We start from the raw sequence: 52864 nt of genomic DNA, 5'->3' as shown, positions 1-52864 counted from the left end.
AACGCCCAGCCGATGGGCTTCTACTCCGCGGCGACCCTCACCGCCGATGCCCGCCGGCACGGCGTGCAGGTGCGCCGCCCCGATCTGCATCGCTCCGGTGCCGCGAACGGGCTGGAGCCTCTGGGCGAGCAGGCCGCGCCCACGGGCAGGGACGACTGCCTGGAGCCGGATCAGCCGGTGCCTTTCCCCTTCAGAGCAGGCAATCCGGATGAATCGGCATCCCACCGTCGAGACGGCGCCTTCGCCGTGCGCCTCGGGCTCGAGGGGATACGGGGAATCGGCCGCCCCACGGCCGAGCGCATCGTCGATGAGAGGGAGGCGCACGGGCTCTACCGCGATCTGAACGACCTGGTGCGCCGCACCGATGTCACTGCGGCGCAGGTCGAGGCGCTCGCCGCAGCGGGCGCCGTCGAGTTCTTGGGATTGAACCGTCGGGAGGCGATCTGGCTGTCCGGGGCCGCGGCTGAAGACCGTGCCCAGTATCTTCCGGGCACCACGGTCTCCGTGCAGCCGCCGCTGTTCACGGATCAGAGCAGCTATGAGCGACTTGCCGCCGACCTGTCGACGACGGGGGTCTCCACCGATGATCATCCGCTGGCGCATTTCCGTCCGGCGCTACGGGATCGCGGTGTGCTCACCGCCGCGCAGTTGCGTGATCATGAGCCCGGTCGGCGCATCGAGGTGGCCGGTCTCGTGACGCACCGCCAGCGCCCGTCGACGGCCGCGGGGATCACGTTCCTGAACCTCGAGGACGAGCACGGCCTGGTCAATGTGGTCTGCTCTCCGGGCGTCTGGGCCCGCTACAGCCGCGTCGCTCGGGATTCCCCCGCGCTCGTCGTCCGCGGCATCCTCGAGCGCTCCCCCGAGGGCGTCATCAATGTCCTGGCGGACGCCTTCGAGGACCTGCGCACCGGTTTTGCGCACCGCTCCCGCGACTTCCGGTGAGTGGTGGCCTTCATCCGCGATCGACGCGCCCACCGTGACGAACTCGCATGGGAGTATTCACTTAGGTTAGGCTCACCTGGCACCACTCGCGGGTTTCGATGACGCCGCCGCGATCGTCATCGGACGACCGCGCACGCATGCACCTCACGACAGCCCTGATGCGAGTCCGCATTCCAGAAAGGCCTGTCATGTCCCACGCAATCTCGACCCGTTCCCGTCTCCTCGGCGGACTCGCCATCCTCTCGGTCGGCGCCCTCGCCCTGTCCGGCTGCGCGGCATCCGGTGAGGCGGAGGAAAACACCTCCACCGAGAACGAGAGCGCTGCCGGCGAGTGGCCCCGCACGTTCGAGAACGCCGACGGCACGACCACGGAGATCCCGGCACAGCCGAAGAACATCGTCTCCACCTCGGTCTCGACCTCCGGAACCCTTCTCGCCTTCGATGCTCCCGTCGTGGCTTCCGGTTCGGCCGGAAACGGCCAGTTCTTCTCGCAGTGGAGCGATGTCGCCGACGAGCGCGGCGTCGAGAACCTGTGGGCAGCTGGCGAGGTCGACCTCGAGGCCGTCTACGCCTACGAGCCCGACCTGATCGTCGTCTCCTCCTCCGGCGCTGACTCGGTCGCCGACCAGGTCGCCGAGCTGCAGGAGATCGCCCCGACGATCGTCGTCGACTACGGCGGACAGAGCTGGCAGGAGCTCGCCGCCGAGCTCGGCGAGGCCACCGGCATGGAGATCGAGGCCGAGGCAGCCGTCGCCGACTTCGACACCTATGTCGCCGAAGCCGCCGACAGCATCACGGTTCCCGCCGGCGAGGCGAACATCATCTCCTTCAACGGTGCCGGTGACGACAACCCCATCGCCCGCGCCGGTGGCGCTCAGGGCCAGCTGCTGACTGCTCTGGGCTTCACGATCGAGGACCCGAACACGGAGTGGCACACGCAGGACAACACCCGTGCGGACTTCGTCTGGGCTCCGTTCGAGCGTCTGACCGAGCTCACGGGTGACACGACCTTCATCCTCAGCCAGGATGACGAGGGCGCTCAGGCCTTCGCCCAGGACCCGGTTCTCGCGAACGTCCCCTCGGTGAAGGCCGGTCAGGTCTACGGCCTCGGCAAGAACTCGTTCCGCATCGACATGTACAGCGCGACCGAGATCGTCGACGGCATCGTCGCGAACTTCGGCAAGTAATGCCACCGGCGGCGCCGGGTTCTCTCCCGGCGCCGCCTTCGCAGTTCCGCCCATGGATTCTCCCCCTCCTCTCCGTTTCGCCCGGCGCCGCCTCGGCCTCATCGCCCTCTGCGCGATCCTCGTCGTCGGCGTCTTCGCCAGCGCGTGCATCGGCACCCTCAGCATCCCGCCGCAGACGACGTGGAATGCGCTCTTCGCCTTCGACCCCGAGAACACCGCGCATCTGCTGGTCGTGCATCAGCGCATTCCGCGTGCGCTTCTCGGCGTGGTCGTCGGGCTCTGCCTGGGCGTCGCGGGCGCCGTGATGCAGGCTCTGACGCGCAACCCGCTCGCCGAGCCGGGCATTCTCGGCGTCAATGCCGGCGCCGCGGTCGCGATCGCCGTGGGCATCGCCTTCTTCGGCATCACGGATGCCTCCGGCTATATGTGGCTGGGCCTGATCGGCGCGGCGATCGCCGGGTTCGCGGTCTACAGCCTCGGCGGTGTGCGCACGGGCACCAACCCGGTGCGGCTCGTGCTCGCCGGCGCCGCGTTGAGCGTGGTTCTCGGCGCCCTCACCCAGCTCGTGCTCGTCAACAGCATCGACGATGTCTTCGACCGTTACCGGCACTGGATGGTCGGCTCCCTGGCCGGACGCGGTTATGAGGTGCTCGGCTCTGTCAGCATCCTGGCCGCCATCGGCCTCGTTATGGCGATGGCGCTCGCCCGCTCCCTCGACTCGGCGATGCTGGGCGAGGATCTCAGCCGGGCGCTGGGCGGCAGTCCGGGCCGGGTGTGGGCGCTGGCCGGCCTCACGGTGATCATTCTCGCGGGCGCCGCTACCGCCGGTGCGGGCCCCATCGCCTTTCTCGGTCTCGCCGCGCCCCATCTCGCCCGCCTCCTCGCGGGTGTCGACCACCGGTGGGTTCTTCCCTACTCGGGCCTGCTGGCCGCGGTGCTCATGGTTCTCGCCGACACGCTCGGTCGCGTGATTCCGCAGAACGGCGAGGTCAGCGTCGGCATCATGGTGGCTCTTCTGGGTGGCCCGTTCTTCGTCGTCCTCGTTCGCCGCCGCCGGATGGTGCAGCTATGACCCCCGCAACCGCTCGGCCCGTCCGGGTCATCCGCCGAGGTTCCTTCTCACTGGTGCTGTCGCACCGGCTGATCACCGTCACGGCCGTGCTCCTGGCCCTCACCGCCGTGCTCGGCGTGGTCGCGATGACGATCGGCACTCTGCCTATCCCGTTCGCGAACGTCGTTTCGGCCCTGTTCGGCGCACCGGAGACGGTGAGGGACGGCAAGGTCATCCAGAACATCCGCCTTCCCCGCGTTGTGACGGCGATCTTCGCCGGAGCGGCGCTGGGTGTCTCCGGAGCCGTTTTCCAGTCGGTTTCGCGCAATGCGCTCGGCTCCCCCGACGTGATCGGGTTCACAACGGGGGCGGCGACGGGCGCCATCGTGCAAATCGTCCTGTTCCAGGCACCCGCCCTGCAGGTCGCGCTCGGCGCGGTGATCGGCGGTCTGCTGACCGCGGTGGTCGTCTACCTCCTCTCCCGCAAGGGCCGGGTCACCGGCGGCTACCGCCTCATCCTCATCGGCATCGGCGTGGGCGCTGTCCTCAGCGCGGTGAACGGTCTGCTGCTGGTCACCGGAGATCTCGACAACGCGATCGCCGCGAACCTGTGGCTGTCGGGGTCGTTGGATGCCCGTAAATGGGCGCACGCCCTGCCGGTCATGATCGGGACCGTCGTGCTCATCCCCTGCGTCGCTGCTCTGGCACGGCGGGCGACGCTCATGGAGATGGGCGATGATCTGGCCCAGCAGCTGGGCGTGCGCGTGGAGCGCACGCGTGTTCTCCTCATGCTCCTCGCAGTCGCCCTCGCGGGTCTCGCGACCGGCGCCGCCGGCCCGATCGCGTTCATCGCGCTGGCCGCACCGCAGCTCGTGATCCGTCTGACGGCGACGCGCGGGATGCCGGTGCTGAGCGCCGCCGCGATGGGCTCGTGCCTGCTCGTGCTCGCGGATATCCTCACGCAGGTCATCCCGATCACGGCATCCATACCGATCGGCCGGATGACGGGCATCATCGGCGGCATCTACCTCATCTGGCTGCTCACCCGCTCGAAGCAGGTGTGACATGCGAAAGGACGACATGACCACGGCATCCGCTCTGCACGCGCAGGACGTCACGCTCTCTTATGATTCGCGTCTCGTGGCGGAGAATCTCGACGTCGCGATCCCGCACGGCAAGGTGACGGTCATCATCGGCCCGAACGCCTGTGGCAAGTCGACACTGCTGCGGGCGCTGTCGCGCCTGCTCGCCCCGACCGCCGGTCGTGTTCTTCTCGGCGAAGAGGATGTGCGCGCGATCGGGCCGAAGGATCTGGCGCGGCGTCTGGGTCTGCTGCCGCAGACATCGACGGCGCCCTTCGGGATCACGGTCGCCGACCTCATCGGGCGCGGACGGTTCCCTCATCAGCGGATGCTGCAGCAGTGGTCGAAGGAGGACGAGGAGGCCGTGCAGCGGGCGATGGCAGCGACGGGCGTCACGGAGCTCGCGGATCGTGCCGTGGAGGAGCTCTCCGGCGGTCAGCGCCAGCGGGTATGGATCGCCCTGCTGCTGGCGCAGGATGCTCCGCTCATGCTCCTGGATGAGCCGACCACGTATCTCGACATCGCCCACCAGCTCGATGTCCTCGAGCTGTGCCGTCGCCTCAACCGGGAGGAGGGGCGCACGATGGTGCTCGTGCTGCATGACCTGAACCAGGCGGCGCGCTATGCGGATCATCTCGTGGTGATGAAGCAGGGCACGCTCGCAGCCGCTGGGGCCCCGGAGGAGATCCTCACGGAGGAGCTGATCGAGCGGGTGTTCGGCCTGACATCGCGGATCGTCCCGGACCCGGTGTTCGGCAGCCCGATGGTCATCCCGATCGCGAGCACCTCGGCATGACGATCATCGACGAGGTGCGAGCACGGCTCGTCGACGGAGACGCGGCAGCGCTCGAGGCGTTCTGGGGCGGCCTGCGCACCCCGGTGATCGAGCCGGTCGACGGCTCCACCGACGAGATGCGGGCGACCTTCTTCTGGCGGGATGCCACGGCCGAGGCCGTCGTCATCACGATCAACCGCATCACCGAGAGCCTGGATGAGGGGCGCATGGAGCGCATTCCCGGCACGGATGTCTGGTTCCGCTCCTTCCTGCTCGGCGCCGACTGGCGCGGCTCGTACACGGTGCTGCCTCTGGATGCGCAGGGTCTGAGTGATATCGGCGAGCGCGAGCCCCGCTGGGCGATGCGCATCGTGCGCGAGCAGGGGCGGCTCGATCCCCGGAACCCGGTGGCGATCCGTACGCATGGCGGTCGCGCTTCGGTCGCCGAGATGCCGGGCGCGATGCCGCTGCCATGGCCCGATCGTCTCGCGACGGTCCGCGGGGCGATGAGCGAGCATCGCCTCGACCACGGGCGCCGCGTTTGGGTGCACCGGCCCGCCGGCGACGATGGGCTCACGCCACGACCGGTCGTGATCCTCCTCGATGGCGAGGTCTGGCAGGACTCCGCTGACGCGGCGAGCGCCGTCGATGCGCTCGCCGAGGCCGATGGCCTGCACGCTCCTTATCTCGTGATGGTGGATGCCGAGGGGCCCCGCCGCATGACGGATCTCAGCATCGACGGCGGCATGAGCGAGGAGATCGTGACCCGGATTCTGCCGTGGGTGCGCGATCTTCTGCCGATCAGCACGGACCCCGCGGATGTGATCGTCTCGGGTGAGAGCCTGGGCGGCCTGACGGCGTTGAAGACGGCGTTCGATCATCCGGGGATTGTCGGCTCGGCGATCGCCCAGTCCTCGTCGCTGTGGCAGCACGACATGCTCGAGCGTGCGGCGAGCGCTGCGCCCGTGCGGCTCTTCCTCACGGCGGGCAGCCACGAGGACCGTCTGGTCGGCGAGAACCGTGCGCTCGTCGCGCAGCTGGAGGGTTCTGCGCACGAGCACCACTACATCGAGTACAACGGCGGGCACGACATGGCCTGGTGGCGGGGCCTGTGGGCCGAGGGCGTGCGGCACCTGCTGCAGCGCTGATGCGCTCTTCCCGTCAGCCGATCAGGGTGAGCACGAGGCGCGAGGGCTCCTGAGCGCGCACGGCGTGCGGCACCCCGCCGTCGGCGCGAACGAGCGCACCGGCTGCCAGGTCATGGCTTGCTCCTCCGATGTCGAACTGAACGCGTCCGCCGACGACGTGGATCAGCACGGGCACCCCGGCGACGTGCTCTTCAAGGACGGCTCCGGCGTCGAGGGCGATCGTGCGAACACGCAGGCCCGGCTCATCGTGAACCTTGCCGACGGCGATTCCGCCCGCGCGTCCCGGGGAGCGCTCATCGAGGTCGGCGAGGCCGGTGCTGAGCACGTCGAATGCGTTGGTCATTGCTTCTCCTGGTGGGTCGAGTCGATGCGGACGATCCTCTTGTCCATGGTGATGATGCCCTCATCCTGCCCTCTTATTCCCAACCGCCCATTTCTGCGAGGTTCCCCAGGTGCGCTCCCCTACGCTGAAAGTCATGGATTCCGGCGCGGAGAACCTCAATGCGATCGCCCAGTGGGCGGTCACCCTCATGGAGACCCTCGGCGGCCTTGGCGCCGGTGTCGCGATCGCCCTGGAGAACCTCTTCCCGCCGCTGCCGAGTGAGATCATCCTGCCACTGGCCGGCTTCACCGCTGCGCAGGGAAGCCTGGGCCTGCTCGAGGTTCTGATCTGGACCACGATCGGCTCGGTCGTGGGCGCGATCGCCCTCTACGGGCTCGGCGCCTGGCTCGGACGTCGGCGCATGTACGCCATCGCCGACAAGCTGCCCCTCATCAAGCTCGAAGACGTCGAGCGCACCGAGGCCTGGTTCGACCGGCACGGATCGAAGGCCGTGTTCTTCGGCCGGATGATCCCGATCTTCCGCAGCCTCATCTCGATCCCCGCCGGCATCGAGCGGATGCCGCTCGTGCGCTTCCTACTGCTGACCACCGCGGGCAGCGCGATCTGGAACACGATATTCGTGCTCGCCGGTTTCTTCCTCGGAGCCAACTGGCACATCGTCGAGGACTATGCGGGCATCTTCCAGAAGATCGTCATCGTCGTCGTGGCCGTCGCCGCGATCACCTGGATCACGCTCCGCATTCGCCAGGTGCGTCGCAACCGTGCGGCCACGGCGACCGAACCGCCCGCCTCCGATGACTGAACACAGTTCTGGGCCGCTGAGCCGACTCTTCGAGAAGAAGCCCTCCGCAGGGATCGTGCGCACCATCGTGCGCGTCGTCCTCGGCGTGATGATCCTGGGCGCGGGCATCGGCCATCTGACGGTGGCGCGTGAGGAGTTCCAAGCGCAGGTGCCGCCGTGGCTGCCGTTGGATGTCGACTTCGTGGTTCTGGCATCCGGTGTCGTGGAGATCCTGCTCGGCCTCGCCCTCGTCTTCCTCGGCCGCTACCGGGTGGTCGTAGGCCTCGTCGCGGCGCTCTTCTTCATCGCCGTGTTCCCCGGCAACATCGCGCAGTGGCTCGAGGGACGCGACGGGTTCGGCCTCGACACGGATGCCGCCCGCTTCGCTCGTCTGTTCTTCCAGCCGGTGCTCGTGCTCGTCGTGCTGTGGGCGACCGGTGCGTGGCGCGATCGGCCGTGGCGACGTGAGCGTCGCTGACACGGGCGCCGAGCAGTCCCCGATCCGCACGCTGGGGATCCTCGGCGCGGGACGCCTCGGAGGTGTGATCGCGCAGCTCGCGGCATCCGCCGGTCTGCGCGTTCTGATCTCGGCGTCCGGCGATCCGCGCCTGATCGCCGGCCGTGCGGCATCGTTGGGCGCGGAGCCCGCGCCGCGAGAATCGGTGATCGCCGAATCGGATGCTGTGCTGCTCGCCCTCCCCCTCGCGAAGTTCCGGATGCTTCTCCCAGAATCGTTCCGCGGCAAACTCGTCATCGATGCGATGAATTACTGGTGGGCGTCCGACGGCATCCGCGACGAGTTCTCCGACCCGCGCACATCCACGAGTGAGCTCGTGCAGCAGCATTTCCTCGGCGCACGTGTCGTGAAGGCGCTCAGCCACATGGGTTATCACGACATGGCCGACGATGCCCGGCCCGCCGGCGCCGCAGACCGCAAGGCCATCGCGCTCGCCGGTGACGAAGCATCCGATATCGCTCTCGTCTCCTCCCTCATCGATGCCCTCGGATTCGACCCCGTGCCTGCCGGCCCCCTCGCGGCCGGCATCGCCCTCGAACCCGGGGCCGAAGCGTTCGGCGCCGATGTCGACGCCGAACAGCTTCGCGAGATGGTCGACGGCTTCTGGGATTCTCAGCGCGGGATCATCGTGGCGCGGGCACGCGCCGAGTCAGCTCACTGACTCGGCGCGGGGTTCGCGTGTGCGCCCTGCACCTCACCCCGACCCCAGATTCTCTCTGATTCGTCCTCCACAGCGGGGCGGCGGATTCTCTGCCAATTCCGCCCGCCGCGCGCGAAGGTCTCGTGCACGGCGGCGGGCACCTCCGCCGGCGGGATCGGCAGATTCAGATCGCTCTTTCGTCTGCCAGCACCAGCTCCACCCACTCGAGCTGGAACTCTTCGATACCACCAGCCGCATGATGAGCTAACTCGCTTGAGTTCAGGAATTCTGAAGGTAGTTGAGGCGGGAACTCACGGCATCACGGCCAGTTTCAGCGTACTTTCTGCCGTGAGTTCCTCGCCGTCTACACGCGTGCCAGGCTGACCCGTTGCGCAGCGTCCCAAGCCTGAGTGGCGACCTGGGCCGCGTCCCACGGCGACCCGAGTGGCGGCGTGTACGAGAGGTCGAGTTCGCTGACCTGCTCGATCGTGAGGCCGGCGTAGAGGGCAGTGGCATAAGTGTCGACGCGTTTGGCGGTTTCGGTTTCGCGCCTACCGACGAGTTGCGCGCCGAGGAGCAGGCCAGTGTTGGTGTCGCCAGTGATGCGGAAGCTGATCGGCTGCGCGCCTGGGTAGTACCGCTTGTGGTCATCCGCGGCCGCTGCGACGGTAGCGGGTGTGTAGCCGGCAGCGGTGGCTTCGTGGTCGCGGAGTCCGGTGCGGGCGGCGACGAGGTCGAAGATCTTCACGACCTGGGTACCGACTGACCCGGCGAACTTCCGATCCCCACCGAGCGCGTTCTCCCCAGCGATGCGGCCCTGCTTGTGGGCGGTGGTGCCGAGCGGAAGGTAGGTCGGGCCAAGGAGGCGGTGGTGGGTGATGATGCCGTCCCCTGCACCCCACACGTGCGGAAGCCCTGTGCGCATCCACTCATCGACCACGACCGCGCCGCCCGCGCCGAGAGTTGCGCCCGACTGCTCGAGAAGTTCCGTGTTCGGGCGGACCCCGACGACGACGAGCACCAGATCGGCGGTCTGCTCGAACGAGCTGCCGCTGCGGATTCCGGTGACGTTTAGCCCGGCGGCGGTCTTCTGGATGCCGCTGATCGTGGTGTTGGTGATGATCTCGACGCCGTGGGTGGTGAGTTCGTCGTGGACGAGTGCACCGAGTTCGGGGTCGAGGGTGGAGAGGACTTCGGGGCCGCGCTGGATCTGGGTGACGTGCAGACCGCGGACGGTGAAAGCTTCGGCCATCTCCAGGCCGACGTATCCGGCTCCGACGATGATCGCAGACTGCGGCCGGTGGTTGTCGAGGAACCGGTCGAGGGCGAAGGTGTCGCCCATCGAGTGGATGACGTGTACTCCGTCCTCCGGGGTCAGCACGTCGAGGCCTGTGATCCCGGCGTGGGACGGCAGGGCTCCGGTGCCGACGATCAGCTCGTCATAGGCGAGGTCTTCCGTGCTACCGCCGGGAGTGCGGACGGCGAGCTTGCGACCCGCGACGTCGATGCCGGTGCCGAAGGTGTTCAGGCGCAGGTTCATGCCGGCGGCTTCGAGATCGGCCGCGGTGCGGTGGGCCAGGGACTGCCAGGGGGCAACCTCGCCGGTGAAGTAGTACGGGATGCCGCAGATGGAGAAGTTCGGGTACTCGTCGGCCACGACGACGGTGACGTCGGTGCTGGGGTCGAGTTCGCGGGCGCGGAGCGCGGCGGAGATGCCGGCGTCGGAGCCGCCGATGGCGATCAGGTGAGTCATGCGTGTGCCTTTCGAGAGAGGGGGAAGAACAACAGAACGAGAACGACGCCGAGGGCCGCGCCGACGAGTTGCGCGCCGAGGAACCAGAGCGCGGAGGTCGGCGCGATGCCGGCGAAAGTGTCGGAGAAGATCCGGCCAATGGTCACGGCGGGATTGGCGAACGAGGTCGAGGACGTGAACCAGTAGGCCGCCCCGATATACGCACCGACGACCGGGGCGACGATCGTGCCCCGTCCGGTACGGGCCAGGGCGAAGATCACCAGTACCAGACCCGCGGTCGCGACGATCTCCCCGAGCAGATGCCCGGCCGAGAGACGATCGGTGGTGGCTATGGCAGTGGGGGTCTCGAACATCAGGTTCGCGAGTACCGCACCACCAATCCCACCCACGATCTGCGCGAGGATGTAAACCACGATTTCGCGGGCAGTGTGGCGTGTCCCAAGAATCCGGTCGGCGAGAGTCACGACGGGGTTGAAGTGCGCCCCGCTGACGGTCTGGAACAGCAGGATCAGGACGGTGAGGCCGAGGGCTGTGGCGAGGGAGTTCTCCAGCAGCTGGAGTCCGACATCGTCCGGCGACAGCCGCTGGGCCGCGATCCCGGAGCCGACGACGACGGTCACGAGCAGGCCGGTGCCGACGAACTCGGCGGCTGCGCGACGCCAGAGCGGCAGGGGCTCGGGGGTCTGGGTGGTGTTCATTTCGGGATCACCTTGACGACGATACATTACTCAGTCATTATTGAGGTAATGAACATTGAGGAAACTACCCTGGCGGTGCGAGTGGCGCGATACGCAGCCCTCGCCGATCCCGTGCGGCTCCGCATCATCGACTTGCTCACCCTGGGCGATGTCGCCCCGGTGGAGCTGCAGGTGGAGCTTGGCATCTCATCGAGCCTGCTCGCGCATCACTTGAACATCTTGGAACGCGAAGGCCTGTTGCTGCGTACCCGGTCGGAGGCCGACCGTCGGCGCACCTACCTGCACCTGGCTCCCCGCGCCTTCAAGGGACTGATCCCGTCCCCAGCGGTTGGGGTGCGGCGGGTGGTGTTCGTCTGTACGGGCAACTCGGCGCGCTCCCAACTTGCCGCCGCGCTCTGGCACGACGCCAGCGACATCCCGGTGGCCTCAGCGGGCACGCACCCAGCCGCCGCGATCGAGCCCGGCGCGATCGCCGCCGCGACCCGGCACAGCCTCACCCTCCAAGCCCGCGCGCCGCAAAGCGTGGACGAGGTACTGGGCGCAGACGACTATGTGATCACCGTCTGCGACACCGCCCACGAAGAACTCGGCGATACCGGCCTCCTGCACTGGTCCGTTCCTGACCCGGTACGCGAGGGCACGGATGCTGCCTTCGATGCCGCGTTCGAGGATCTCGCCGCTCGCATCCACAATCTCGCTCCTCGCCTGACTGCTACGAAGAATGGATGACTCTGATGCTGAACGATAAACGCGCCTCGGTCACGATCGACCAGGAATCCGCCCTCTCCTCGGGTGCCGAGCGCCTGACTCGCGAGTTCGAGGGAACCTTCGGGCGGGAGACCATCGACCGATTCCTCCACTCTTCCTACACTGAGCTCTCGGCACGCGCGACTGTACCGAACTACCTTCCGCTATTGACGGAGAAGTTCGCGAAGCAGCGGCTGCGCGCCCTCGCCAAAGTCGACGGGCTCCTCGTGGATGGGAAGCCGACCGTGCTGTTCCTCTGCGTGCACAATGCCGGCCGGTCGCAGATGGCGCTCGGCTTCTTCCAGCACTACGCCGGCGACCTCGCGGTCGGCTGGTCCGGCGGCTCCGAACCCGGCGACACCGTGAGCCCGGTCGCGATCGAGGTCATGGCCGAGAAGGGCATCGACATCGCCACCGAATACCCCAAACCCTGGACGGACGAGGTCGTCCAGGCAGCGGATGTGGTGATCACGATGGGCTGCGGAGACGCCTGCCCGATCTTCCCCGGCAAACGCTACGAAGAATGGGCCCTGGCCGACCCCACCGGATGGAACCCCGACGGGGTGCGGCCCGTGCGCGACGAGATCGAACGCCGCGTCCTAACCCTGCTCGACGAACTCGGCGTCCCCGCCCGAACCTAAACCGTGCTGTCGACGGGTGCCCGTCCGAGCTGGATGACCTGTGGCGCCGGTGCGCAGCACGCGCCGCCCTTCGCTCCGGTCGGATCGTCGAAGAGGCCGGCCCCGCCGCACACGCCGGTGTCCGGGAGGACCAGCTCGACCCGCTTGGCGGCTTCATGGTCCCCGGCGAGTTCCGCGATGACGCTGCGGACCTGCTCGTAGCCTGTCAGCGCGAGGAACGTCGGGGCACGCCCGTAGGACTTCGCTCCGACAATGAAGAAGCCCTGCTCCGGCTGCGCGAGATCGGCGGCTCCGGTCGCGCGGACAGAGCCGCAGGAGTGCAGGTTCGGATCGACGTCGGCCGCGATCCGAACCGGTGCCTGCAACCGCGCGTCCAGGTCCAGGCGCACCTCCGACAGGAAGGACAGGTCGGGGCGGAACCCGGTCAGCACCACCACCCGGTCAGCGCGGTCGAGTGCTCGGCCGTCCTCGGAGATCAGGACCGCCCCGTCGTCGGTCGCCTCGATCCGTTCGACCCGGAACCCGGTCACGAGATCCACCAACCCCTGCTCGACCGCGCTCTTCGCACGCAGGCCGAGCGCGCCGCGCTCGGGAAGCTCGTCTGCTTCGCCGCCGCCGAAGGTGCCGCCCACCGTGCCGCGGCGCAGGACCCAGGTGATCTTCGTGTTCGGGTGCTGGCGGGCGATCCGGGCCAGCTCAGTGATCGCTGTCGTTGCGGAGTGCCCATTGCCGACCACGACCGTGTGCCGGCCCGCGAACTCTTCCGCGTCGGCAAACGCGGGAATCCGATAAGACAAGACCCCTGCTGCGCCCGCCTCACCCAAAGCGGGAAGACCGTCGGCCCCCACGGGATTCGGACGCGACCACGTGCCGGACGCGTCGATCACGGCCTGCGCCTCGATGCGCGACTCCGTACCGTCCACGCCCTGAACATGAACGACGAACGGCTGCTCGGCGCGGCCGGCGTCCACGAGAAGATCGCGACCCTTGCGGCCCACACCCGTCACCGTCACCCCATACCGGACCCGATCACCGAGGGCCTTCGCGAGCGGGGCGAGATAGCCGGAAATCCAGACCGAACCGGTCGGATACCCGCTCGCCGGGGTCCGCCACCCCGTCGGCTCAAGAAGACGACCAGCCGCAGGATCGACCAGCTCCAGCCAGGGCGAGAACAACCGCACATGCCCCCACTCCGACACCGCCGCAGCAGGAATCGCACCCTGCTCCAACACCAACGGCTCCAGGCCCCGCTCTAGGAGATGCGCAGCAGCCGCCAGACCTTGCGGCCCCGCACCGATCACCACAACAGGAAGAACCACGTCAAACCCCTCACATCGAAAACAATCAATGTATCGAGACTTGTCGATGTATCGACAGATGTCAATACGACTGGCAGAATGAACACCATGACCATCGCACTCCCGCTCCTCACCCAGAACGACGCTGCGTGCTGCGGCACCGTCGCCGGCGGCGCGCTAGAGAACGAGCAGGCCGAGCGCATCGCCCGCGTTTTCAAAGCGCTCGGCGACCCGACCCGCGTGAAGCTGCTTTCACTGATTGGCGGGAGCGAGACCGGGGAGATGTGCATCTGCGACCTCACCGACCCCGTCGGACTGTCCCAGCCCACCGTGTCGCACCACATGAAGCAGCTCGTCGACGCAGGACTCGCCACCCGCGAGCAACGCGGCAAATGGGCCTACTTCCGCGTCGTCGACGGTGCACTGGAGGGTGCTGCGCGGACGTTGTTGCCGCAGTGACCCGGTAGTCGTTCAGGTGCCGATGTCGCTGTCGAGGACGCGCGCGTAGCGGGCGGCCGCGTCGACTCTGAGGCCGAACAGGTCACGATGCGGCGGATGTCGCCGCTGGTGGCTTGGATCTCGTGGAGGTGCACAAACAAACTTACGGCAGTTGGGACATGAACGATGGGTGGGCGCCGACGCGCACCTCCGTGGCATGAGCAATCGCAATAGTCCTGCGGACCCGCCGCCCGGGTCGCCCTCCACCCTCCCACTCGCAGTGATCACGGTCAACGAGCGCGGCACCATGACCGTCAGCTACGACGGGCGCAACTTCCCGCCTCCAACGACGGATGCCTCTTGGAGTCGGGCACGCTTTGGGGATCTTCTTGACGCGATAACCGGCCACCGCACTCGCACCGTCCGAGTTGAGGTGCACGAGTTCGATGGCTCCGTGTTCACCGACATCGTCCATGCGGCGCGACGAGAACAGCCCATCGCAGACGTTCAGTCACCCAGCACGATGCGGCGAGCGCGGCACCGCCCAACGCATCATCTGATCGAGGTGACCGGGTCCGGATTCGTCCCTGGCGAGGACGTCACCGTCGCGCTTTCAGTCTCCAGTGCTGAAGGATCCGCTGACGGGAGCGCTCGTGCGGTCATCGATTTGAGCCGACTCATGGATCACCGGTCGGAGATCCTGCTCATCGGACGCGTCTCCGGCGTCATCATCACCGAGCCTTTGCCGTCATGAGCGCCCCACACGGTCAGGGAGGGGGTCTCGGTGATGAGTTGACCAACTTTCTGATGATCGCGCTGGTCGCCGTCTTCGGCGTCGCCGCCGTCTTGCGAGTTGCGGGTTCCATTGCGGCATTCCTCACTGGCTCTGGACAGCCCCAGGTCGGGATTGCTGGCGGAGTCGCCGTGCTGTTCAACCCGTCGAACCCGGCCGAGGTGCTGCAGGCACCCGGGCTGAATACGATCCTCTACTGGTCGATTGCAGTACTACTGCTCCTGGTGCTCGGCGGTGTTATCGGGTGGGCTTGGGTCTGTTGGCGTCGGCACGCCCACAACGTCGACACCGATCCACGGCGGCTTGCCGGAACTGCCAGCAGTCATGAGGTACTAGCGAGCGCGTCTGCGAAGGCGCTCCTGCGCCGGGCTGTGACGCTGCGCCCTTCGCTGGATCAGCCAAAGCCCGAGGACGTGGGCTACCTGCTCGGGCGCTCGCACGGCAAGCAGGTATGGGCCAGCGTCGAAGACTCGATTCTCCTCATCGGTCCGCCACGTTCGGGCAAGGGTCTGCACATTGTGATCCCGGCGATTCTTGATGCACCGGGTGCAGTCGTGACGACGTCCACCCGGCCCGACAATTTGACGGCAACGATGCGGGCACGCGAGCGGATCGGCCCCGTCGCTGTCTTCGATCCACAGCATCTTGCTGAAGGCGTCCCCGCCGGGCTGCGGTGGTCGCCAATTCGGGGGTGTGAGGATCCGCTGACCGCGATGATCCGGGCGACTGGCCTTGCAGCAGCCACCGAGCTATCCGCTGGCGGCGTCGAGGGCGGAGGGTTCTGGGAGGGGAAGACTCGCATCGCTCTCCAGTCGCTCCTTCACGCGGCCGCTCTCGATTGTCGGAGTCCGGCTGAGCTGTTCCGATGGACACTCGACCCATCAGCAGCCGCCGAGGCTGTCGCCATCCTGACGGGCTCACCGTTGGCTGCCACGGGCTGGGCAGATTCGCTGGACGCAACGCTCGACGCCGACCCGCGCACACGTGACAGCATCTGGCAGGGCGTTTCGCTCACACTGTCAGCGCTGGCCGACCCCAGAGTGCTTGATGCCGTCAGCCCTGAAGAAGGCGAGCAGTTCGATCCCGAGAGCTTCATCCGCGACCGTGGCACGCTGTATCTTCTGGCGACCGGCGTTGGGGCCGGGAACAGTGCAGCTCTCGTCGCAGCATTCGTCGAAGACCTCGTTGAGACCGCCCGTCGCATGGCTGCTCGATCACCCGGCGCGCGGCTCGACCCACCGCTGCTGTTTGCGCTCGACGAAATCGGAAACCTCGCGCCACTACCCTCGCTGCCCACACTCATGGCGGAAGGTGGCGGCACCGGCATTACAACGATGCCGGTGCTTCAATCCCTTGCCCAGGCGCGGGACAAATGGTCAGAGCACAAAGCGGCGGCGATCTGGGACGCCAGTATCGCGAAGATCATCCTTGGTGGCGCCTCGAACTCGCGAGACCTTCAAGACCTTTCCACGCTGATCGGCGAACGAGACGAGTTCACCGACTCCGTCACTCTCGGCGACCATGGCTCGCGCTCCAACCAGCGTTCCATCCGTCGCGTACCGATTTTGCCGCCCGACCGCATTCGCACATTGCCGTTTGGAACAGGGGTCATTTTGCTCCGATCCGCTCCACCGATCATCACGGACCTCCACCCCTGGCCTAAGCGCTCCGATGGTGAACAGCTCAAAGCAGATCGTGCGGCGGTTGAATCGCTGTTGAGACGCCCTGCAGCGCAATGATCCGCACTGGGGCGCGGCGCGCACCTGTCTATTGCAGTGGCCACCACATCGGATGGCCGCCCCAACAGATCAAGGAGTCGTCATGTCCATCGACACCCAACAAGCCATCACAGGATTCATCGCGACCGAGCCCCGTCTGACCTACACCGACGACGGTACCGCGCGGTTCTACGCTCGGATCGGCATAGAGCATTCGCAGCAGACCCCAGACGGAAGCTTCACGCAGCTCGACCCGTCCTTCCACGACATGAGTGCCTTCCGGCGCGCAGCCGAAGAAGGAGTCGCTCGATTCCACAAGGGCGACAAGTTCATCGCCACTGGGCGTGTGCGCGAGTACAGCTACGAGAAGGACGGCCAGACAGTCGCAGCCGAGGAATTCATCGTCTCCCGCTTCGGTCACGACCTTGCACGTACCCAATACGAGGTCGATCGCGGACCCCATCGCGACAGCAACACGCGCGAGGCGACCGGTCGTGATGCTTCCCCTTTTGAAGCCCCCGCCCGAGCACGAGCGCAGTCAGATGTCGCTCCTGCGGTCAGCATCTGAGCAGGAGCGGTCATCATGAGTGACTTCGTCCCCACAGCTGAAGCACACGAAGGGCGCGACGAGGATGACTACGACGAATCGCTGGTCGCTGAACCACCGCATCCGATCAACTGGAATCTCCTCACCGCGAACGACGCGGAGGTCGAGTGGCTGGAACTGAATCGCTGGATCGACTGGCTCCGCCGAACCTACGGACTCCCAGCCGCAGTGATCCCGCCGTACTGGCATCGTCACCCCGAACTCGTGTGGGAGCTGTCAGCGCTCCACCTGCACTGGCTGTGCGCCTACGACCCCAACCAAAACGGATCCGCACCGCTGGGCTGGCATCGCGACTTTGCGGATGTTCGCCTCCGCCTCCGAGACTGGGTAGCTACATCCGGGACTCGACTCGATCGTGATCGCCCCACACGGCAAGCCACCTGGCCCGGCGAAGAGGCACCTACTCCCTCCGGAGAGTCAATGATCACCGACCGGGAAGCCGACTTCGTCGAGTTCGTCGTTGATGACGTTCAGCGACGTCAGGCAGCCGAGGACGAGTTCTACCGCTCACTCGGCAACCCTCCGCTGGAGGAGTCATGAGCAACGCGGCAGAAGCGACCGCGCCCGTCTCACCATTGCTGGATAGTCGAGAGGTCGCCTCGTACCTGAAGGTTTCCGAATCGACATTGTCTCGATGGCGCTCCGCGGAGACCGGGCCACCATTCATCAAGCTCGGCGGTATCGCCCGGTACCGGCTCGAAGCCATCGACGAATGGCTGCAGAAATTGGAGCCGCACCATGGCGCGCCCAGTTGAGCCGATGCCAGAGTCCTCACCCCGACCGGTGCCACCGATCGGGGTGAGGATCTCCACCGACATGGAACGACGCTCCTACGGGATTCGAGCGCGGGCACGCTGGACCGATCCGCTCACCAAGCAGCGCGTGATCCGTACCGAGATCGTGAAGGACGAGGCAACCGCACGGGCATTCTTCGAAACGCTCCGTAATTCTTCGGTCAAGGGAATGGACGTCTCCATGACGCTCCTGGAGTTCTTCACCTCGATCGAGGATCGATGGGCACGCGGCCTCGATATGACCTCTACCGGCGACAACTACCGGTATGGTCTTCGGCTCCGAGTGCTCCCGGCGCTTGGCCATCTGCGCGTCACTCAGATCACCGCGGGAATGATCGACCGCACGATCGACGACTGGGAGAAGCAGTATGGCGCATCGACGATCAAGAACACCATCGCCCCACTCGTGCGGGTACTCGACGAAGCCGTTCGCGATGGCCTAATCACAATCAATCCCGCCAAACACCGTGCGAAGCGGAGTCTCCACAGAAACGCCTTCCGAAATCAACCCGCCGAAGATGCTGCCCCGCGCGCGCACGCGATCCCTGACATGCAGAAGCTGAACCAGCTCGCCTCCGCCTGCGGCGCCGTCCATCAGTCCTATTCAGACTTCGTGATGCTCGCCGCTCTGCTGGCAGCACGTTCTTCAGAAGTCTCCGGACTTCAAGTCGGAGACGTGGACTTCACAAAGAACCTCGTCATCATCCGAAGGCAGGCCTTTCCCGGCAGGGGTGGCCTCATCACCAAACCAACCAAAAGCCGCAAAGAGCGTCGCGTGCCGATTCTCGACCCACTCCGGCCGGTCCTGAAACGACTCTGTGCGTTCAAGCAATCGGACGCACCACTCCTCGTCGGTCCGCGGGGCGGTTTCCTCACGACGGCCACCGTTCGCGATGCGACCAGCTGGGACCAGGTCGTCGCCGACCTCGGCCTGCCGAATCTCACCCGCCACGGCCTCCGACACACCGGCGCCACCTGGCTCGCCGACGCCGGGGTCCCCCTCCATGTCCTCCAAGAGATCCTCGGACACGCCTCAATCGAGACAACACGCGGCTACCTCCACCCCGATGACCGCCACCTCGCCTCTGCCGCAGAACAAGCCAACGCCTTCCTCAGCAGAGACACACCTCGGAACCCATCGGGGCGACCGCGGCAGGGCACGGGACGCAGGCTATGAGCGGCTCAGTCGTGGATTTCCACCGTTCTGGTCCCCTTTTGGTCCCCTTATCCACAGACAGGGCATGCGACGGATTCTGCCATCCACAGGTCGACCACGCCAACCTGTGCAGGGGGACCAGAGGGGGACCAGAAAAAACGACGTTCAGAAACAACAAATCCCTGATGAAAATTGCTTCTCATCAGGGATTTTCTGTCGGGCTGACAGGATTTGAACCTGCGACCCCTTGGAAAACCCCTGGTCAGAGCGGGTTTTTCCGAAAATCTTGGATTGTCTCGGGTTCCCTAGTGTGGTCTGGGAAGTAGGCGTTTCGCCTCCTTCGAGTGTACCCGGTCATCGCCGGTCTCCCAGGAGTGATTGAGTTGGGTTTTTGGCGTGTTCGGCGCGAGACAAGTGCCCGGAAAACTGAGAGCCACCGGACTCGACTGAGCGTGCAGCGACGAGTGGGCGCTATGCACCTTCGGTTGATTGAGCCGCCCAAACCGGAGCGTTCCGCCGGGGAATCCGAGGTACCTCGGTCGAAAGTTAGCGCGAGGGTGAGCTGGTCTCCACGACATCACTGAGCTAGAATGATGTTGTGCACTGCAGTAGCGGTGTGAAGTGAGCTCGGCAGCCTTCCGGACGGTCGGTGAGCCGAGCTTCGCGCTTTCATGGCGACAGCTTGGTAATCCCCGCGATGAGCGGGTCGGCGCGTTTCTTCCATTCTCCGCCTTTGGTGTAGCTCCACGCGATCGCGTCGGCTACCCACAGCAGCGGCTCCTGATGCGGCACTTCGTGAGCGTAGCTAAGTATGTCGCCAAGCCCGTGACGCCTGACTTCACGGAACAGAATCTGACGATCAGCCTTCTCGATTGATTCGTCACGCTCAATCACGATCTTGGTGTGCGCGTGCTCCGCAGCATGAGCGACGATCCCTGTCAGACAGGCCTCACGGCCAAGGAGTTGGCTCTTCGTCGCACAGTGGAATACCTGCGCTTGAGCACCGAACGCGGTGAGTCGAGAGAGGATCAGCCGCTTACGCTCGGGCTGTTCCTTGGTGAAGTGGATCCGCCGCTGGCCTGGGAGCACCAGCGATCGCACGTCGCGACGCAGACTGGTCGCGTCGCCGGGCACGACCAGAGCCGCAACCATCGTGTATCCCTTGGCCTTCGATTCGTCCACGAACAGGATGCTCATGATGCGCCTGCTTCCGTGAATCGAACCTTCTTCCGGCTCGCTGCTTGCGCGTCATCGATGGCTTTCTTCGAGAACGGACCTTGCAGGGTGTAACGGAACTCCTCTGCCCAACCGTTGGGCGACCGAGGCGAAGGAACGAACGAGCTGGTCTTGCTCAGCAAGCCGCGAGCTTCCAGTCCACGAAGCCCTCGACGCGCCGTAGATTCTGATACCCCATACCAGTTGGCGGACTGGTTGAGAGGCAAGGGAAAGTCATCCTGCTGGTCGAGCGCGATCAGCAGCATCAACTTCTCGGGGTGACTGAGCGACGCGTCGTACTCATCGATCCAGTAGGAGTAGGGCAGGCGCAACCAGTGCCCGTCTCCAGCCTTCTTGGGTCGAGTGTATTCCTCGCCAGTACCCGCTTCGTGAAGGAGCTTGTACTGCATCTCGTTGCCCTTGCGTTCGCGTTCGAGCAGACGCAGCGAAACGAGCTTCGTGACGACCTTCGACCAACGAGACTTCCCCGCCTCGAATGTCGCTGCTTCATCAAGTCGCACAATCTGCACCCACGTCGCCGCTGGGTAGGCCGCAACATAGGGCTCGCTGCTGGATGCCAGCGCATGGAGGAGGAGATAGGCGTCCAGAGCGAAACTGTCCCGTGCAAGAAGTGCGAGACTTGATCCGCGACCCCCCTCCGTTCCGCGAGGTTTCTGAATGAAACCTCGACGGATCGGCACGAAGGCACGTCTGGTGCCTTCGAGCATAGGGATCAGGAGATCGCGCCGTGGCGGCCGCACCTGTGGGGCGGTTTTCGCCCCAGCATGTGGGCGGGTCGCTTTATCCATACTTATAAGATTACCGCACAAAGGACTGTGGGTTGCATCATTAGACCGAAGTGGCTTGCCCTCACAGATACCCCAATGTGAGAGCATAATGATAGCTGCAAGGTCAATGCGAGTCCATGTGCGATGTCCAAGTTGGGCGGGTTTCCGCGAGGGCTCCGCCTCGCTGGTGGGTTGCCGGTGCAGGCGCATGGCTGAGTGCGGAGAGTGAGTTGCCGATTTCGGACATGACTCGATGCCGATTAGCGTCTCTTCGGCACTCTCGGTACGGAGAAAAGACCTGGTGCAGCTGGAAGCCTTCGATGCAGGGCACACGCAGGCGTGGGACTCGGATTCTCAGCGGTGGAAGTCTTCTGTCAGCACTTGGCTGTCCGGACATCTACTGGTCTGAGTTCAGGTGCTTGAAGCGCTGAACTGCTTCGCCTGCTCCACCTGCTCGGTGGCCAGGTAGCGGAAGCTCTGCGAGGGTTCGATTCCGAGCACTGTTCTGAGGGATTCGAGGGACACCGGTTGTTCCCAGGAGTCTGGGCAGTCAACCTCCAAGAGCGTCGATTCTTCGGCGCCTTCGAGATACGCGTTGAGGTCGCGCTCGCTAATACCAATGTCTGATCCATGCAATCCCCACACGCAATCAGGGTTCACCTTGATCGTTCGCCGAAGACGCACGGTGCCGAGGACCGCTTTCTCAGGGGAACTTGAATACAGAACGACTGTGGTTCCCGGATCGATGTTTGGGAACCTGCGCCGTACTTCGATCGTCTTGCGTCCCTCCAGGATCGCCCGAGCGTACTGCGGCTTTATCGATAAGAGTAGGGCTCGGGTCATCGCTGAGCCCACCTCGGTTGCATACGCATGATGTCATCGAACACACCGGGTGTTGCTCGACGGGCGGTGATCTTGGAAGTTGTCACGTCGTGCTTCTTCAGAATGCGGTCGAATGTCGCGCGATCAAGGGGACTTTCGAGTAGCTGTGTGTCCTCGACCCGCAATACCGCCACTTTCCCGTTCTTTGCGTGTGCTTCGATGATCTGCCCATCATTCGGGTGTACTCGGCCGCGGCAACAGGACCGTCGCTTAATCGCGCGCGGCCCGGGTTGATTCGATTCGTCTTCTGACTCAATGGGTCAGGGCGGATTCGCGTTTCGTCGGTTGGAGTGGTGCCAGCTTCTCTGGGTCCAGCTCATGACGACGGAGCAGTTGAGCGTTCAGAGCGACGATGATCGTGGAGAGCGACATCAGCACGGCGGCTGCGGCCGGTGGGAGTGTGAATCCGATCGGCGCGAGCACACCCGCGGCCAGCGGCACAGAGATCACGTTGTAGGCGGTTGCCCACACCAGGTTCTGCACCATCTTCCGGTAGGAGGCGTGTGAAAGCTCGATCGCACTCAACACGGCGCGCGGATCGCTCGATACCAGAACGATGCCTGCCGACTCGATCGCGACGTCGGTACCCGCACCGATCGCGACACCCACATCCGCGCGGGCAAGAGCAGGTGCGTCATTCACGCCGTCGCCAACCATCGCGACCTTGTAACCGCGGTCCTGCAACTCGGCAACTTTGTCCGACTTGTCACCGGGCAGAACCCCAGCGAAGACCTCATCGATGCCGAGGTCAGCTGCAACCGCATCCGCCACCTGCTGGGCGTCGCCGGTGATCATGCCCACGCGGATACCGCGTCGATGCAGTTCATCGATGGCAGCCCGAGACTCGGGACGAATCACATCTTGCAGGGCGAATGCACCTTCGATGCGACCGTCGATAACCGCGAAGAGGACGCTCGATCCAAGGGACTCCCATTCGGAGACCTTCGCTTGAATGCCCTCGGGGATGGACAGACCAAGTGAATCGAGCAGGCGCGGTCCACCGACCCGCACTTCGACGCCATCCACTGATGCTGTGACTCCTACGCCCGGCTCGGAACGGAACGCGTCCACCGATGGCATTGCCGATCCGGCAGCGTGTTCCTGCGCCCATGCGCCGATGGCGCGGGCGACCGGGTGCTCGCTGGGGGATTCTGCGGCGGCAGCCAGCAGGAACGCGCGCTCCGGGTCGGCGCCCGGGACGATGGTTGCCGCCGTGACCGCGTGGCGACCTTCGGTGAGGGTTCCGGTCTTGTCGAACATGACGACGTCGACGCTACGCATGCGCTCAAGCGCCAGACGGTCCTTGACGAGAACGCCAGCGCGAGCGGCGCGCTCGGTTGCGATGGAGATCACGAGCGGGATGGCAAGACCCAGAGCATGCGGGCACGCGATGATCAGCACCGTCACGGCGCGGGTGATGGCATCGGCGGGGCTACCGACAATGAGCCACACGATCACCGTGATGATGGCCGCGGTGACTGCGAAGTAGAACAGCAAGGCCGCTGCACGGTCGGCGAGTGCCTGCGCACGGGTGGACGATGCTTGCGCATCAGCAACCAGTCGACGAATGCCAGCCAGCGCGGTGTTCTCGCCAACGGCGGTCACACGAACCTGGATTGCGGAGTCAGTGGCGATGGTGCCCGCTGTGACCGCGTCTCCAGCGGTGCGGGTAACGGTCGTTGATTCACCGGTGACCATGGACTCATCCATGTCGGCGAACCCTGTTTCTACAGTGCCGTCGGCTGGCACGCGCCCTCCGGCTCGCACGAGGACGAGGTCACCCGTTGCGACATCGGTGCTCGGCACTTGCTCCACGGTTCCGTCTTCGCGGACCAGCTCGGCGGTATCGGGCAGCAATGCAGCAAGGGCATCAAGAGCGCTTGATGCCCCACCGAGCGCGCGCATTTCCAGCCAGTGCCCGAGGAGCATGATGACCACGAGCAAGGCGAGTTCCCACCAGAAGTCGAGGTCAAGCCCAGCGCCCAGCGACGTGGCCCAGGACGCGAGGAACGCGACGGTGATGGCCATCGCGATCAGCAGCATCATGCCTGGTTGCCGAAGCCGGATCTCCCGGAGCGCGCCCTTCAAGAACGGCATGCCGCCGTAGAAGAAGATAACCGTGCCAAGGACCGGGGCGATCCATGTCGTCCAGCCGGTTTCAGGTATGTGGTAGCCGAAAATCATCGCGACCATCGGACTAAAGATGACCACCGGAATCGACAGCACAAGCGTCACCCAGAACCGGTTGCGGAACATCGCGACGCTGTGTCCGGCATGCGCACCCGTGTCATGATCCGCGTGGGCGTCGTGGTTCGCTGCCCCGTGGGCATGGCCCGCATGAGCGTCGTGGGCGGCAGGCTGATCCAGACGCGCGTCGGTAGCGGTTTCAGCGTGCGCGTGGTGATCAGGATGCGCCTGTGCCTGATGATGGTTGTGGTGGCCGGATGCGTTGTCCCTAGTTAGCGCCTCCGGCGGGTGATCGCCGTGACCTCCCGAGTGGTCGTGGTGCTCATGGGCTGGATCTCGATGCATGGTGAAGTCCTTTCTATCGGCGGGTGCATCGGGCTCGATGCCCCGCTGTTGTCGGGTGGGAGTCGCCGTGTCTCATCGGGCGGCTCCCGAAAATCACGTGAGTTGGAGCGTGGTGATGCAGGTCGCCGCGTCGTTCGCGGTCGAGAACGGGGTTTCGCCGGTCTTCCCGTCGTACGTCACCTCGATCGTCCCGCTCAGGTTGCGGGGGAGCCAGAACCCAGCGAACCCGTTGTCGAACGTGGTCGTGGTTTCTTCGAGAATCACGTCACCGGTCGCATCGTCGATGAACCGCACCTCGATTTGCTGCGCAGAGAGTTCTCCTCGGCAGGTCGTGAGGCTGTGGTAAAAGCACTCGTGTGTTTGCGAAACGAAGGGGGCAACCGAGACATAGGTCACGTCATCCGGCATGTCCAAGGAGACTTCGGTGACGTTGTCGGTCAGGACGAGGGCATCGGGCTGTACGGATGCGATCAAGTCGGTAGGCCGGTCGCTCACGTTCATCCGGTCGAGCGTGTCGACGATCTCCCTCGCCGACATGTCGGTCAGGTTGTGAAAGGCGAGCAGGTCGGCACTGGGTGTGTTGGGCACCGCAGCATCCGGGGCGGAGCACCCAGCCAGCGTAAGGGAGAGGATTGCCGCAGCTGCCGCGGCAAGGGTTGTGAATCGCTTCATAGCGTCGTCGTCTTTCAGTCGAGGCCCGGCTGTGGCCCTGGGTAGCCAAGGGTGCGCAACCGGTGCTGTGTGTTGGTGTTGCTGGGGTCGGCGCGCAAGTAGTTTCGCGCCGACCCCAGGGGGATGGGTGGTTAGAGGCGCAGCAAGATGTCGCGCATGGTCTCGATCTCACTGTTCTGGGTGTCGATGATCGCCTGTGCCATCGCGACGGCATCCGGATTCACCCCGGAATCGACCTGAGCTTGCGCCATCTCCACGGCGCCCTCGTGATGCACGATCATCTGCTCCAGGAACAGTCGGCTCGCGTCGGGTCCAGTTGCGGCTTCGAGTGCCTGCATGTCTTCCTCGGTCATCATGCCGTCCATGTGGCTGCCGTGGCCCATGCTCATGCCATCGGTTGCGGCCTGTGGCATGCCCCAGGTTTCGAGCATGGTGTTGAGCGTGTCGATCTCAGGCTGTTGTGCGGCTTTGATTTCTTCGGCGAGGGTGACAACGCGAGGGTCGATGTCATCCTTCGCGAGAATCAGGTCGGACATCTCGACGGCTTGCACATGGTGAGGCACCATCATCTGCGCGAACATCACGTCAGCAGAGTTGAAGTCCTCCGCCACTGATGATGGCGCTGTCGAAGTAGCAGGTGCGGGTTCCGCTGGGCCAGTCGTGCAACCGGCAAGGACCAGTCCGGCGGCGAGGATGCCCGGGACAATAAATAAGGCTCGGAGTTTCATGAGTTATTCCAATACGTCGAAGAATTTGGGATCGGCAAAGCGAGGCCATGCGCACGTGGCGCGGCCCCGGTAGACCGATCAAGTTCGACTGATGGAGAGTTCTTGCGGCGACGGCGTCATCGGACGAGGCGCACCGCGGACATGCACTGCGATCTTCAATGCGCGCGCACCGAACCAGTGATCGGTGGCCAATCGCCGGGCAAGAACGAAGAGGAAGAACACACCTGCGGTCAGGAACACGAGCATGCAGATGACCTGGACCATGTCATGTTCGCCGCAGCTCGCTCGGCAGGCGACACCGGAATCCGCAAGTCCATCTGCGTGCGCGGCCGTTGGGTGCTCGCCATGCCCGGAGGTGACCGCCGTCGGGGCGCTTCCAGGCGCGGCTTCAGCGTTCATTACCGACGCCGTTGCAGGTGCGGCCTCGTGGCTCCCACCATGCCCGAAGGCGTGCATGAGTACGGCGCACAGGAGGAGAGCACCGAGTGCGAATAGCGCAACGAGGAACCGGGGTGGGTGCGGGCGGACCGGACGCGAAGGGGCGGTATTCGTTATCGACATACCTCCACCTCCCGGGCCGGTAAGACTCAAATTGCCTCACCCATTCTATTCAATATCATTCCGCATGATACCTCCCCGGGGTATTCAACGGGAGCGTGGCTTCTGCGTGGCATGTGCCAAAGGACGGAGCGAGCAGCTGTCCGAGGTCGGCACCCACGGCGCTGACCCTGCGCACTGAACCAAGGTATGCCGTAGAGATTCCTGTCGCCTGGACTTGATCGATCACGCCGGTCGTAGGCATAGACCAGACCTTCGTCTGTAGCCCCACGCGTCTGGCAGATCATGGATGAGCGGTCCACAAAGAACTCGATGATTTACGATTTCCTCGATCTGCCAGAGGCGTGGCAGCGGAAAGGTCATGTGTGTATATATCGGCGCTTGACTGGCACCTTGGGAGACGATGTGCACCTATTTTTATGTATGCACACTGGCGGGAGGAGACTGTCATGCCCAGGTCGAACTCTTGCGCGTTCGAAGTAGTTTTGAGCTGGAGGAGCAGGCATGCGGGTGTGACGCCCAACCTCAACCCCAACCGCCATCCCAAAATCCGCATGAAGCGCTACTTCACGGGTTCAACGGTCCCGCCGAATCGGCGGGACCTGAAATTCCGCGGATCAGGTGACGGTGCCGCAAAATTTGCGGGGCCGTCACGCTACCTCTAGTCCGATTCTGTCACGTCGCGAGTGGTTGACCCGAGGTCGGCGGACATGCTGCAACGGTACGCCGAGCATCCGCGAATGTCTACGCTTTCTTCCCGAAAGCGCGGTCGAGCATCTCGGCGGTCGCCGGGTTGACCATCTCGTTGCGGCGGATGTAGTGCTGCACCGTGATCGCCGGGTCCGTGTGCCCGAGCAGTTCGGCGGCGAGGTCGACGCCAGCCTCGTTGCTGATAGCGGTGGCAACCGTGCGACGAAACATGTGCGGCGTGACGCCCTCGATGCCCGCGAGATCGAGCACGTGCCGCAGCTGCCTGCGCACGTTGTTCGTCGTCAGCGGGCCACCGTCACGATTGCAGAACAATAGTGCATCAAGCGAGGCGTCACCACGGCGGGCGAGCCTGAGCCGCACCGCCTCAGCAGCGAACGCGGGGAGTGCAACCGTGCGCCTGGACTTCGCGGTCTTCGGGTGATCCTGTCGCTGGGTCGGTTCGCCGCGGTGCGCAACGATGGTGCCGCTAATGCGAATCGACGGCGGGGCGCTCACGATATCGATATCGCGGCGACGAATCGCGAGCACCTCACCGATGCGAGCCGACGTGCCGAGCATCACCTCGACGATCGCGCCGAGCTGCCCGTCCGGTTTCGGGCCGGTGGGTGAGAGCCCGGTCTCCCAGAACGCGATCGCGGTGCGGATGGCGTTCACCTCGGCGGGGGTGAGCGCGTTCGGTGTCGTCGGGGGTTTCCGGAGCCGTGAGACGTGATCCATCGGGTTGCGCGGCAGCACCTCGTGTCGCACCGCGAGCCCGAGCGCGAGCCGCAATGCCACCCGGGCCTGCTTGGCACGGTTGTAGCTTTGCTTCGCCAGCTGCTTCAAGAAGTGGTCGCAGCGGGCCACGCCGATCTCACGCAGCGTGAGGTCTTTGAACACGGGCATCACGAGCGTGCGCATGTTGCGTTCGTACAGCTGTCGGGTGGTGGTCGAGAGCCGGTCCTCAAGATCGAGATCTTCAAGCCAGTACGCCACCAGGTCGGGGAACGGGCTATCGGCAGTCAGCCCGATGCCTGCGGGCTGGTAGAGCGTGCGCTCGGAAAGCTTCACTTTCAACCGTTGCTCGGCGGCGCGCTTCGTGTCACCGGTGGCTTGCACGAGCCTGGACTTTCCATCCCAGTCGCGATATCTCGCACGGGCGGTCACGCGACCGTTCGACGCGGTCTGAAACCCGATCGTGCCGAACGTGCCGATGGTGAGGCGTGGGCGGCTCATCGGGTCACCTCCCGTCGAGTGGGGAAGCCTTGGCGCCGTCGCGTTGCTGCTCGATCCAGACACGTACGTCGGAAACGGTGAACTTCAGGTGTTTGCCGAAGCGGTACGCGGGCGGGCCGAGGCCGCGGGTGCGCCAGTCGTAGATCGTCGAGACGGGGATGCCCAAATACGTGGCCAGCTCGCCAACATCGATCAGGGGCTCCAGGCCCCACGGGGTGGGTTGCGCTTCGGTGTCCATAACGAACAGGTGCACGGCGCGCATCGCCGCTGACCGTACACAACCGGGGCGGTCGGGGCCCTGCCGGGTGACTGCCGCCCGAATGCCCCCTCGGCGTGTCAAAAAGATGGGTTTGTGATGACCGGATCAAATCGCACCTACAAAAAAATCGCGGAAACCGTTGAGTTTCCGCGATTCTTTGGTCGGGCTGACAGGATTTGAACCTGCGACCCCTTGACCCCCAGTCAAGTGCGCTACCAAGCTGCGCCACAGCCCGTGGCATTGTTTTTCAGTTGTTCGGGCCGACCGAAGAGTGGTAAACCACTTAACCCCCAGTCAAGTGCGCTACCAAGCTGCGCCACAGCCCGTTGTTCTTCGTTCTCACGAAGGCAACTCCCCTATATTAGCCGCATCCGGGCGCGAATCGCGAACTGAGCGACGCTCGGCCGTGTCGCACGGCGATTCGCGGGTTCGAAGAGCTGTTTCAGCGTGCCTCTACGATGAGGGGATGCCGACGACGTCCCTCCGCTCCCCCGTTCTCTGGGCGTTCGTCCCCTACCTCCTGATCTCGATCGTGCATGTTGCGGCCCTCGCAATCCGCAGCGACCTCGCCGGCCCCACGAAGCTCTCGCTCATGCCGCTGCTCGCCCTGCCGATCCTCATCTCGGCGCGCCTGCGCCCGCCTCTGGCGATCGCGCTGCTGCTCGCGGCGGTCGTCCTCTCCTGGCTCGGTGACGGCGCCGGCGCGTTCTTCCCCGCAGGCCCCGAACTTCCCCTCATGCTCCTGTTCTTCGGCCTTGCCCACATCGCCTACATGGTCGTCTTCCTCCGCGTGCTGCGGATCCGCCGCTTCCCCCGCTGGGCGTTCGTCTACGCCGCCTGGTGGGCCGTGATGCTCGCGGTCCTCGGCCCGCACACCGGTGGCCTGTTCTTCGCCGTCGCCGTCTACGGACTCGTTCTCAGTGGCACCGCAGCACTATCGACCCGTTGCCACCCGGTCGTCGCGGTCGGTGGCATCCTGTTCCTCACGAGCGATACGATCCTCGCCTACCGGATCTTCCTCCCCGATGCGATGCCGTTCTGGACGAGCCCGGCCGTCATGCTCACGTATACGCTCGGACAGGGGCTCATCATCGCCGGTGCCCTCATCACTCTGCGTTCGAGGAGAGAAGAATGACGGATGCCGCGCCCAAACCGGTACGCGTCGACAGCTGGCTCTGGGCCGTCCGCCTCTACAAGACGCGCTCCGCGGCGACCACTGCATGCCGCGCCGGACATGTGCGCGTCAACGGCGACAAGGCGAAGGCCGCGCAGACGGTGAAGCCCGGTGATGAGCTGCGCATCCGCATCAGCGGCTTCGACCGTCACCTCGTCGTGCGTCAGACGCTCACCAAGCGGGTCGGGGATCCTCTCGCAGCTGTCGCCTACGAGGACCGCACGCCGCCGCGCGAACCGATGGCCGCCCTCGGCGTGCGCGACCGCGGCGCCGGACGCCCGACGAAACGCGAACGCCGCGACATCGACAAGCTCCGCGGACGGGACTGAGAACCGAACGCGTCAGAGTCGCGCGCGCAACGCCGGCCAGGCGTTCGCGAATCCCGGATGCAACGACCGCTCGGCAACCTCGTCGATCGGCACCCATTCCAGCGCGACGCTCTCCGGGTCGCTGATGACGGGCTCGAACGGCGTCACGACATCGGCGACGACCGTCGTGTACGACCAGATCTCCAGATCCAGAACGCTCGTGAACCGCGGTGCGACCGCGCCCTCGGGAATACCCGCCTCCTCCGTCGCTTCGCGCAGCGCCCCATCGATCGGCGCCTCATCCTGGTGCAGTGCACCGCCCGGCAGACCCCACGTGCCGCCGAAGTGGCTCCAACCGACCCGCAGCTGCAGCAGCACACCGCGCTCGGCATCGACGGCGAGGAGCCCGGCCGCTCCGAAGCGCCCCCAGTACTTCTCGCCCGTCTCGGCGACGACCCACGCATCCCCCGGATCACGCGGACCATCGGGTCGACGCGGTTCATCAGCGGCGGGAGGAATGATCGTCACCCGTTCAGCTTTTCACAGCATCCCGCTCAGATGGGAGAATGATGACGTGAAGCTACTCGTCGCCGCCCTCGATTCCGAACTCATCGCCTTCGACGGCCCGCTCGACGGGTTCGACCGTCTGGTGACCGGCCCCGGCAAGCTCAAGGCCACATTCGGCCTGACGCGTGCCCTCGATTCCGCCGAATACGACGAGATCCTCGTCGTCGGCACCGCAGGGGCCCTCGACCCCTCGGTTCAGCCCGGCGTGCACGAGATCGGTTCCACCTTCCAGCACGACGTCATCGACGAGAACGGCGTGCACGGCCAGCACGTGTCGATGCCGCAGAGCATCGCGCTGGCTGAGGGCGGATCGACGATCGCCACGGGCGACAGCTTCATCGACGACGCCGACGCGGTCATCGCGATCCGCGAACTCGGTGGGCAGCTCGTCGACATGGAGTCCTACGCCTACGCCTGGGTCGCCGCACAGTTCGGCGTGCCGATCCGCATCTGGAAGGCGATCTCCGACAACGCGCAGGATGGCGCGAACACCACGTGGGACGAAGCGGTCACCGCCTGCAGCCACCAGCTGCGCGACCGCGTGCGCGCCGAATACGGCGTCTGATCCCGCTCAACTCCGCGCGGTCAGCTGGGCGAATGCCCCGCCGGCCGCGCGCAGCTCTCCGGCCGTTCCGGTCTCGACGATGCGCCCTCGATCGATCACGGTGACGGTCGCGGCATCATCCAGCAGGTCGACCCGGTGGGTGATCTCGATGATGGTCGGCCGCTCCACCATGCCCCCGAGCCGCTCGCACACCGTCTGCGCGGTCGCCTCGTCGAGCTGGCTGAGCGACTCGTCGAGCACGAGAAGACGCGGCCGGGCGACGAGTGCACGGGCGAGGGCGATGCGCTGCATCTGTCCTCCCGACAGCGTGGATCCGCGCTCTCCCACCCGGGTCCGGAGACCGTCGGGCAAACGGCCCTCTCCGAGCAGCACGGTCTCGAGCGCGTCGAGCAGTTCGGCGTCCGATGCATCCGGGCGCCCGAGCCGCAGGTTATCGGCGACGGTTCCGGGGAACAGCACGGGCCGCTGATCGACGACCGCGACGGCACGCCGCAGCCCCGCCAGAGATGGTGCGGACACCGGCACCCCATCGAGCAGGATTCTCCCGGCATCGACGTCGTGCGCGCGCAGCAGAAGGCCCGCGACGGTCGACTTGCCGCTGCCGGAGACACCGACGAGCCGGTGCCATCCACCCGCTCCGACCGTGACGTCGATGTCCTCCAGTGCCGGTGAGCCGGTTCCCGGGTACGCGAACGACACCGCATCGAAGGCGACGCGAACCGGCCCGGTGCCGGCGAGCTCACCGCTGCCGTCATCGGAGACGGCGGGCGGAGCATCAACGACCCGGCGCACACGGGCGCAGGCGGCGAGTGCCGCATCGAGTCCGCTGGCGAAATCGTCGGTTCCCGCTCCGCCGAGCCACAGACCGACGAGCACGGCGATGGCGAGCACAGCGGTCGTGGCATCGCCCGCGACAAGCAGCACGAAGACGACGGCTGCGCCCCACAGCATCCGCTCGATGATCTCACGCACCGCACGTGCGCGCGCGATGCGCATGCGCGCACGCGTGACGAGGCTCTCTCGTTCATGGCGGTCGCCGTCGCGGATGTCGCGGGCCTCGAAGGCGAGCACCTCGCGGATTCCCTGCACGTCATCGGCGACGTGAACGGCGACGTCGGCACGTGCGGCGAGTTCGGCGCGGGATGCTGCGCCCGCGGCCCCACCTCCGACGAACGGCAGCAGCAGGGCGATGGCCAGCGGAATCGCGACCGCCAGCGCCGTTGCCGGATCGACCAGAACAGCGAAGGCCGCCAGCGCGATCGCGGGCACGGTGACCGCGGCGATGACGGGCGGGATCGTGTGGGCGAAGAACACTTCGATGCGGTCGATGTCCTCCGTGGCGCGGGCGGTGAGCTCGGCCGAGGCCTTTCCGGTCGTCGCGGCCGGCGCCTGCGGGATGAGCCGGCGGAACAGCAGCTCGCGCAGCCTCTGCAGCGCGGCGAAGGCGACCCAGTGCCCGGCGTACTGCTCGAGGTAGCACAGCCCGGCCTTCACGAGGCTGAGGATGATCAGGGTGAGCGCGAGCGGCCAGAGCGAGAGGGGCTCCCCCGTCATCGCCTGCACGAGACCGGCGACGGCGAGAACGAGGATCGCGACGTTCAGCAGATCACCGATGATGCGCGCGATCGTCGCGATGCCCAGCGGCCACAGCAGCGGCTTCGTCTGTCCGATCAGCCACCCGATCAGTGCGCGTCGCGGGGTCATCGTTCTCCTCCCGGGGTCAGATCGATGATGCGGTCCGCCGACAGCACCGCTGCGGGCCGGTGCGCGATCATCAGCACGGTGCGCCCTGCGGCGAGCTCATCGAGTTTGGCGAGGAATACGGCCTCGCCCGCGAGATCGACCTGCGAGGTGGCCTCATCGAGCAGCAGGATCGGCGCATTGCGCAGGTGCGCCCGCGCGATCGCGAGACGCTGACTCTGTCCGCCCGACAGTGACAGCCCGTGTTCGCCGACGAAGGTTCGCAGCCCCTGGGGCATCGCGCGCACCTCGTTCGCGAGGCCCGCGAAGTCAAGCGCGTCCCACATGTCCTGCTCGGTGGCTGCCCCATCCGCGAGACGCAGATTGTCGGCGATGCTCCCGTGGAAGAGGTGCGTGCGCTGCTCGACGACCGCCAAAGCGCGGCGCACCTCGACGGGCGAGGCCTCCCGGGTGTCGTTTCCGGCGACGGAAACCGACCCGGATGCCGGAACCAGGTGTGCCTGGATCAGCGCCGATACCGTCGACTTCCCGACACCGCTCGGGCCGACGAGGGCGACGCGCTCCCCGGGCTCGACCTCGAAGGAGAGATCCTGGACGACGGGTCGTTCGGCGGTCCATCCGGCGGTGACATCGCGCAGACGCAGGGTCGCGGCATCCGAGGCATTCGCGGAAGAGGAAGAGTCCGCGCTCGATGCACGCTGGCCCCGCAGCAGATGCGCACTGATCGCGCGCTGCGAGGCGCGTCCGCCGATGCCGATGTAGAAGAACTGGCCGACCATGTCGACGGGCCGGATCACCAGCAGGGTGCACAGCACCACAGCGAGCCCCTGTCCGACGCTCAGCCGTCCGTCGCCGACGCGGGCGATCGACATGAGCACCGCGACGAGCACGATGCCGAGCGATACGGCCGCGTCCATCACGAGGATGAGGATCTGGTTCGCCGCGAGCACCCGCATGAGACCGCGGCGATGCCGCTCGCCCTGCTCCGAGAGCGCGCGTTCGGCGCGTCCTGCTGCTCCCGCGGCGACGAGGGCGCCGAGCCCCTGGATGTCCTGCAGGAACTGCGCGGCCAGGCGTCCGCGCTGCCGGCGGTTCTCCGCGCCGGAAGCCTTCGACAGCCGTTGCGCTGCGCCGATCAGCACCGGGACGAGGAGGACGATGACGAGCAGGACCCCGGCGATCACCGGATCCAGCAGGACCGCGATGATCGCGAGCACGAGAACCGGAGTCGTGAACGCGCCCAGCGTCGGGCCGAGGAACGCTGCCCGGTAACGGGCCGTGCGCTCCACGGATCCCGTCGCCAGCGCCAGAAGCGATCCGGACGCAGGAGCAACACGCACTCCCCTATCGAAGACGGCACCCATGATGCCCTGGCGCAGCATCCGCTCCGCACGATCCTGCACACGCGCCGTCGTCATGGTCGCGAGCCCGCTGATGACCGCGGCGACCACGACTCCCGCGACGATCCCGCAGATCGATGCGACGGTGCTGCGCCCGGCGGGCATCGCATCGATGGCCGCTCCCACGCACAGGAAAACGACCGAGAGCGCCCCGGCCTGCAACCAGGTCAGCACGACGGAGAAGGCGGTCGCCCGGCGAGGAACGGATGCTGCGATGAGCGGGTGCTGTTCGGCGGTCATCTGCGCTCGTCCCTCCTGCACGGCAGGCGCGACCGTGCCTGCAGGATTGCCGAGCACGGCGTCGATTGACGATTCGCCCTTGCCCGTGACATCGACCACACCGATCGTAGCCGGGTTCGCTATGCCCCGCCTCGGTGAGACGTGTCCGCGGGCGGTCAGCGCGCGAGGGCCTCCGCGTGGTTCGCGCCCGCGCTCAGCCGTCCGGCGGCCAGTTCCTCCGCCGCCGCCAACGGGGTCACGCCGCGCTCCTCGGCGTCGCGCAGGATTCTGCGCACGGTGTCACCGATGCCCGCGACCCGCTTCATGATCTCGTCGCGCTCGCCCAACTGCTTGGCCTCGAGGTCGAGATAGATCACTCCCCCGGCGTTGACGACGAAGTCGGGGGCATACAGGATGCCGCGATCGGCGAGGCGCTGGGCGCCGCTGTGATCCGCCAGAGGGTTGTTCGCCGGGCCGCACACCGCTCGGGTGTCGAGTGCGTCGATGACCTCGTCCGTCAGGATCCCGCCGATTCCGGCCGGCACGAAGACGTCGCTCACGAGCGCGTGCTCCGTACCGGGCTCCACCCACACGGCACCGAGATCGTCCGCCAGGGCGCGCCGCGCCGGGTTCACGTCGGTCACGGCCAGGCGCGCGCCCTCGGCAGCCAGACGCGTCGCCAGGCGACCGCCGACCTGCCCGAGGCCTGAGATCGTCACGGCTCGTCCCGCGACATCAGCGCTACCAGTCGCGCGTTCGAGGACAGCGCGCAAGGACTCGTAGACGCCCAGGCTCGTGGGCCCGGCCGGCTCTCCCGAACCGCCCGCAACATCCGGCAGCCCCACCACATGGTCGGTGCGCTCGGCGACCACAGCCATATCGTCCATGGTCGAGCCGACGTCCTCGGCGGTCCGATATGCGCCGCCGAACATCTCCACGGCATCGCCGAGGTCGAGGAACGCCGCACGTCGGCGCTCCGCATCGAGAACCGTGCCCTCCGGCAGACCGATGACGGACTTGCCACCCCCGGCGTCCAGGCCCGCGGCCGCATTCTTCAGCGTCATCGCCGCCGACAGCCGCAGCGCATCCCCCAGCGCGTCGCTCCAGTGCGGATACGTCCAAAGCCGCGCACCGCCGAGCGCCGAGCCGAGAACCGACGAATGCAGCGCCACAGCGAGGAAGAGGCCGCTGCGCCGACCGGTGACCACCTCCACGCGCTCATGGGCGAACTCGGGCAGGGGCAGGGTGTGCGACATCGCATCCTCTTTCGACAGGCCTTGTGGGCGCAAGAAGGCGGATACCGCGTTGTCGCGGCATCCGCCTTCATTGCACCACTCGGTGCGCCTTTCGGCAAGGGAGGGTCAGCGCTGGCGCTTCTCCCGCACACGCATGTTGACGACGATCGGGGTTCCCTCGAACGAGTACAGCTCGCGCAGGCGACGCTGGATGAATCGGCGGTATCCGGGATCCAGGAAGCCCGTCGTGAACAGCACGAACGTCGGCGGACGCGTGGCCGCCTGGGTTCCGAACAGGATGCGGGGCTGCTTGCCGCCGCGCACCGGGTGCGGGTTCTCGGCCACGAGCTCCGTGAGGAAGGCGTTGAACTTGCCCGTGGGGATACGGCGGTCCCAGCTCTCCAGAGCCGTCTCCAGTGCGGGGACGAGCTTGTCGAAGTGGCGACCGGTCTTCGCGGAGATGTTCACGCGCGGAGCCCACGCCACGTGCGCGAGGTCCTGCTCGATCTCGCGCTCCAGGTAACGGCGACGATCCTGGTTCTCCATGTCGAGATCGTTGAGGCGATCCCACTTGTTGAACGCCAGGACGAGAGCGCGGCCCGACTCGATCACCAGGTCGATGATGCGGATGTCCTGCTCGCTGATGGGCTGCGAGACATCGAGGACGACGACGGCGACCTCGGCCTTCTCGAGCGCGGCGGACGTGCGCAGCGACGCGTAGAAGTCCGCGCCCTGCTGCAGGTGCACGCGACGACGGATGCCGGCCGTGTCGACCAGGCGCCACAGCTTGCCGCCGATCTCGACGACCTCATCCACCGGATCGCGGGTGGTTCCGGCGAGATCGTTGACGACCACGCGCTCCTCGCCCGCGGCCTTGTTCAGCAGCGACGACTTGCCGACGTTCGGACGGCCGAGGATCGCAACGCGGCGCGGGCCGCCGACCTCGTACTTCGCCACGGCGGAGATGGCCGGCAGCTTCTCGAGCACGGCGTCGAGGAGGTCGGCGACGCCGCGGCCGTGCACGGCAGACGTCGGGTGGGGCTGGCCGAGGCCGAGCGCCCAGAGACCCGCGGCCTCGGATTCCTGGCGGGCGTCGTCGACCTTGTTGGCGACGAGGAAGACGGGCTTGCCGCTCTTGCGCAGAAGCTTCACGACGTGCTCATCGGTCGACGTGGCGCCGACCATCGCGTCGACGACGAACAGGACGACGTCGGCGAGGTCGATCGCGACCTCGGCCTGTACGGCGACGGAGCGGTCGATGCCCTTGGCATCCGGCTCCCATCCGCCGGTGTCGACGAGCGAGAATCGGCGGTCGTTCCACTCTGCCTTGTAGGTCACGCGGTCGCGCGTGACTCCGGGCGTGTCCTCCACGACGGCCTCGCGGCGGCCGAGGATGCGGTTCACGAGCGCGGACTTGCCGACGTTCGGACGACCGACGATCGCGACGACGGGAAGAGCGGGGAGGAACTCGATCCCGCCCTCTCCCTCGGTCAGCCCCGCCAGCAGCGCGGCATCGTCCTCATCGAGGTCATAGTCGGCGAGACCGGCGCGCATCCCCGCTGCCCGCTGTTCCGCGAGCTGCTCGTCGAGCGCGTCCATCTTCTCGGCGAGATGGTCGGGACCACCCTCGTATTCTTCTTCAGCGGCCATTGCCCGCTCCTTGCTTTCGGTCGATCACCGTGAGCACGGCTTCGATGGTCTGGGGGAAATCGAGGTCGGACGAATCGACCACCTCGACGCCTTCTGCGGCGTTGAGGAAGTCGACGACCGCGCTGTCGGAGGCGTCGCGCTTGTGCAGCGCCTCGGCGACAGCGGCCGCGTTCTCACCGGCGAGTTCGCCGGCGCGGCGGGCCGCACGCACATCGGGTGCGGCGGTGAGGAGGATGCGCACCGGAGCGTCCGGAGCGACCACCGTCGTGATGTCGCGCCCCTCGACGACGACGGCCGGGTAGGGCGCGGCGGCGACGAGGGAGCGGAAGAAGATGTTGACCTGCTCGCGGATCGCGGGCACACGGGCGACACCGCTGACCGCTGCTGAGACGCGCGGTTCGCGAATGGCTGCGGTGATGTCGGTGCCGCCGACGGCGACCGTCCGGTCATCGACCTCGAGCCCGAGGCGCAGGTCGAAGTCGGATGCCGCGGCCAGGACGGCCTCGACGTCATCGGTGTCGTCGCCGCGCTCGAGCACATGCCACGCCAACGCCCGGTAGGCGGCGCCGGTGTCGAGGAGTCCGTAACCGCGCTGACGCGCGATCGCCTTCGAGACGCTCGACTTGCCGGATCCCGCCGGACCGTCGATCGCGATGAAATCACTCATTGGTCATACCTGCAATCTGCCATCCGCGCTTCTGCAGTCCGTCAACGGCGCCGATGAGTGCGGCCGGGGCCACGCTGATCTCGGCGAGTCCGAACTGGGCGCCCGGCGAATGCTCCAGGCGCAGGTCCTCGACGTTGACCCCGAGCTCGCCGAGCTCGCCGAACAGGCGACCCAGTTGTCCCGGAGTGTCGTCGACCATGACGACGAGCTGTTCGAAACGACGGTTCTGCCCGTGCTTGCCCGGCAGACGCTCCACCCCGTCGTTGCCCTGACGGATGGCCTCGGCGACGACGCGGCGAGCGCCCGGAGCATCCGGTTCGCGCAGCGCATCCGAGACGACCTTGAGGTCTTCGGCGAGCGCGTCGAGGATCTCGACGACGGGGTGCGCATTGGCGCCGAGGATCTGCACCCACAGCTCGGGGGCGGATGCCGCGATGCGGGTCGTGTCGCGCACGCCCTGCCCCGTCAGGCGCAGGGATTCCTCATCGGCGGCGGCGAGGCGTCCGGCGAGAAGGCTCGCGACGACCTGCGGCACATGCGAGGTGATCGCGACCGATCGGTCGTGCTCCTCGGGCGTCATCTCCAGAGGCATGGCACCGACATCGAGTGCGAGGTCCTCGACGAGCGCGAGGTCCTCGGCGCGGGTCTCCTCATCGCGGCACACCACCCAGGGGCGCCCGATGAACAGATCGGCGCGGGCAGAGATCGCCCCGCCCCGCTCGCGCCCCGCGAGCGGGTGCGAGCCGATGTAACGGGTGAGGTCCACGCCGCGACCGACCAGAGCGCGGAATGGCTCGAGCTTGACGCTCGCGACATCCGTGACGACGGCGTTCGGGAAGCGGGCGAGCTCCGCCTCGATCACATCGGCGGTGACGTCCGGTGGAACAGAGACGACGATCAGCCGAGGCGCATCGTCCTCGCGCGCGGCACGGCCGGCACCGTAGTCGATCGCCAGGCGCAGTTGCGCGGGCGAGGTGTCGGCGAGGACGACATCGACGCCCTTCGCGCGCAGCGCGTGTCCGATACTCGCTCCGAGGAGGCCCGCGCCGACGATGCGCACGGTCCCCGAAAGGCGCGGCGCATTGCCGTTGCCATTCGTTCTGGCGCTGTCGATCACACGTTCTCCTGGGCGTCTCCCGGCGTGGCGTCCGCGGGGGCATCGTGGCGCGCGAGAGTCAGAAGCGCACCACGTTCGATTTTACTCAGTTCCCGGCTCTTCCCCGCCGGGAGAGTTCCCAGGTGGAGCGGGCCGAACTGGCGCCGCACGAGTTCGACGACCGGATGCCCCACCGCGGCCATCATGCGACGCACGATCCGGTTGCGCCCCGAGTGGAGGGTGAGCTCCACCAGGCTCGAGCTCCTGCCCTGCTTCGAGCTGTCCAGCAGTCGTGCCTTATCGGCCTTGATGAATCCGTCCTCGAGATCGAAGCCGGTCACGAGCTTCTGGATCACCTGCGGCGTCACGATCCCCTCGACCTTGGCGATGTAGACCTTCGTCACGCCGAAGGACGGGTGCGCGAGCACGTGGGCGAGCTCGCCATCGTTCGTGAGGATCAGCAGGCCGCTCGTCTCGGCATCCAGGCGCCCGACGTTGTACAGGCGCTCCTCGTAGTCCTGCGTGAACCGGCGCAGATCCGGCCGGCCGTTCTCGTCCTTCATCGTGCTCACGACACCCGTGGGCTTGTTGAGCATGACGTAGCGCTTGGAGACGTCGAGCTGGATCGCGGTGCCGTCGACATCGACCAGATCGACCTCCGGGTCGATGCGCCGGCCGAGCTCGGTCACGGTCTCGCCGTTGACGCGGATGCGCCCCTCGACGATGTACTGCTCCACCACGCGGCGCGAGGCGACGCCAGCTGCGGCGAGGACCTTCTGGAGGCGGACGCCCGTGGGCGCCTCGCCGAATGGTTCGATGGTCATGTTCATCGGATGCTTCCTTCTTCGAATCCGTCTGCGCCGTCGTCGAGCAACGGCGAGATCGGTGGCAGCTCGTCGAGCGAGTTGATGCCGAGGTTCTGCAACAGCGCGTCGGTCGTGCCGTAGTTGATGGCGCCGGTCTCGGAGTCGGCGAACAGTTCGGTGATGAGACCACGTGCGACGAGCGTGCGCACGACGGAGTCGACGTTTACCGCGCGGATGGATGCGACCTGGCTTCGAGTGACCGGCTGCTTGTAGGCGATGACCGCGAGGGTCTCCAGAGCCGCCTGCGACAGGCGCGCGGGCGCCTGCCCGCCGACGAACTCGGCCACGAGATCGTCATGATCCTCGCGCACGTACAGTCGCCAGCCGCCACCGACCTCGCGCAACTCGAATCCGCGCCGGGGCCCCGCGCCGCGCCCGTCGTAGTCATCGACCAGCGATTGGATCGCCTGCCGCACCGCCGGTACGGGAGCGGCGACCGCGGCGGCGAGCGCGACGAGTCCCAGTGGCTCGTCGAGGATCAGCAGGATCGCCTCGAGCCGCTCTGCCAGCGGGGCCGGAGAGGTCGCGGCATCCGTCATGTCATCGGTCATAATCGGCTCCCAGCGTGGCGAGGGTCTCGTCGGACCACGTATCGGCGATCCACCGCAGCGTCAGCTCTCCGAGCGGCTCGAGCTGCTCGAAGGAGATCGCCGCGTGGCGGTACAGCTCGAGCACCGAGATGAACCGGGCCACGACGATGCCGGGCTCCGTCGTCCCTGCGACGAGCTCCCGGAAGGACAGAGACTCGACGCCCCGCAGCAGCGCGACGACGATGGCTGCTTGCTCCCGGATGCTGACCAGCGGCGCGTGCAGATGATCCAGGCCCACGCTCGGGATCTCCTTCGGCGCGAACGCGAGCAGTGCCAGCGCCGAGAAGTCGTCGACGTTGAGCGCCCAGACCAGCTCCGGCGTCTGCTGACGATGACGCTCGTCCAGGCGGACGGCGCGAGTGTGCCGTCCCTCTTCTCTCCGGAGGCAGCGCGAGAACCAGCTCGACACCTCCTTGAACGCCCGGTACTGCAGGAGCCGGGCGAACAGCAGATCCCGAGCCTCGAGCATCGCGACGGCCTCGGCGTCGACGAGCTCCCCCTGCGGCAGGAGACCCGCCACCTTCATATCGAGCAGGGTCGCGGCGACGACGAGGAACTCGGATGCCTGATCCAGCTCCTCGTCGGTGTCGAGCGCGCCCAGATACGCGATGAACTCGTTCGTCACCGCGCTGAGGGAGACATCGGTGATGTCCATCTCATGCTTCGAGATCAGACTGAGCAGCAGATCGAAGGGGCCGTCGAAGTTCGACAGCGACACGCGGAAGCCATCGGTCGCGGCATCATCGACGGCATCGGCCGCGTCGACCGCGGAGCCGATCGCGGGGGCGAGCGGACTCTCGCTAGGCGACGGCACCACGGGCGACCAGCTCCCGGGCCAGCCGCAGATACGCCTGAGCGGCGGCATGCTCCGGCGCGAACTCGATGATGGGGACGCCCGAGACCGATGCGTCGGGGAACTTCACGGTGCGTCCGATGACCGTTTCGAGGACATCGTCGCCGAAGGCCTCGACCACGCGCTCGAGCACCTCGCGGGAGTGCAGGGTGCGGGCGTCGTACATCGTGGCCAGCAGACCGTCGAGCTTGATGTCGGGGTTCAGCCGGTCACGCACCTTCTCGATCGTCTCGATGAGCAGGGCCACACCGCGCAGCGCGAAGAACTCGCACTCCAGCGGGATGAGTACGCCGTGGCTCGCGGTGAGCGCGTTGACGGTGAGAAGGCCCAACGACGGCTGGCAGTCGATGAGGATGACGTCGTACTCATCGGAGACCTGGCGCAGCACTCGCGCGAGGATCGTCTCGCGGGCCACCTCGTTGACCAGGTGCACCTCGGCGGCCGACAGATCGATGTTCGCCGGCATGACGTCCAGACCGGGGACGCCCGACTTCACGATCACCTCTCGCGCATCGCGCTTGGTGTCGAGGAGAAGATCGTAGATCGTCGGCACATCGTGGGTCGGAATTCCCAGGCCTGCCGACAGCGCACCCTGCGGATCGAAGTCGACGGCGAGCACCTTGCGGCCGTACTCGGCAAGGGACGCGGCCAGATTGATCGACGTCGTCGTCTTGCCGACTCCGCCCTTCTGGTTGCACAGGGCGATGATCCGGGCGGGGCCATGCGAATCGAGCGGCGCAGGCGTCGCGAACCCCTGATAGGGGCGCCCGGTGGGTCCCATGACGACGTCGCCACCCTTTGACGCTGTGCCCTTGGACTTCGCCACGTTCTGAGCCACCGAATCTCCCGCTTCCCTTGTGCTTGCTCGATTCTAGCTATTCACCCGGCGCGATACCGTCTCCGTTCCGGCGATCCGGGGGAAACTCTCGCTAGAATTCAGAGATCCCGGCGGATCACCCGATTCCGCCCCCTCGGAGGACGGGAATGCAGCCAGCAATGCCCGAGCAGGCAGAGACGCTCGACGACATCGCTCGTGCGCTCGTGCAGCACCGCGCGCACAGCGGCCTTGTGTCGTACGCCGAGATCGCTTCCCGCATCAGCGCCTACCGGCAGGAGAACGGCACCGCCGCGCACCAGGCGTCCGTCGCCAAGACCACCGTCTACGATGCGTTCCGCATCGGACGCGCCCGCATCGACCCCGACCTCATCGCCGATATCGTCCGCGCCCTCGGCGCCGACGAAGAAACCACACGTCTCTGGCGCACCCGCGCAGCCAATGCCCAGCGCACCGCTCCGACAGCGGCGCCCACAGCTTCCGAGACGGCTGCCGTCCCCACGGCACCCGTTACTGCTCCTGCGGCGAAGCCCAAGCCGACTGCGCCTCCGGCATTCATCGCGCCCGCGCTCTCATTCCGTCAGCTGCTGCTTCCGGCCGCGACCCTCATGACCGCTGCCATCATGATCAACGTGATCGGCGCCGGCGCCGTCACCTTCCTCAGCCTTCCCCTGTACCTCGACATGATCGGCACGGCCTGGGCCGCGATCGCGCTCGGTCCCTGGTACGGCGCCATCGTCGGCGTCTTCTCCACAGCGGCATCCGTCGGCGTCAACAGCCACGATGCGATCCCCTTCGTGCTCGTCAACGTCGCCGGTGCCCTCGTCTGGGGCTACGGCGCCCGCAGCTTCGGCATGGCCAGATCCCTGCGCCGCTATCTGTCCCTCAACGTCATCGTGGCGATCGTCTGCTCGCTCGTCGCCCTTCCGCTCATCCTTCTGCTCTTCTCCGGCATGACCGGCCACGAGGCCGACAGTGTCACCGACGCACTCCGAGCCATCGGGGCGCCCCTGCCCCTGGCGGTGTTCGTCTCCGACCTGCTCACCTCGCTCACCGACAAGCTCTTCTCAGGATTCCTTGCACTCGGTCTTCTCATCTCGTCGGCAAGCTGGGTCCCACAACCCCCTACGCCGACGATCTGGTCCGTCCGAGACTGATGATGCGCGGCGGCGGGCAGCTCCCCAGCTGTCGCCCCCGCCGCGCTGTGCCCAGACGACTTCGATGCCCCCACCGAAGCCCTCTGGGCGGTGTCCCCAGCTTCACCAGCTCGTCACCAACGCTACCTATCCGGAGCAGCCGCATTCGGCGGAATGGATCATTCCGAACGAACCCGAATCCCCTCCCGAACGAAACCGAATACCAAGTCCGAACGATTCCGAACGGCGTGATTCCGGGGTTCTCAACGGTTCAGCGCGCCCGCGGGTGCGAGGTCGCGTAGATGTCGCGCAGCGCATCGACGGAGACGTGCGTGTAGATCTGTGTGGTCGCGACGGACGCATGCCCGAGCAGCTCCTGCACGACGCGGACATCGGCACCTCCCTGCAGAAGATGCGTGGCGAAGGAGTGGCGCAGCGTGTGCGGTGACACCTCGACCGTGAGCTGCGCGCGCTCGGCCGCCGCCCGGATGATCAACCACGCGCTCTGTCGCGACAGCGGTGCGCCTCGGGCCCCGAGGAAGAGGCGGGCGGAAGCCCGCCCCCGGGCCGCGAGCGCCGGGCGCACGCGCGCGAGGTAGGCATCGACGGCGTCCCGGGCGAAAGACCCCACCGGAACGATCCGCTCCTTCGACCCTTTTCCCCGCAGACGGAGCACGTCCCCGTACGAGAGGTCGTCGACGTCGAGGCCGGTGACCTCCGAGACGCGCGCACCTGTCGCGTACAGAAGCTCCAGAAGCGCCCGATCACGGATCCCGAGAGGCTCATCGGCCGCGGGCGCGCCGAGAAGCAGCTCGACCTGATCGATCGTGAGCGCCTTCGGAAGGCGCTGCGGTGTCTTCGGCGGGCGCAGGCGTCCACTGGGATCCTCGACCTCTACGCCCTCGCGCACGAGGAAACGATGAAGCCCCCGGACCGACGATTGCAGGCGGGCGAGACTCGTCGCGGCCGGAACCGGAACGATCGCCGATCGATCCGCGATGAAGCGGCTGATCGCCGAACCGGTGATCGCCGATGTGTCATCGATCCCGGCATCCGACAGCCAGGCCTGGTAGACCGTGAGATCGCGCTGATAGGCCCCGACCGTGTGCGGTGACAGCCCTCGCTCGATCGTGATGTGCCGAAGATATGCATCGATCGCGCGTTCCACGCGCATGGTCAGCCCCGCAGTCTCCGCTCGGCCGCCAGGACCCCGAGGCTCAGGATGCCGTTGCGCAGCCGACCGGCGAGAACACCCTCGACGGCCTCCGTCAGGGGTACCCGCTCGATGCGGATGTCGGCCTCCTCCGCTTCGCGGGCGAAGACCTCCGTGGCCGCGGACAGCCCGCGAGCCAGATAGATGCGGATCATCTCGCTGTTGCCGCCGGGAGTGGTCCACGTCGAGACGAGGGGCTCCCAGTGCTCGGCCACGAGATCCGCCTCTTCGGCGAGCTCACGCTGAGCCGCCTGCAACGGCTCCTCCCCCGCGATGTCGAGAAGACCGGCGGGAAGCTCCCAATCGCGATAGCGGATCGGATGCCGGTACTGCTGGATCAGCAGAACACGGTCATCGTCGTCCAGCGCGAGGACCGCCACCGCACCGGTGTGCGCGACGTACTCACGGGTGATCTCACCGTCGCCGTAGGCGATGCGATCCGATCGAACGTCCCATGCCCACCCGGAGTGGACGACCTCGCTGCTGAGGACGACGGGCTCATAGGGCTCGTCCCGGAGTTCGATCCGGGACGAGCCCTGCGAGTCAGAGGTCGATGCCTCAGGCATCTTCTTCGACGTCGAACAGCTCGCTCGAGCGGTGGCGCTCGATCGCCGCGCCGATGAGGCCGCGGAACAACGGGTGCGGGTCCGTCGGACGCGAGCGCAGCTCGGGGTGCGCCTGGGTCGCGATGTAGTACGGGTGCACGTCGCGCGGCAGCTCGACGAACTCGACGAGGTCGAGCTCCGGGTTCAGACCCGAGAAGACGAGCCCCGCTTCGGCCAGACGCGGACGGTAGGCGTTGTTGACCTCGTAGCGATGACGGTGGCGCTCGGAGATCGTCGTCGCGCCGTAGACCTCGGCGGCCAGCGACCCTTCGGCGAGGGCTGCCTGATACAGGCCCAGACGCATCGTGCCGCCCAGGTCGCCGCCGTCGAGGATGTCGACCTGCTCGGCCATCGTCGCGATGACGGGCTCGGTCGTCTCGGGGTCGAACTCGCTCGAGGACGCACCGGCGATGCCGGCCATATTGCGGCCGTACTCGATGACCATGCACTGCAGGCCCAGGCACAGACCGAGCGTCGGGATCCCCTGTTCACGCGCGAACTTCAGCGCGCCGAGCTTGCCCTCGATGCCGCGGATGCCGAAGCCGCCGGGCACGCAGATCCCGTCGAGATCACCGAGCGCCTTCTCGGCGCCCTCGGGTGTCTCGCAGGAGTCGGAGGGGATCCAGCGGAGCGTGACGTGCGCCTCGTGCGCGAAACCTCCTGCGCGCAGAGCCTCGGTCACCGACAGGTAGGCGTCGGGCAGGTCGATGTACTTGCCGACGAGACCGATCGTGATCTCGTGCTTCGGGTTGTGCACCGCCTGAAGAACCTTCTGCCAGCGCGTCCAGTCGACCTCGGGCGCGGCCTTCTCGTCGAGGCCGAGACGGCGAACGATGTAGGAGTCCAGGCCCTGGTCGTTCAGCGTCGAGGGGATGTCGTAGATGCTCGGCAGGTCGACCGTGTTGATGACGCCCTCGGCGTCGACGTCGCACATGAGCGCGATCTTGTTGCGGTTGGACTCGCTCACCGGGCGGTCGCTGCGCAGCACGAGCGCGTCGGGCTGGATGCCGACCTGGCGGAGGGCCGCTACCGAGTGCTGAGTCGGCTTGGTCTTCTGCTCGCCCGATGCGCCCATGAAGGGCACGAGCGACACGTGCACGAAGAACACGCTGTCGCGGCCGAGCTCGTGGCGCAGCTGACGCGCTGCTTCGAGGAACGGCTGCGATTCGATGTCGCCGACCGTGCCGCCGACCTCGGTGATGATGACATCGGGCTTCGGCGTCTCATCGGCCTGCAGACGCATGCGGCGCTTGATCTCGTCGGTGATGTGCGGAATGACCTGCACAGTGTCGCCGAGGTACTCGCCCCGGCGCTCCTTGGCGATGACCTGGGAGTAGATCTGGCCGGTGGTGACGTTCGCCGCCTGCGACAGGTTGATGTCGAGGAAGCGTTCGTAGTGACCGATGTCGAGGTCGGTCTCAGCGCCGTCGTCGGTCACGAAGACCTCGCCGTGCTGGAACGGGTTCATGGTGCCCGGGTCGACGTTCAGATACGGGTCGAGCTTCTGCATCACGACGCGGAGTCCGCGTGCTGTGAGCAGGTTTCCGAGACTGGCTGCGGTGAGCCCCTTACCCAAAGACGAAACGACACCACCGGTCACAAAGATGTGCTTGGTTGTGTCGTTCTTGGGTCCCGCTGCAGAAGAGTTCATCACGGGCTTCAATCCTAACAGTGAGTGGGAGCAGCAAGTCTGAGAAGCTCCCGGGCGTGGGTGAGTGCGGCATCCGAATCGGCGAGTCCGGAGAGCAGACGGGCCATCTCGGCCTCTCTGTCATCGCCGTCCAGACGGCGCACGCTCGAGGCGGTGACAGCCCCGTCATGCGATTTCACGACGGACAGGTGGTTCGAGGCGAACGCCGCGACCTGTGCCAGGTGCGTCACGGCGATGACCTGCGATTTCTCGGCGAGTCGGGCGAGTCGTCGGCCGACCTCGATCGCTGCGGCCCCGCCGATGCCCGCATCGACCTCGTCGAAGACGAACGTCGGCACGGGGTCGGTTCCGGCGATCACGACCTCGATCGCGAGCATGACCCTCGAGAGTTCTCCCCCGGATGCCGTCTTCGCGACCGGTCTCGGCTCGGAACCCGGATGCGGCGCCAGGAGGATAGCGATCTCGTCACGGCCGTGCGTGGTCTCGGGCCCTTGGCGGACCTCGACCTCGAGACGGGCATCCGGCATCGCCAGGGCATGCAGTTCATCGGTTACGGCCGCGCTCAGCCGGCCCGCGGCGTCGACGCGGACGTCGGTCAGCGCGGACGCTGCGCTCTCCAGCACCGCCCGGGCCTGATCGCGTTCGAGTTGCAGACGCTCCAGACGTCCGGAGTCGTCGTCGAGCTCGGCGAGTCGGGCGGCCCCCGTCTCCCAGAGCGCGAGCGCGTCGTCGAGGGAGCCGTGCGCACGGATGAGCGTGTTCAGCGCCGAACGGCGCTCCTCGACGGCCGCGAGCTCATGCGGACCGGTCTCATCGAGATCGGCGAGGTACGCGGAGAGCTGCAGAGCGATGTCGGAGACGCGGTAGCCGACGTCGGCGATCTGCGCCGAGATGTCGATCAGAGCACTGTCGGACGCGCGCTCGAGGTGGCGCCGCGCTTCGCCCAGCAGCGCCGAGACATCCGTCTCGCCCTCCTCGTCGGACAGCGCGCCTCGGGCGAGGGATGCGGCGAGACGGAGCTCTTCCGCGTTCGCCAGCTTCTCCGCGCGCTCGGCCAGGACCGTGTCCTCCCCCTCCTCCGGCGCTGTGGCCTCGATCAGCGCGAGCGCCTCGCGCAACCGCTCGGCTTCTTCGGCACGGCGTTCCCGGTTCTCGCTGATCTCGGCGATCTCGGCATCGAGGGTGCGCCAGGCCGCGTAGGCGGTGCTGTAGGCCTCCAGCGCGCGGGAGGCCGCTGCGCCGCCGAAACGGTCGAGCGCATCGCGCTGAGCGGCGGCAGACCGCAGCCGCAGCTGCTCGGACTGCCCGTGCACGACGACGAGCTGATCGGCGAGCGAGGACAGCACCGCCGCGGGCGCTGCCCGTCCGCCGACGCTGGCACGGCTGCGCCCCTCGGCGTTCAGCGTGCGGGAGACGTAGAGCTCGCCACGGGCGTCGTCGATGGGTTCGAGCGCTCCCCCGGCATCCGAGACGATATCGGCGACCGTCCCCTCGGAGGGAACGATCCAGACACCGGATGCCGTTGCCTGCGCCGATCCGGCGCGCACGGCACCCGAGTCCGCGCGCTGGCCGAGCAGCAGTCCGAGCCCCGTCACGACCATGGTCTTCCCGGCGCCGGTCTCGCCCGTGATCGCTGTGAATCCGGGCCCCAGCGGCAGAACAGCGTCGGCGATCACGCCGAGGCCCTGCATGCGCATCTCTTCGATCATGCCTGCGTCGCCTCGCGGCTGCCTCGCCACCCGGCGACGGGCAGCTGGAATTTGCGAACCAGCCGGTCGGTGAACTCCGCCGGGTGCAGGCGAGCGAGACGCACCGGGCGCGATGAACGACGCACGACCACGCGGGCTCCGGGGGGCAGCTCGTGCGAACGTCGGCCGTCGCACCAGAGGATTCCGGTGCAGTCGGTGCGATCGAGCATCTCGATCGCGACCGACGCATCCGGGCTCACGACCAACGGGCGTGCGAAGAGGGCGTGCGCAGAGAGCGGAACGACGGCGATGGCCTCGACCCCCGGCCAGATGACCGGACCGCCGGCGGAGAAGTTGTAGGCGGTCGAGCCCGTCGGCGTGGAGATCACCATGCCATCGCAACCGTAGCTGGAGAGCGGGCGTCCGTCGATCTCCACGACGACCTCGATCATGCGCTCGCGGCTGGCCTTCTCGACCGTCGCCTCGTTCAGCGCCCAGGTCTCGAAGACCACCGCCCCCGAGGCATCCTTGACCCGCACGGCGAGGGCCAGACGCTCCTCGACATCGTAATCGCGCGCGATGACGCGGTGGACGGCCTCGTCCATAGCATCACGTTCGATCTCGGCGAGGAACCCGACGTGGCCCATGTTGATGCCCAGTACGGGAGCGCTGTTCGTGCCGCGCACGAGTTCGGCGGCGCGGAGGATCGTGCCATCGCCGCCGAGAACGATCGCGAGCTCGAGATCATCGACGTGGATGCGATCGCCCAGCTGGTCGACATCGGCGAAGGCTCCGTCGACCGCTGCCAGCTCGGCGCAGTCATCGGGCGCGAGGACCGGACGGGCACCGGCGGCGCGCAGCAGCTGGATCACACGACGAGCCGCGGAGACGGTTTCTTCGCGCCCCGCATGGGCGACGACCAGGATGTTGCGTTCGCTCATCGTCCTCCTGCCAGCTCGTCGATGCGGTGTTTCCATTCTGTCGGATTCTCACCGCGTCCGGGCGCCATGTGGACGACGAACTCCGCATTGCCGTGAGTGCCGAGGATCGGCGAGGGAATGATGCCGAGCATCCCGAGCCCCGCATCCCAGGCATTCCAGATCACGCGCGCAACCGCATCGGCGCGCGTCGCCGGATCGGTGACCAGCCCACCGCGCACTGCGGTGCGCCCGACTTCGAACTGGGGCTTCACCAGGATCACCAGATCGGCGCCGGGCGCCGCCACCGAGACCGCCGCCGGCAGGATCAGATCCAGCGAGATGAAGGAGAGGTCTCCGACGATCAGATCGGGCGCCTGCTCTTCGCCGGTGGCGTCGACGAGGCTCTCCGGTGTCATGTTGCGGACGTTGAAGCCCTCGACGTTGACCACGGCGGGATCAGCGGCGACGCGCGGTGCGAGCTGGTCGTGACCGACGTCGACCGCGAGCACCCGGCGTGCACCGCGTTCGAGCAGCACCTGCGTGAAACCTCCGGTGGAAGCCCCCATGTCGAGGGCGAGACGCCCGCTGACCGGAACCTCGAAGGCGTCGAGAGCCGCGTTGAGCTTATGGGCGCCGCGGCTCACATAATGGTCGCTCTCGGCAACCGTCAGCGACGAGTCGTCCCGCACCGCGGTGGACGCCTTGATGATCTGGCGGCCGTCCACGCTCACGAGCCCGGCGGAGATCAGCGTCGCCGCATGAGAGCGGGAGCGAGCCAGGCCCCGTGCGGCCAGGGCCGCATCCAGGCGCGTCACTGCGCACCCGCCGTCGAACGGCTCATGCCCGGTGCGCTCTCCAGCCGACGGAACAGCTCGTCGTGAACCGTGGCATACGCGTCTGCACGCTGGGCGATCGGCTGGCTCTCGATGAGCCGCAGACGGCTCCACAGCGCGTCAGTGGGATCGGTTGCCGTTGGGTCGCTCACGTCTTCCACTTTAGAGGCCACCACAGACACGCGCTGTGAGGCGCACTCAGGGGCGGTGGAACGGATCCGCGTAGAGCTTCTCCGGAACGTTCATGACGAAGATCGGTGTTCCCGATTCCCATACGGCGGCAGCACCTGCCCGCAGAAGGTCGATCTGCGCGGAACCCTCAGCCAGGATCTGGACCTCGGCGCCGACGACGCGCACGGTGGCGCCGTTGACGGTGACGGCTCCGTCCGCACGATGGATCTGCGGGTACGGCTCATGCAGTTCACGCAGATCGCTCACGATATAGGTGGGTCGCGACCCCTCGGGGGCTGCAAGAACGTGCTTGGGACGATCGATACCGGTCAGAACCAGCACGGACGACATTCCGGCTCGCGAAGCCCCCATGATGTCGGTGTCGAGACGGTCTCCGATGAACAGCGGCTGGCTGGCGCCGAACCGGGCGAGCGCCTCTTCGAAGATCGGCACCTCGGGCTTGCCGGCGACGGTCGCGAGACGGCCGACCGCAGTATGCACGGCCGACACGAGCGTGCCGTTGCCCGGAGCGACACCACGCTCGCGCGGAATCGTCCAGTCGCTGTTCGTCGCGATCCAGGGAATGCCGCCCTCATCTTCGGGGCCTTTCAGCGCGAAAGCAGCCTCGGCGAGGTCTGTCCAGGCGACGTCCGGGGCGAAGCCCTGAACGACGGCATCCGGTCCGTCCTCCGCGCTGCGAGTGACGGTGTAGCCGGCCTTCTCCGCTTCGACGACCAGTCCCTCTCCCCCGACGATGAGGAGGTTGGCCGGTGCCGGAACAATAGTCGAGAGCAGACGCATAGCGGCTTGCGGGCTCGTCACGACCTCATCCGCGCGGACGCTCAGCCCGAGTTCGGTGAGGTGCTGCGCAACAGAGGCATCCGTGCGCGCCGCGTTGTTCGTGATGTAACCGACCTTGCGGGATTCAGCGACACGGTTCAGGCTCTCAACCGCGTGCGGGAGCGCTCCCGGACCGGCGTAGACGACACCGTCGAGGTCCGCCAGGACCACGTCGACACCGGCAAGCGGTGTTCGGTCAGCGGACTTCGACGACCTCGAGAACAGACCCACTCAGGACTCCTTCGACTCTTCCTCTGCCGATTCGACGGCATCCGTGCTTTCATCCTCATCGACGGAGTCATCCGACGCCGAGGAGCTCTCCGCATCCACTGCGGGAACCTCATCCTCATCATCGGGCATGTCGATGAACATGTCTTCGACGACGATCTCGTCTTCGTCGTCGTCCGAGAGGCCGAGGGCATCGGCGGCAACTTCTGCGCGCTCCTGCCAGTAGGCCGCTTCATCCGTCCGGCCGAGATCCTCGAGGACGGCGGCCTGGGCGCTGAAGAGCGCAGGACTCCACTCGAAGGCGCGGTTCGGGTCGAGTTCGGGGATCTGCAGCTCGCCGAGTGCCAGCTCCACCTCTCCCTGATCAAGGCGTGCACCGGACATCGCGATCGCCAATGCGACGCGAACAGCCGACGGCAACGCAGCCCGGTCGACGGAACGGCCCGCTTCCAGAGCACGGTCCGGACGGCCGACGCCACGCTCGCTGTCGACCATCAGAGCGATCTGGTCGTCCTTGCCGGAGATGCGGCGGAACGTGCGCAGCTCGCGAAGAGCCAGCGCAAAGTCTCCCGTCGCGTATGCCGTGATCCCGAGCGTCTCGCGGACGATCGCGATACGACCGGCCCGACGAGATGCGGCCAGAGCATGCTTATGCGCAAGTTCGGGGTCCTCCTCGATCAGACGCGATGCCATAGCCAGATGACGCGCGACTTCCTCGGCATTCTCCTTACTCAGAGTCTTGAGCTCGTTGCGAGCGGGGCCGAAAAGGTCACGGCCGGTGACGTCATCGGGAACGATCGGATCATCGTTACGGGGACGATCGGATGCGTGGTGCATCGGTCGTTCCCGGCCGACGCCGCCGCGCTGCGGGAAACCGCGGCCGGCATCGCGATCACGGCGCGGTGCCCGGTCGGAACGGTCGCGGTCAAACCCGCCTTCACGCTTCTGGTACCCACCCTCACGACGGTCACCATCACGACGCGGAGCACCGCCATCAGCACGCTGGTACCCACCCTCGCGGTTCTGGTACCCGCCTTCCCGGCGGTCGCCATCACGACGCTGGAAGCCGCCCTCGCGACGGGGAGCGCCAGAGTCACGGCGCTCATGCCCACCTTCACGACGGTCACCATCACGACGCGGAGCACCGCCATCACGACGCTGGAAACCACCCTCACGACGGT

At 66.6% G+C, this 52864-nt stretch carries 55 protein-coding genes, 1 tRNA gene and 1 pseudogene; 23 read left to right on the top strand and 34 right to left on the bottom strand.

What is annotated here, in order from left to right; genetic code table 11:
- The 6 genes from Q0Z66_RS05465 to Q0Z66_RS05440 all read left to right on the top strand — a co-directional run.
- On the top strand, window positions 1–945 hold a 945-nt coding region (locus tag Q0Z66_RS05465), incomplete at its 5' end, for an OB-fold nucleic acid binding domain-containing protein (protein WP_366938975.1).
- A 188-nt stretch (window positions 946–1133) separates the two neighbouring features.
- Complete coding sequence (fepB, locus tag Q0Z66_RS05460) at window positions 1134–2132, top strand: Fe2+-enterobactin ABC transporter substrate-binding protein (RefSeq protein ID WP_298038663.1); 999 nt, start codon at window positions 1134–1136, stop codon at window positions 2130–2132.
- Between the two features lie 52 nt (window positions 2133–2184).
- Window positions 2185–3204 carry an iron ABC transporter permease gene (locus Q0Z66_RS05455; RefSeq protein WP_298038660.1) on the top strand — a complete coding sequence of 340 codons (1020 nt, stop codon included), beginning with the start codon at window positions 2185–2187 and terminating at the stop codon, window positions 3202–3204.
- Window positions 3201–4247 (top strand): iron chelate uptake ABC transporter family permease subunit, encoded by a 1047-nt coding sequence (locus tag Q0Z66_RS05450; protein WP_298038658.1) that lies wholly within the window; start codon window positions 3201–3203, stop codon window positions 4245–4247. The genes Q0Z66_RS05455 and Q0Z66_RS05450 overlap by 4 nt, the downstream gene beginning before the upstream one ends.
- Before the next feature lies 1 nt (window position 4248).
- Entirely contained in the window at window positions 4249–5061 is an 813-nt protein-coding gene (locus Q0Z66_RS05445) for an ABC transporter ATP-binding protein (RefSeq protein WP_298038655.1), read from the top strand.
- Complete coding sequence (locus tag Q0Z66_RS05440) at window positions 5058–6188, top strand: alpha/beta hydrolase-fold protein (protein WP_298038652.1); 1131 nt, start codon at window positions 5058–5060, stop codon at window positions 6186–6188. Before Q0Z66_RS05445 ends, Q0Z66_RS05440 begins: the two co-directional genes overlap by 4 nt.
- A gap of 13 nt (window positions 6189–6201) precedes the next feature.
- On the opposite strand, the gene Q0Z66_RS05435 is transcribed toward Q0Z66_RS05440, so the two are convergent.
- Entirely contained in the window at window positions 6202–6531 is a 330-nt protein-coding gene (locus Q0Z66_RS05435) for a cupin domain-containing protein (RefSeq protein ID WP_298038649.1), read from the bottom strand.
- A gap of 133 nt (window positions 6532–6664) precedes the next feature.
- Between Q0Z66_RS05435 and Q0Z66_RS05430 the strand changes: the two genes are divergently transcribed.
- Genes Q0Z66_RS05430 through Q0Z66_RS05420 form a run of 3 tightly spaced genes read left to right on the top strand, consistent with a single transcriptional unit; the run spans window position 6665 to window position 8490 of the window.
- A complete protein-coding gene (locus Q0Z66_RS05430; protein ID WP_298038646.1) occupies window positions 6665–7333 on the top strand; it encodes a DedA family protein in 669 nt (222 codons plus the stop codon).
- Complete coding sequence (locus Q0Z66_RS05425) at window positions 7326–7790, top strand: hypothetical protein (RefSeq protein ID WP_298038643.1); 465 nt, start codon at window positions 7326–7328, stop codon at window positions 7788–7790. Before Q0Z66_RS05430 ends, Q0Z66_RS05425 begins: the two co-directional genes overlap by 8 nt.
- Window positions 7777–8490 carry an NAD(P)-binding domain-containing protein gene (locus Q0Z66_RS05420; protein WP_298038641.1) on the top strand — a complete coding sequence of 238 codons (714 nt, stop codon included), beginning with the start codon at window positions 7777–7779 and terminating at the stop codon, window positions 8488–8490. Before Q0Z66_RS05425 ends, Q0Z66_RS05420 begins: the two co-directional genes overlap by 14 nt.
- Before the next feature lie 343 nt (window positions 8491–8833).
- On the opposite strand, the gene Q0Z66_RS05415 is transcribed toward Q0Z66_RS05420, so the two are convergent.
- Together Q0Z66_RS05415 and Q0Z66_RS05410 are read right to left on the bottom strand one after the other, a co-directional pair.
- Entirely contained in the window at window positions 8834–10222 is a 1389-nt protein-coding gene (locus Q0Z66_RS05415; RefSeq protein WP_298038639.1) for an FAD-dependent oxidoreductase, read from the bottom strand.
- Window positions 10219–10920, bottom strand: coding sequence for an MIP/aquaporin family protein (locus tag Q0Z66_RS05410; RefSeq protein WP_298038638.1), 702 nt, complete (start codon window positions 10918–10920; stop codon window positions 10219–10221). The genes Q0Z66_RS05415 and Q0Z66_RS05410 overlap by 4 nt, the downstream gene beginning before the upstream one ends.
- Window positions 10921–10968: 48 nt before the next feature.
- On the opposite strand from Q0Z66_RS05410, the gene Q0Z66_RS05405 reads away from it, so the two are divergent.
- Together Q0Z66_RS05405 and Q0Z66_RS05400 are read left to right on the top strand one after the other, a co-directional pair.
- Window positions 10969–11649 (top strand): ArsR family transcriptional regulator, encoded by a 681-nt coding sequence (locus Q0Z66_RS05405; RefSeq protein ID WP_298038636.1) that lies wholly within the window; start codon window positions 10969–10971, stop codon window positions 11647–11649.
- Between the two features lie 5 nt (window positions 11650–11654).
- Window positions 11655–12308, top strand: coding sequence for an arsenate reductase ArsC (locus Q0Z66_RS05400; protein ID WP_298038633.1), 654 nt, complete (start codon window positions 11655–11657; stop codon window positions 12306–12308).
- Here the strand turns inward: Q0Z66_RS05400 and Q0Z66_RS05395 are convergent.
- Window positions 12305–13627, bottom strand: a complete 1323-nt coding sequence (locus Q0Z66_RS05395) for an NAD(P)-binding domain-containing protein (RefSeq protein WP_298038632.1) — start codon at window positions 13625–13627, stop codon at window positions 12305–12307. The two genes, Q0Z66_RS05400 and Q0Z66_RS05395, sit on opposite strands and share 4 nt — an antisense overlap.
- 87 nt (window positions 13628–13714) lie before the next feature.
- Here Q0Z66_RS05395 and Q0Z66_RS05390 point away from each other — a divergent pair, with 87 nt between their 5' ends.
- The 7 genes from Q0Z66_RS05390 (at window position 13715) to Q0Z66_RS05360 (ending at window position 19133) form a co-directional block, all read left to right on the top strand.
- Window positions 13715–14065, top strand: a complete 351-nt coding sequence (locus Q0Z66_RS05390; protein WP_298038630.1) for a metalloregulator ArsR/SmtB family transcription factor — start codon at window positions 13715–13717, stop codon at window positions 14063–14065.
- Between the two features lie 259 nt (window positions 14066–14324).
- A complete protein-coding gene (locus Q0Z66_RS05385; protein WP_298038627.1) occupies window positions 14325–14798 on the top strand; it encodes a hypothetical protein in 474 nt (157 codons plus the stop codon).
- Entirely contained in the window at window positions 14795–16576 is a 1782-nt protein-coding gene (locus Q0Z66_RS05380) for a type IV secretory system conjugative DNA transfer family protein (protein ID WP_298038624.1), read from the top strand. Before Q0Z66_RS05385 ends, Q0Z66_RS05380 begins: the two co-directional genes overlap by 4 nt.
- Window positions 16577–16658: 82 nt before the next feature.
- Complete coding sequence (locus Q0Z66_RS05375; RefSeq protein ID WP_298038621.1) at window positions 16659–17123, top strand: single-stranded DNA-binding protein; 465 nt, start codon at window positions 16659–16661, stop codon at window positions 17121–17123.
- 15 nt (window positions 17124–17138) lie between these two features.
- Window positions 17139–17702, top strand: coding sequence for a hypothetical protein (locus tag Q0Z66_RS05370; protein ID WP_298038619.1), 564 nt, complete (start codon window positions 17139–17141; stop codon window positions 17700–17702).
- Window positions 17699–17917 carry a helix-turn-helix domain-containing protein gene (locus Q0Z66_RS05365; protein WP_033107407.1) on the top strand — a complete coding sequence of 73 codons (219 nt, stop codon included), beginning with the start codon at window positions 17699–17701 and terminating at the stop codon, window positions 17915–17917. Before Q0Z66_RS05370 ends, Q0Z66_RS05365 begins: the two co-directional genes overlap by 4 nt.
- A 61-nt stretch (window positions 17918–17978) precedes the next feature.
- On the top strand, window positions 17979–19133 hold the full coding sequence (locus tag Q0Z66_RS05360) for a site-specific integrase (RefSeq protein ID WP_298038615.1): 1155 nt from the start codon (window positions 17979–17981) through the stop codon (window positions 19131–19133).
- A gap of 648 nt (window positions 19134–19781) precedes the next feature.
- Here the strand turns inward: Q0Z66_RS05360 and Q0Z66_RS05355 are convergent.
- The 10 genes from Q0Z66_RS05355 to Q0Z66_RS05310 form a co-directional block, all read right to left on the bottom strand.
- On the bottom strand, window positions 19782–20309 hold the full coding sequence (locus Q0Z66_RS05355) for a DUF3800 domain-containing protein (protein WP_298038613.1): 528 nt from the start codon (window positions 20307–20309) through the stop codon (window positions 19782–19784).
- Entirely contained in the window at window positions 20306–21055 is a 750-nt protein-coding gene (locus Q0Z66_RS05350) for a hypothetical protein (RefSeq protein ID WP_298038610.1), read from the bottom strand. The genes Q0Z66_RS05355 and Q0Z66_RS05350 overlap by 4 nt, the downstream gene beginning before the upstream one ends.
- 471 nt (window positions 21056–21526) lie before the next feature.
- The gene (locus Q0Z66_RS05345; protein WP_298038609.1) at window positions 21527–21958 is read right to left on the bottom strand and encodes an ASCH domain-containing protein; all 432 of its coding nucleotides are present in this window, start codon (window positions 21956–21958) and stop codon (window positions 21527–21529) included.
- 291 nt (window positions 21959–22249) lie between these two features.
- On the bottom strand, window positions 22250–24529 hold the full coding sequence (locus Q0Z66_RS05340) for a heavy metal translocating P-type ATPase (RefSeq protein ID WP_298038607.1): 2280 nt from the start codon (window positions 24527–24529) through the stop codon (window positions 22250–22252).
- 93 nt (window positions 24530–24622) lie between these two features.
- Window positions 24623–25117: a CueP family metal-binding protein gene (locus Q0Z66_RS05335; RefSeq protein ID WP_298038604.1), complete on the bottom strand. Its 495-nt coding sequence runs from the start codon at window positions 25115–25117 to the stop codon at window positions 24623–24625.
- A gap of 215 nt (window positions 25118–25332) precedes the next feature.
- Window positions 25333–25782, bottom strand: a complete 450-nt coding sequence (locus Q0Z66_RS05330) for a DUF305 domain-containing protein (RefSeq protein WP_366938976.1) — start codon at window positions 25780–25782, stop codon at window positions 25333–25335.
- 225 nt (window positions 25783–26007) lie between these two features.
- Window positions 26008–26328, bottom strand: a complete 321-nt coding sequence (locus Q0Z66_RS05325) for a hypothetical protein (protein WP_298038598.1) — start codon at window positions 26326–26328, stop codon at window positions 26008–26010.
- Between the two features lie 903 nt (window positions 26329–27231).
- Window positions 27232–28413, bottom strand: a complete 1182-nt coding sequence (locus Q0Z66_RS05320) for a tyrosine-type recombinase/integrase (RefSeq protein WP_298038595.1) — start codon at window positions 28411–28413, stop codon at window positions 27232–27234.
- A gap of 4 nt (window positions 28414–28417) precedes the next feature.
- Window positions 28418–28675, bottom strand: coding sequence for a helix-turn-helix domain-containing protein (locus tag Q0Z66_RS05315; RefSeq protein WP_298038593.1), 258 nt, complete (start codon window positions 28673–28675; stop codon window positions 28418–28420).
- A 155-nt stretch (window positions 28676–28830) separates the two neighbouring features.
- Window positions 28831–28907 (bottom strand) — tRNA-Pro (locus tag Q0Z66_RS05310).
- Window positions 28908–29138: 231 nt separating this feature from the next.
- Here Q0Z66_RS05310 and Q0Z66_RS05305 point away from each other — a divergent pair.
- Both Q0Z66_RS05305 and Q0Z66_RS05300 read left to right on the top strand, forming a co-directional pair.
- Window positions 29139–29807: a lysoplasmalogenase family protein gene (locus Q0Z66_RS05305; RefSeq protein WP_298038591.1), complete on the top strand. Its 669-nt coding sequence runs from the start codon at window positions 29139–29141 to the stop codon at window positions 29805–29807.
- A complete protein-coding gene (locus Q0Z66_RS05300; RefSeq protein WP_298038589.1) occupies window positions 29804–30175 on the top strand; it encodes an RNA-binding S4 domain-containing protein in 372 nt (123 codons plus the stop codon). The genes Q0Z66_RS05305 and Q0Z66_RS05300 overlap by 4 nt, the downstream gene beginning before the upstream one ends.
- A gap of 15 nt (window positions 30176–30190) precedes the next feature.
- On the opposite strand, the pseudogene Q0Z66_RS05295 reads toward Q0Z66_RS05300, so the two are convergent.
- Window positions 30191–30682: pseudogene (locus Q0Z66_RS05295) on the bottom strand (NUDIX hydrolase); the annotation flags it as partial.
- 46 nt (window positions 30683–30728) lie between these two features.
- Between Q0Z66_RS05295 and Q0Z66_RS05290 the strand changes: the two are divergent.
- Complete coding sequence (locus Q0Z66_RS05290; protein ID WP_298038587.1) at window positions 30729–31286, top strand: nucleoside phosphorylase; 558 nt, start codon at window positions 30729–30731, stop codon at window positions 31284–31286.
- 6 nt (window positions 31287–31292) lie between these two features.
- Here Q0Z66_RS05290 and Q0Z66_RS05285 read toward each other — a convergent pair whose 3' ends face one another.
- From Q0Z66_RS05285 to Q0Z66_RS05240, 10 genes are all read right to left on the bottom strand, one after another.
- Complete coding sequence (locus Q0Z66_RS05285) at window positions 31293–32990, bottom strand: ABC transporter ATP-binding protein (protein ID WP_298038585.1); 1698 nt, start codon at window positions 32988–32990, stop codon at window positions 31293–31295.
- Window positions 32987–34726, bottom strand: a complete 1740-nt coding sequence (locus Q0Z66_RS05280) for an ABC transporter ATP-binding protein (protein WP_298038582.1) — start codon at window positions 34724–34726, stop codon at window positions 32987–32989. The genes Q0Z66_RS05285 and Q0Z66_RS05280 overlap by 4 nt, the downstream gene beginning before the upstream one ends.
- Window positions 34727–34782: 56 nt before the next feature.
- Window positions 34783–35862 (bottom strand): Glu/Leu/Phe/Val dehydrogenase family protein, encoded by a 1080-nt coding sequence (locus Q0Z66_RS05275; protein WP_298038580.1) that lies wholly within the window; start codon window positions 35860–35862, stop codon window positions 34783–34785.
- A 105-nt stretch (window positions 35863–35967) separates the two neighbouring features.
- Window positions 35968–37491 carry a ribosome biogenesis GTPase Der gene (der, locus tag Q0Z66_RS05270; protein WP_298038577.1) on the bottom strand — a complete coding sequence of 508 codons (1524 nt, stop codon included), beginning with the start codon at window positions 37489–37491 and terminating at the stop codon, window positions 35968–35970.
- Complete coding sequence (cmk, locus tag Q0Z66_RS05265; protein WP_298038575.1) at window positions 37481–38158, bottom strand: (d)CMP kinase; 678 nt, start codon at window positions 38156–38158, stop codon at window positions 37481–37483. Before cmk ends, der begins: the two co-directional genes overlap by 11 nt.
- Window positions 38151–39275 carry a prephenate dehydrogenase gene (locus Q0Z66_RS05260; protein ID WP_298038573.1) on the bottom strand — a complete coding sequence of 375 codons (1125 nt, stop codon included), beginning with the start codon at window positions 39273–39275 and terminating at the stop codon, window positions 38151–38153. The genes cmk and Q0Z66_RS05260 overlap by 8 nt, the downstream gene beginning before the upstream one ends.
- The gene (locus tag Q0Z66_RS05255) at window positions 39272–40078 is read right to left on the bottom strand and encodes a pseudouridine synthase (protein ID WP_298038570.1); all 807 of its coding nucleotides are present in this window, start codon (window positions 40076–40078) and stop codon (window positions 39272–39274) included. The genes Q0Z66_RS05260 and Q0Z66_RS05255 overlap by 4 nt, the downstream gene beginning before the upstream one ends.
- A 2-nt stretch (window positions 40079–40080) precedes the next feature.
- Entirely contained in the window at window positions 40081–40671 is a 591-nt protein-coding gene (gene scpB / locus Q0Z66_RS05250) for an SMC-Scp complex subunit ScpB (RefSeq protein ID WP_298038568.1), read from the bottom strand.
- Entirely contained in the window at window positions 40661–41527 is an 867-nt protein-coding gene (locus Q0Z66_RS05245) for a ScpA family protein (RefSeq protein ID WP_298038567.1), read from the bottom strand. Before Q0Z66_RS05245 ends, scpB begins: the two co-directional genes overlap by 11 nt.
- A complete protein-coding gene (locus tag Q0Z66_RS05240; RefSeq protein ID WP_298038665.1) occupies window positions 41511–42344 on the bottom strand; it encodes a ParA family protein in 834 nt (277 codons plus the stop codon). Before Q0Z66_RS05240 ends, Q0Z66_RS05245 begins: the two co-directional genes overlap by 17 nt.
- A gap of 215 nt (window positions 42345–42559) precedes the next feature.
- Between Q0Z66_RS05240 and Q0Z66_RS05235 the strand changes: the two genes are divergently transcribed.
- Window positions 42560–43555, top strand: coding sequence for a hypothetical protein (locus tag Q0Z66_RS05235; RefSeq protein WP_298038563.1), 996 nt, complete (start codon window positions 42560–42562; stop codon window positions 43553–43555).
- A gap of 250 nt (window positions 43556–43805) precedes the next feature.
- On the opposite strand, the gene xerD is transcribed toward Q0Z66_RS05235, so the two are convergent.
- From xerD to Q0Z66_RS05190, 9 genes are read right to left on the bottom strand one after another with little or no spacing between them, the layout of a single operon-like run.
- On the bottom strand, window positions 43806–44708 hold the full coding sequence (xerD, locus tag Q0Z66_RS05230) for a site-specific tyrosine recombinase XerD (RefSeq protein WP_298038562.1): 903 nt from the start codon (window positions 44706–44708) through the stop codon (window positions 43806–43808).
- A 2-nt stretch (window positions 44709–44710) separates the two neighbouring features.
- Window positions 44711–45313, bottom strand: a complete 603-nt coding sequence (locus Q0Z66_RS05225; RefSeq protein ID WP_298038559.1) for an NUDIX hydrolase — start codon at window positions 45311–45313, stop codon at window positions 44711–44713.
- The gene (locus Q0Z66_RS05220) at window positions 45306–47003 is read right to left on the bottom strand and encodes a CTP synthase (RefSeq protein WP_298038558.1); all 1698 of its coding nucleotides are present in this window, start codon (window positions 47001–47003) and stop codon (window positions 45306–45308) included. The genes Q0Z66_RS05225 and Q0Z66_RS05220 overlap by 8 nt, the downstream gene beginning before the upstream one ends.
- 14 nt (window positions 47004–47017) lie before the next feature.
- Window positions 47018–48712 carry a DNA repair protein RecN gene (gene recN, locus Q0Z66_RS05215; RefSeq protein WP_298038556.1) on the bottom strand — a complete coding sequence of 565 codons (1695 nt, stop codon included), beginning with the start codon at window positions 48710–48712 and terminating at the stop codon, window positions 47018–47020.
- A complete protein-coding gene (locus tag Q0Z66_RS05210; protein WP_298038554.1) occupies window positions 48709–49632 on the bottom strand; it encodes an NAD kinase in 924 nt (307 codons plus the stop codon). Before Q0Z66_RS05210 ends, recN begins: the two co-directional genes overlap by 4 nt.
- Complete coding sequence (locus tag Q0Z66_RS05205) at window positions 49629–50426, bottom strand: TlyA family RNA methyltransferase (RefSeq protein WP_298038551.1); 798 nt, start codon at window positions 50424–50426, stop codon at window positions 49629–49631. Before Q0Z66_RS05205 ends, Q0Z66_RS05210 begins: the two co-directional genes overlap by 4 nt.
- Window positions 50423–50596, bottom strand: a complete 174-nt coding sequence (locus tag Q0Z66_RS05200; RefSeq protein WP_298038548.1) for a hypothetical protein — start codon at window positions 50594–50596, stop codon at window positions 50423–50425. Before Q0Z66_RS05200 ends, Q0Z66_RS05205 begins: the two co-directional genes overlap by 4 nt.
- Window positions 50597–50642: 46 nt before the next feature.
- On the bottom strand, window positions 50643–51686 hold the full coding sequence (locus Q0Z66_RS05195) for an HAD-IIA family hydrolase (protein WP_298038546.1): 1044 nt from the start codon (window positions 51684–51686) through the stop codon (window positions 50643–50645).
- On the bottom strand, window positions 51687–52376 hold the full coding sequence (locus Q0Z66_RS05190) for a hypothetical protein (protein ID WP_298038544.1): 690 nt from the start codon (window positions 52374–52376) through the stop codon (window positions 51687–51689). It lies immediately after the preceding gene.
- Window positions 52377–52382: 6 nt separating this feature from the next.
- Here Q0Z66_RS05190 and Q0Z66_RS05185 point away from each other — a divergent pair.
- Window positions 52383–52864 (top strand): hypothetical protein (locus Q0Z66_RS05185; RefSeq protein WP_298038541.1); only part of this gene is annotated, 482 nt, incomplete at its 3' end.

The sequence above is a fragment of the uncultured Microbacterium sp. genome (assembly GCF_947632095.1).
Lineage (GTDB): Bacteria > Actinomycetota > Actinomycetes > Actinomycetales > Microbacteriaceae > Microbacterium.
The sequence above is the reverse complement of the archived record's forward strand: the minus strand, read 5'-3'. Positions and strand labels throughout refer to the sequence as shown.

Coding starts and splice junctions, on each gene's coding strand:
- fepB (WP_298038663.1), top strand. CDS start 1,134: ATGTCCCACGCAATCTCGACCCGTTCCCGTCTCCTCGGCGGACTCGCC.
- Q0Z66_RS05455 (WP_298038660.1), top strand. CDS start 2,185: ATGGATTCTCCCCCTCCTCTCCGTTTCGCCCGGCGCCGCCTCGGCCTC.
- Q0Z66_RS05450 (WP_298038658.1), top strand. CDS start 3,201: ATGACCCCCGCAACCGCTCGGCCCGTCCGGGTCATCCGCCGAGGTTCC.
- Q0Z66_RS05445 (WP_298038655.1), top strand. CDS start 4,249: ATGCGAAAGGACGACATGACCACGGCATCCGCTCTGCACGCGCAGGAC.
- Q0Z66_RS05440 (WP_298038652.1), top strand. CDS start 5,058: ATGACGATCATCGACGAGGTGCGAGCACGGCTCGTCGACGGAGACGCG.
- Q0Z66_RS05435 (WP_298038649.1), bottom strand. CDS start 6,531: ATGACCAACGCATTCGACGTGCTCAGCACCGGCCTCGCCGACCTCGAT.
- Q0Z66_RS05430 (WP_298038646.1), top strand. CDS start 6,665: ATGGATTCCGGCGCGGAGAACCTCAATGCGATCGCCCAGTGGGCGGTC.
- Q0Z66_RS05425 (WP_298038643.1), top strand. CDS start 7,326: ATGACTGAACACAGTTCTGGGCCGCTGAGCCGACTCTTCGAGAAGAAG.
- Q0Z66_RS05415 (WP_298038639.1), bottom strand. CDS start 10,222: ATGACTCACCTGATCGCCATCGGCGGCTCCGACGCCGGCATCTCCGCC.
- Q0Z66_RS05410 (WP_298038638.1), bottom strand. CDS start 10,920: ATGAACACCACCCAGACCCCCGAGCCCCTGCCGCTCTGGCGTCGCGCA.
- Q0Z66_RS05405 (WP_298038636.1), top strand. CDS start 10,969: ATGAACATTGAGGAAACTACCCTGGCGGTGCGAGTGGCGCGATACGCA.
- Q0Z66_RS05400 (WP_298038633.1), top strand. CDS start 11,655: ATGCTGAACGATAAACGCGCCTCGGTCACGATCGACCAGGAATCCGCC.
- Q0Z66_RS05390 (WP_298038630.1), top strand. CDS start 13,715: ATGACCATCGCACTCCCGCTCCTCACCCAGAACGACGCTGCGTGCTGC.
- Q0Z66_RS05380 (WP_298038624.1), top strand. CDS start 14,795: ATGAGCGCCCCACACGGTCAGGGAGGGGGTCTCGGTGATGAGTTGACC.
- Q0Z66_RS05375 (WP_298038621.1), top strand. CDS start 16,659: ATGTCCATCGACACCCAACAAGCCATCACAGGATTCATCGCGACCGAG.
- Q0Z66_RS05370 (WP_298038619.1), top strand. CDS start 17,139: ATGAGTGACTTCGTCCCCACAGCTGAAGCACACGAAGGGCGCGACGAG.
- Q0Z66_RS05365 (WP_033107407.1), top strand. CDS start 17,699: ATGAGCAACGCGGCAGAAGCGACCGCGCCCGTCTCACCATTGCTGGAT.
- Q0Z66_RS05360 (WP_298038615.1), top strand. CDS start 17,979: ATGGAACGACGCTCCTACGGGATTCGAGCGCGGGCACGCTGGACCGAT.
- Q0Z66_RS05355 (WP_298038613.1), bottom strand. CDS start 20,309: ATGAGCATCCTGTTCGTGGACGAATCGAAGGCCAAGGGATACACGATG.
- Q0Z66_RS05350 (WP_298038610.1), bottom strand. CDS start 21,055: ATGCTCGAAGGCACCAGACGTGCCTTCGTGCCGATCCGTCGAGGTTTC.
- Q0Z66_RS05345 (WP_298038609.1), bottom strand. CDS start 21,958: ATGACCCGAGCCCTACTCTTATCGATAAAGCCGCAGTACGCTCGGGCG.
- Q0Z66_RS05340 (WP_298038607.1), bottom strand. CDS start 24,529: ATGCATCGAGATCCAGCCCATGAGCACCACGACCACTCGGGAGGTCAC.
- Q0Z66_RS05330 (WP_366938976.1), bottom strand. CDS start 25,782: ATGTTCGCGCAGATGATGGTGCCTCACCATGTGCAAGCCGTCGAGATG.
- Q0Z66_RS05325 (WP_298038598.1), bottom strand. CDS start 26,328: ATGAACGCTGAAGCCGCGCCTGGAAGCGCCCCGACGGCGGTCACCTCC.
- Q0Z66_RS05320 (WP_298038595.1), bottom strand. CDS start 28,413: ATGAGCCGCCCACGCCTCACCATCGGCACGTTCGGCACGATCGGGTTT.
- Q0Z66_RS05315 (WP_298038593.1), bottom strand. CDS start 28,675: ATGCGCGCCGTGCACCTGTTCGTTATGGACACCGAAGCGCAACCCACC.
- Q0Z66_RS05305 (WP_298038591.1), top strand. CDS start 29,139: ATGCCGACGACGTCCCTCCGCTCCCCCGTTCTCTGGGCGTTCGTCCCC.
- Q0Z66_RS05300 (WP_298038589.1), top strand. CDS start 29,804: ATGACGGATGCCGCGCCCAAACCGGTACGCGTCGACAGCTGGCTCTGG.
- Q0Z66_RS05285 (WP_298038585.1), bottom strand. CDS start 32,990: ATGACCCCGCGACGCGCACTGATCGGGTGGCTGATCGGACAGACGAAG.
- Q0Z66_RS05275 (WP_298038580.1), bottom strand. CDS start 35,862: ATGTCGCACACCCTGCCCCTGCCCGAGTTCGCCCATGAGCGCGTGGAG.
- der (WP_298038577.1), bottom strand. CDS start 37,491: ATGGCCGCTGAAGAAGAATACGAGGGTGGTCCCGACCATCTCGCCGAG.
- cmk (WP_298038575.1), bottom strand. CDS start 38,158: ATGAGTGATTTCATCGCGATCGACGGTCCGGCGGGATCCGGCAAGTCG.
- Q0Z66_RS05255 (WP_298038570.1), bottom strand. CDS start 40,078: ATGACCATCGAACCATTCGGCGAGGCGCCCACGGGCGTCCGCCTCCAG.
- scpB (WP_298038568.1), bottom strand. CDS start 40,671: ATGACCGATGACATGACGGATGCCGCGACCTCTCCGGCCCCGCTGGCA.
- Q0Z66_RS05240 (WP_298038665.1), bottom strand. CDS start 42,344: ATGGGACCCACCGGGCGCCCCTATCAGGGGTTCGCGACGCCTGCGCCG.
- Q0Z66_RS05235 (WP_298038563.1), top strand. CDS start 42,560: ATGCCCGAGCAGGCAGAGACGCTCGACGACATCGCTCGTGCGCTCGTG.
- xerD (WP_298038562.1), bottom strand. CDS start 44,708: ATGCGCGTGGAACGCGCGATCGATGCATATCTTCGGCACATCACGATC.
- Q0Z66_RS05225 (WP_298038559.1), bottom strand. CDS start 45,313: ATGCCTGAGGCATCGACCTCTGACTCGCAGGGCTCGTCCCGGATCGAA.
- Q0Z66_RS05220 (WP_298038558.1), bottom strand. CDS start 47,003: ATGAACTCTTCTGCAGCGGGACCCAAGAACGACACAACCAAGCACATC.
- recN (WP_298038556.1), bottom strand. CDS start 48,712: ATGATCGAAGAGATGCGCATGCAGGGCCTCGGCGTGATCGCCGACGCT.
- Q0Z66_RS05210 (WP_298038554.1), bottom strand. CDS start 49,632: ATGAGCGAACGCAACATCCTGGTCGTCGCCCATGCGGGGCGCGAAGAA.
- Q0Z66_RS05190 (WP_298038544.1), bottom strand. CDS start 52,376: ATGGCATCGCGTCTGATCGAGGAGGACCCCGAACTTGCGCATAAGCAT.